General features: G+C 68.4%; 56 protein-coding genes (1 of these 56 cut by a window edge). 33 read left to right on the forward strand and 23 right to left on the reverse strand.

Features of this window, described 5'->3' with window-relative positions; translation table 11 throughout:
• The first annotated feature begins 31 nt into the window (after positions 1–31).
• Entirely contained in the window at positions 32–430 is a 399-nt protein-coding gene (locus tag NDI86_RS08165; RefSeq protein WP_310899921.1) for a DUF5518 domain-containing protein, read from the forward strand.
• 158 nt (positions 431–588) lie between these two features.
• Here the strand turns inward: NDI86_RS08165 and NDI86_RS08170 are convergent, their stop codons facing one another.
• The gene (locus NDI86_RS08170; protein WP_310899922.1) at positions 589–1,113 is read right to left on the reverse strand and encodes a hypothetical protein; all 525 of its coding nucleotides are present in this window, start codon (positions 1,111–1,113) and stop codon (positions 589–591) included.
• Positions 1,114–1,497: 384 nt separating this feature from the next.
• Here NDI86_RS08170 and NDI86_RS08175 point away from each other — a divergent pair, with 384 nt between their 5' ends.
• Positions 1,498–2,421 (forward strand): hypothetical protein, encoded by a 924-nt coding sequence (locus NDI86_RS08175; RefSeq protein ID WP_310899923.1) that lies wholly within the window; start codon positions 1,498–1,500, stop codon positions 2,419–2,421.
• Here NDI86_RS08175 and NDI86_RS08180 read toward each other — a convergent pair.
• Positions 2,418–3,338: a M48 family metallopeptidase gene (locus NDI86_RS08180; RefSeq protein ID WP_310899924.1), complete on the reverse strand. Its 921-nt coding sequence runs from the start codon at positions 3,336–3,338 to the stop codon at positions 2,418–2,420. The two genes, NDI86_RS08175 and NDI86_RS08180, sit on opposite strands and share 4 nt — an antisense overlap.
• A 105-nt stretch (positions 3,339–3,443) precedes the next feature.
• Complete coding sequence (locus NDI86_RS08185) at positions 3,444–3,779, reverse strand: DUF7344 domain-containing protein (RefSeq protein WP_310899925.1); 336 nt, start codon at positions 3,777–3,779, stop codon at positions 3,444–3,446.
• A 355-nt stretch (positions 3,780–4,134) separates the two neighbouring features.
• On the opposite strand from NDI86_RS08185, the gene NDI86_RS08190 reads away from it, so the two are divergent.
• The gene (locus NDI86_RS08190) at positions 4,135–4,815 is read left to right on the forward strand and encodes a helix-turn-helix domain-containing protein (RefSeq protein WP_310899926.1); all 681 of its coding nucleotides are present in this window, start codon (positions 4,135–4,137) and stop codon (positions 4,813–4,815) included.
• 66 nt (positions 4,816–4,881) lie between these two features.
• Here the strand turns inward: NDI86_RS08190 and NDI86_RS08195 are convergent, their stop codons facing one another.
• The 4 genes from NDI86_RS08195 to NDI86_RS08210 all read right to left on the reverse strand — a co-directional run bounded on the left by NDI86_RS08195 (position 4,882) and on the right by NDI86_RS08210 (position 9,272).
• Positions 4,882–5,574 (reverse strand): helix-turn-helix domain-containing protein, encoded by a 693-nt coding sequence (locus tag NDI86_RS08195; protein ID WP_310899927.1) that lies wholly within the window; start codon positions 5,572–5,574, stop codon positions 4,882–4,884.
• Between the two features lie 222 nt (positions 5,575–5,796).
• Positions 5,797–6,471 carry a helix-turn-helix domain-containing protein gene (locus tag NDI86_RS08200; protein WP_310899928.1) on the reverse strand — a complete coding sequence of 225 codons (675 nt, stop codon included), beginning with the start codon at positions 6,469–6,471 and terminating at the stop codon, positions 5,797–5,799.
• 425 nt (positions 6,472–6,896) lie between these two features.
• On the reverse strand, positions 6,897–8,630 hold the full coding sequence (locus NDI86_RS08205; RefSeq protein WP_310899929.1) for an excinuclease ABC subunit C: 1,734 nt from the start codon (positions 8,628–8,630) through the stop codon (positions 6,897–6,899).
• A 33-nt stretch (positions 8,631–8,663) separates the two neighbouring features.
• The gene (locus tag NDI86_RS08210) at positions 8,664–9,272 is read right to left on the reverse strand and encodes a hypothetical protein (protein ID WP_310899930.1); all 609 of its coding nucleotides are present in this window, start codon (positions 9,270–9,272) and stop codon (positions 8,664–8,666) included.
• Positions 9,273–9,351: 79 nt separating this feature from the next.
• On the opposite strand from NDI86_RS08210, the gene NDI86_RS08215 reads away from it, so the two are divergent.
• From NDI86_RS08215 to ligA, 4 genes are all read left to right on the forward strand, one after another.
• Positions 9,352–9,831 carry a hypothetical protein gene (locus NDI86_RS08215; RefSeq protein ID WP_310899931.1) on the forward strand — a complete coding sequence of 160 codons (480 nt, stop codon included), beginning with the start codon at positions 9,352–9,354 and terminating at the stop codon, positions 9,829–9,831.
• An 85-nt stretch (positions 9,832–9,916) separates the two neighbouring features.
• Entirely contained in the window at positions 9,917–11,026 is a 1,110-nt protein-coding gene (locus NDI86_RS08220; RefSeq protein WP_310899932.1) for a pyridoxal-phosphate-dependent aminotransferase family protein, read from the forward strand.
• 197 nt (positions 11,027–11,223) lie between these two features.
• The gene (locus NDI86_RS08225; protein ID WP_310899933.1) at positions 11,224–11,535 is read left to right on the forward strand and encodes a HalOD1 output domain-containing protein; all 312 of its coding nucleotides are present in this window, start codon (positions 11,224–11,226) and stop codon (positions 11,533–11,535) included.
• Between the two features lie 67 nt (positions 11,536–11,602).
• On the forward strand, positions 11,603–13,747 hold the full coding sequence (ligA, locus tag NDI86_RS08230) for an NAD-dependent DNA ligase LigA (RefSeq protein ID WP_310899934.1): 2,145 nt from the start codon (positions 11,603–11,605) through the stop codon (positions 13,745–13,747).
• Positions 13,748–14,106: 359 nt separating this feature from the next.
• On the opposite strand, the gene NDI86_RS08235 is transcribed toward ligA, so the two are convergent.
• The 3 genes from NDI86_RS08235 to NDI86_RS08245 form a co-directional block, all read right to left on the reverse strand.
• Positions 14,107–15,168, reverse strand: a complete 1,062-nt coding sequence (locus NDI86_RS08235; RefSeq protein ID WP_310899935.1) for an ABC transporter permease subunit — start codon at positions 15,166–15,168, stop codon at positions 14,107–14,109.
• Positions 15,165–16,082, reverse strand: coding sequence for an ABC transporter ATP-binding protein (locus tag NDI86_RS08240; protein ID WP_310899936.1), 918 nt, complete (start codon positions 16,080–16,082; stop codon positions 15,165–15,167). The genes NDI86_RS08235 and NDI86_RS08240 overlap by 4 nt, the downstream gene beginning before the upstream one ends.
• Positions 16,083–16,160: 78 nt before the next feature.
• Positions 16,161–16,436: a DUF7967 family protein gene (locus NDI86_RS08245; protein WP_310899937.1), complete on the reverse strand. Its 276-nt coding sequence runs from the start codon at positions 16,434–16,436 to the stop codon at positions 16,161–16,163.
• 125 nt (positions 16,437–16,561) lie between these two features.
• Here NDI86_RS08245 and NDI86_RS08250 point away from each other — a divergent pair, with 125 nt between their 5' ends.
• Genes NDI86_RS08250 through NDI86_RS08260 form a run of 3 tightly spaced genes read left to right on the forward strand, consistent with a single transcriptional unit; the run spans position 16,562 to position 19,385 of the window.
• Positions 16,562–17,848 carry an O-acetylhomoserine aminocarboxypropyltransferase/cysteine synthase family protein gene (locus tag NDI86_RS08250; RefSeq protein ID WP_310899938.1) on the forward strand — a complete coding sequence of 429 codons (1,287 nt, stop codon included), beginning with the start codon at positions 16,562–16,564 and terminating at the stop codon, positions 17,846–17,848.
• Positions 17,849–19,045, forward strand: a complete 1,197-nt coding sequence (gene metX, locus NDI86_RS08255; RefSeq protein ID WP_310899939.1) for a homoserine O-acetyltransferase MetX — start codon at positions 17,849–17,851, stop codon at positions 19,043–19,045.
• A gap of 34 nt (positions 19,046–19,079) precedes the next feature.
• On the forward strand, positions 19,080–19,385 hold the full coding sequence (locus NDI86_RS08260; RefSeq protein ID WP_310899940.1) for a DUF7130 family rubredoxin-like protein: 306 nt from the start codon (positions 19,080–19,082) through the stop codon (positions 19,383–19,385).
• 92 nt (positions 19,386–19,477) lie between these two features.
• Here the strand turns inward: NDI86_RS08260 and NDI86_RS08265 are convergent, their stop codons facing one another.
• Positions 19,478–19,933, reverse strand: a complete 456-nt coding sequence (locus NDI86_RS08265; protein WP_310899941.1) for a hypothetical protein — start codon at positions 19,931–19,933, stop codon at positions 19,478–19,480.
• 87 nt (positions 19,934–20,020) lie between these two features.
• On the opposite strand from NDI86_RS08265, the gene NDI86_RS08270 reads away from it, so the two are divergent.
• A complete protein-coding gene (locus tag NDI86_RS08270; protein ID WP_310899942.1) occupies positions 20,021–20,908 on the forward strand; it encodes a ketopantoate reductase family protein in 888 nt (295 codons plus the stop codon).
• 9 nt (positions 20,909–20,917) lie between these two features.
• Here the strand turns inward: NDI86_RS08270 and NDI86_RS08275 are convergent, their stop codons facing one another.
• Positions 20,918–21,790 (reverse strand): beta-keto acid cleavage family enzyme, encoded by an 873-nt coding sequence (locus tag NDI86_RS08275; RefSeq protein WP_310899943.1) that lies wholly within the window; start codon positions 21,788–21,790, stop codon positions 20,918–20,920.
• Between the two features lie 126 nt (positions 21,791–21,916).
• On the opposite strand from NDI86_RS08275, the gene NDI86_RS08280 reads away from it, so the two are divergent.
• Positions 21,917–22,141, forward strand: a complete 225-nt coding sequence (locus tag NDI86_RS08280) for a hypothetical protein (RefSeq protein ID WP_310899944.1) — start codon at positions 21,917–21,919, stop codon at positions 22,139–22,141.
• Positions 22,131–23,255 (forward strand): GNAT family N-acetyltransferase, encoded by a 1,125-nt coding sequence (locus NDI86_RS08285; RefSeq protein ID WP_310899945.1) that lies wholly within the window; start codon positions 22,131–22,133, stop codon positions 23,253–23,255. The genes NDI86_RS08280 and NDI86_RS08285 overlap by 11 nt, the downstream gene beginning before the upstream one ends.
• A gap of 432 nt (positions 23,256–23,687) precedes the next feature.
• Here NDI86_RS08285 and NDI86_RS08290 read toward each other — a convergent pair whose 3' ends face one another.
• From NDI86_RS08290 to NDI86_RS08300, 3 genes are all read right to left on the reverse strand, one after another.
• The gene (locus NDI86_RS08290; RefSeq protein ID WP_310899946.1) at positions 23,688–24,713 is read right to left on the reverse strand and encodes a lysylphosphatidylglycerol synthase transmembrane domain-containing protein; all 1,026 of its coding nucleotides are present in this window, start codon (positions 24,711–24,713) and stop codon (positions 23,688–23,690) included.
• A gap of 1 nt (position 24,714) precedes the next feature.
• Positions 24,715–26,217, reverse strand: coding sequence for a sulfatase (locus NDI86_RS08295; RefSeq protein ID WP_310899947.1), 1,503 nt, complete (start codon positions 26,215–26,217; stop codon positions 24,715–24,717).
• Between the two features lie 111 nt (positions 26,218–26,328).
• Positions 26,329–26,706, reverse strand: a complete 378-nt coding sequence (locus NDI86_RS08300) for a NifU family protein (protein ID WP_310899948.1) — start codon at positions 26,704–26,706, stop codon at positions 26,329–26,331.
• A 170-nt stretch (positions 26,707–26,876) separates the two neighbouring features.
• Here NDI86_RS08300 and NDI86_RS08305 point away from each other — a divergent pair, with 170 nt between their 5' ends.
• The 5 genes from NDI86_RS08305 to ribB all read left to right on the forward strand — a co-directional run bounded on the left by NDI86_RS08305 (position 26,877) and on the right by ribB (position 30,167).
• Entirely contained in the window at positions 26,877–27,050 is a 174-nt protein-coding gene (locus NDI86_RS08305) for a hypothetical protein (protein ID WP_310899949.1), read from the forward strand.
• A 74-nt stretch (positions 27,051–27,124) separates the two neighbouring features.
• Positions 27,125–27,706, forward strand: a complete 582-nt coding sequence (locus NDI86_RS08310; protein ID WP_310899950.1) for a peroxidase-related enzyme — start codon at positions 27,125–27,127, stop codon at positions 27,704–27,706.
• 48 nt (positions 27,707–27,754) lie between these two features.
• Complete coding sequence (gene twy1 / locus NDI86_RS08315; RefSeq protein WP_310899951.1) at positions 27,755–28,735, forward strand: 4-demethylwyosine synthase TYW1; 981 nt, start codon at positions 27,755–27,757, stop codon at positions 28,733–28,735.
• Between the two features lie 75 nt (positions 28,736–28,810).
• On the forward strand, positions 28,811–29,509 hold the full coding sequence (locus NDI86_RS08320) for a DUF120 domain-containing protein (RefSeq protein ID WP_310899952.1): 699 nt from the start codon (positions 28,811–28,813) through the stop codon (positions 29,507–29,509).
• Positions 29,496–30,167, forward strand: coding sequence for a 3,4-dihydroxy-2-butanone-4-phosphate synthase (gene ribB, locus NDI86_RS08325; protein WP_310899953.1), 672 nt, complete (start codon positions 29,496–29,498; stop codon positions 30,165–30,167). The genes NDI86_RS08320 and ribB overlap by 14 nt, the downstream gene beginning before the upstream one ends.
• Before the next feature lie 30 nt (positions 30,168–30,197).
• Here the strand turns inward: ribB and NDI86_RS08330 are convergent, their stop codons facing one another.
• Entirely contained in the window at positions 30,198–31,223 is a 1,026-nt protein-coding gene (locus NDI86_RS08330; RefSeq protein WP_310899954.1) for a hypothetical protein, read from the reverse strand.
• 198 nt (positions 31,224–31,421) lie between these two features.
• Here NDI86_RS08330 and NDI86_RS08335 point away from each other — a divergent pair, with 198 nt between their 5' ends.
• The 4 genes from NDI86_RS08335 (at position 31,422) to NDI86_RS08350 (ending at position 36,916) form a co-directional block, all read left to right on the forward strand.
• The gene (locus NDI86_RS08335; RefSeq protein WP_310899955.1) at positions 31,422–32,471 is read left to right on the forward strand and encodes a hypothetical protein; all 1,050 of its coding nucleotides are present in this window, start codon (positions 31,422–31,424) and stop codon (positions 32,469–32,471) included.
• A gap of 180 nt (positions 32,472–32,651) precedes the next feature.
• Positions 32,652–34,007 carry a DUF7282 domain-containing protein gene (locus NDI86_RS08340; RefSeq protein WP_310899956.1) on the forward strand — a complete coding sequence of 452 codons (1,356 nt, stop codon included), beginning with the start codon at positions 32,652–32,654 and terminating at the stop codon, positions 34,005–34,007.
• A 252-nt stretch (positions 34,008–34,259) separates the two neighbouring features.
• Positions 34,260–35,840, forward strand: a complete 1,581-nt coding sequence (locus tag NDI86_RS08345; protein ID WP_310899957.1) for a hypothetical protein — start codon at positions 34,260–34,262, stop codon at positions 35,838–35,840.
• A gap of 143 nt (positions 35,841–35,983) precedes the next feature.
• Entirely contained in the window at positions 35,984–36,916 is a 933-nt protein-coding gene (locus tag NDI86_RS08350) for a branched-chain amino acid transaminase (protein ID WP_310899958.1), read from the forward strand.
• On the opposite strand, the gene NDI86_RS08355 is transcribed toward NDI86_RS08350, so the two are convergent.
• The gene (locus NDI86_RS08355; RefSeq protein WP_310899959.1) at positions 36,913–37,569 is read right to left on the reverse strand and encodes a DUF502 domain-containing protein; all 657 of its coding nucleotides are present in this window, start codon (positions 37,567–37,569) and stop codon (positions 36,913–36,915) included. The two genes, NDI86_RS08350 and NDI86_RS08355, sit on opposite strands and share 4 nt — an antisense overlap.
• 40 nt (positions 37,570–37,609) lie before the next feature.
• A complete protein-coding gene (locus tag NDI86_RS08360; RefSeq protein ID WP_310899960.1) occupies positions 37,610–38,446 on the reverse strand; it encodes a proline dehydrogenase family protein in 837 nt (278 codons plus the stop codon).
• 99 nt (positions 38,447–38,545) lie between these two features.
• Here NDI86_RS08360 and NDI86_RS08365 point away from each other — a divergent pair, with 99 nt between their 5' ends.
• The 4 genes from NDI86_RS08365 to NDI86_RS08380 all read left to right on the forward strand — a co-directional run bounded on the left by NDI86_RS08365 (position 38,546) and on the right by NDI86_RS08380 (position 41,854).
• Entirely contained in the window at positions 38,546–39,091 is a 546-nt protein-coding gene (locus tag NDI86_RS08365) for a CDP-2,3-bis-(O-geranylgeranyl)-sn-glycerol synthase (protein ID WP_310899961.1), read from the forward strand.
• Between the two features lie 71 nt (positions 39,092–39,162).
• Positions 39,163–40,308, forward strand: a complete 1,146-nt coding sequence (gene hemC, locus NDI86_RS08370) for a hydroxymethylbilane synthase (RefSeq protein ID WP_310899962.1) — start codon at positions 39,163–39,165, stop codon at positions 40,306–40,308.
• Positions 40,305–41,102, forward strand: coding sequence for a uroporphyrinogen-III C-methyltransferase (gene cobA, locus NDI86_RS08375; RefSeq protein WP_310899963.1), 798 nt, complete (start codon positions 40,305–40,307; stop codon positions 41,100–41,102). Before hemC ends, cobA begins: the two co-directional genes overlap by 4 nt.
• Complete coding sequence (locus tag NDI86_RS08380; protein WP_310899964.1) at positions 41,102–41,854, forward strand: uroporphyrinogen-III synthase; 753 nt, start codon at positions 41,102–41,104, stop codon at positions 41,852–41,854. Before cobA ends, NDI86_RS08380 begins: the two co-directional genes overlap by 1 nt.
• 22 nt (positions 41,855–41,876) lie before the next feature.
• Here the strand turns inward: NDI86_RS08380 and NDI86_RS08385 are convergent, their stop codons facing one another.
• A complete protein-coding gene (locus NDI86_RS08385) occupies positions 41,877–42,599 on the reverse strand; it encodes a PspA/IM30 family protein (protein WP_310899965.1) in 723 nt (240 codons plus the stop codon).
• Positions 42,600–42,945: 346 nt separating this feature from the next.
• Between NDI86_RS08385 and NDI86_RS08390 the strand changes: the two genes are divergently transcribed.
• The 4 genes from NDI86_RS08390 to NDI86_RS08405 all read left to right on the forward strand — a co-directional run bounded on the left by NDI86_RS08390 (position 42,946) and on the right by NDI86_RS08405 (position 45,731).
• Positions 42,946–43,476, forward strand: coding sequence for a hypothetical protein (locus NDI86_RS08390; protein WP_310899966.1), 531 nt, complete (start codon positions 42,946–42,948; stop codon positions 43,474–43,476).
• 143 nt (positions 43,477–43,619) lie between these two features.
• On the forward strand, positions 43,620–45,074 hold the full coding sequence (locus NDI86_RS08395; RefSeq protein ID WP_310899967.1) for a RecJ family nuclease: 1,455 nt from the start codon (positions 43,620–43,622) through the stop codon (positions 45,072–45,074).
• 45 nt (positions 45,075–45,119) lie between these two features.
• Positions 45,120–45,356, forward strand: coding sequence for a hypothetical protein (locus tag NDI86_RS08400; protein ID WP_310899968.1), 237 nt, complete (start codon positions 45,120–45,122; stop codon positions 45,354–45,356).
• A gap of 54 nt (positions 45,357–45,410) precedes the next feature.
• Positions 45,411–45,731 carry a DUF5783 family protein gene (locus tag NDI86_RS08405; protein ID WP_310899969.1) on the forward strand — a complete coding sequence of 107 codons (321 nt, stop codon included), beginning with the start codon at positions 45,411–45,413 and terminating at the stop codon, positions 45,729–45,731.
• A gap of 18 nt (positions 45,732–45,749) precedes the next feature.
• Here the strand turns inward: NDI86_RS08405 and NDI86_RS08410 are convergent, their stop codons facing one another.
• Positions 45,750–46,793: a DUF4350 domain-containing protein gene (locus NDI86_RS08410; protein WP_310899970.1), complete on the reverse strand. Its 1,044-nt coding sequence runs from the start codon at positions 46,791–46,793 to the stop codon at positions 45,750–45,752.
• Complete coding sequence (locus tag NDI86_RS08415) at positions 46,786–47,718, reverse strand: S49 family peptidase (RefSeq protein WP_310899971.1); 933 nt, start codon at positions 47,716–47,718, stop codon at positions 46,786–46,788. Before NDI86_RS08415 ends, NDI86_RS08410 begins: the two co-directional genes overlap by 8 nt.
• A 139-nt stretch (positions 47,719–47,857) precedes the next feature.
• Between NDI86_RS08415 and NDI86_RS08420 the strand changes: the two genes are divergently transcribed.
• A complete protein-coding gene (locus NDI86_RS08420) occupies positions 47,858–49,888 on the forward strand; it encodes a heme-binding protein (protein ID WP_310899972.1) in 2,031 nt (676 codons plus the stop codon).
• Between the two features lie 65 nt (positions 49,889–49,953).
• A complete protein-coding gene (locus NDI86_RS08425; protein ID WP_310899973.1) occupies positions 49,954–51,699 on the forward strand; it encodes a sensor histidine kinase in 1,746 nt (581 codons plus the stop codon).
• Between the two features lie 8 nt (positions 51,700–51,707).
• On the opposite strand, the gene NDI86_RS08430 is transcribed toward NDI86_RS08425, so the two are convergent.
• Complete coding sequence (locus NDI86_RS08430) at positions 51,708–52,478, reverse strand: class I SAM-dependent methyltransferase (protein ID WP_310899974.1); 771 nt, start codon at positions 52,476–52,478, stop codon at positions 51,708–51,710.
• A 55-nt stretch (positions 52,479–52,533) separates the two neighbouring features.
• Entirely contained in the window at positions 52,534–52,962 is a 429-nt protein-coding gene (gene sufU / locus NDI86_RS08435) for a Fe-S cluster assembly sulfur transfer protein SufU (RefSeq protein WP_310899975.1), read from the reverse strand.
• 367 nt (positions 52,963–53,329) lie between these two features.
• Here sufU and NDI86_RS08440 point away from each other — a divergent pair, with 367 nt between their 5' ends.
• A protein-coding gene (locus NDI86_RS08440) for a G8 domain-containing protein (protein ID WP_310899976.1) crosses the window boundary here: on the forward strand, positions 53,330–54,979 show its 5' portion. The gene runs 1,131 nt beyond the window's last position; 1,650 of the gene's 2,781 nt are visible here — the first part of the coding sequence; its start codon is at positions 53,330–53,332; the stop codon falls past the right edge of the window.

Genomic DNA, 54,979 nt, shown 5'->3' on the forward strand with positions numbered 1-54,979 from the left:
ATCTCCGTCTGTAACGTAGGATTATGCGATTATGAACATCAACTGGCGTGCAGTACTGACCGGATTCGTCGTCGCTATCGCTCTCGGAGCCTTTATCGCGTGGGCCGGCCCGCTCACGGAGACCTCCGTCTACCTCCTCGCTATGCCCGGCCTCGTCGGTGGCTTCGTCGCCGGCTACATGGTCTCGGGTGCGGGCAGCGGGGCCGTCCACGGCGCGCTGGCCACCATCGTCGGTGCGCTCGTCCTGCTGGCCATCCTCACCGTCGCCGCCGCCCTCTTCGTCGGCCTCGTCCCGGCCGTCGCGGGCGCGTCGGTCGCCGTGCTCGCCCTGTTCGTGCAGGCCATCCCCGGCGGTGTCGCCGGCGCCGTCGGCGGCTGGATGAAGGGCCGCCGGACCCGCGAACCCGTCACCGAACCGACCCCCCGATAACCCGCGAAGTGCGAGCAGCGTCGCTCGACACTGTCGTGTGAATCCGCGACTTTTCGACTGTTCTCGATACCACCGCTTCGACCCGTGAGCGGACGGTGACTCTCCCGGCCCCGAAGCGGGACCGCTGCGGAAAAAAATCGACCGCCAGGTCGGCGGTGTTACTGCTGGGCGACCGGCGTCTGCTGGCCGAACTGCTGGACCCGGCCGATGGCCTGCTCGATAGTCGAGAGGGTCTGCTGGGCCTGCGAGAGCGCCTCCTGGACCTCCGGCTCGCCCGCGTGTTGCTGAAGCTCCTGTACGCCCTGCTGGATGGTCTGTTGGACCGCCTGTCCGATGGGGTCGGCGAACGGCGAGTCCCGTAGCAGGAGGTTCTTCTCGAGGTGTGCGACCTCCGCGAGGTCGTCGGCGCGTGCGGCGATGCGCGGGCGGCCCCGTTCCGTCGCCCGGCTCTTGACCCACTCGCTCAGGGTCTCGAGGTGGTCGAGGTCGTTCACGGCCTGCTGGACCTCCTGGGAGACCGACTGCCGGTACCCCTGGGTGGCCATCTGTACGCCGGGTCGCTGCTGGGCCTGCTGGCCTTGCTGTGTCTGGGCCTGATACGCCGGTGTGGGCTGCTGTGTCTGATACGACTGGCCCTGCTGTACCTGCCCGGTCTGTGGCTGCTGGGTGTATTGCTGTGACATTGTTGCTGGGTTCCGCCGGGCGCCGCTGCCCGGTCGACGGAACAGTTCAGCCGAGGTCGCGCCCTCGTGTTGTTATTCAGTTCTTGCCTCGGCGCCCGCGTCGCCCGTCGAACGTACGCCCGGGCTGTCGTCGAAATCGCAGCTGTTACCGGGCGGAAACCCCGTGCAGTCTGTCGGTATCGTGCCGTTGTCGACCGGGTAACGGCCGATAGCCCGCACGGTGACGACGCGAGAGCGGGGCACACACGATAGCGTGACCCCGAACCGACGGCTTATTCCCCTCTCTCGGGGCTTATTGCCTTCGAGTGAACTGACACTCGACGTCGGCCTCGCCGGGTTCCGGCCTCGGCAACCATTTGGGGCCGACGGCCGAACGGCGGGCATATGGATTCAGTCCCGGGCCACTGCACGGTCGAGACGGTGCTTCCCCCGGCGGTCGCCGAGTACTTCGCCCCCGAGCGCGAGACGCTCGAGGCCTACCTGGAACTGGTGCCGGCGTCGGTCGACCCGACGGCCGGCGACCCCAGCCTCGGGCCGGTCCACGCGCTGCCCTGGCTGTACGTCGCAGACATGACTGGCTGGCGCGGACTCACACTGGCGCGACTGCTGGCGGCCGAGCGCGACTGTCCCTGTTACCGGCTGTCGCCGCTGGCGCGGGACAGCGTCGACACGCTCTGGACTGTCCTCGACCGGTGCAGCGACGGGCCGGCCGTCCTCCATATGGAACTGCGCGGCGACACCGGCCCGGTGCCGGGGACCCTTCGGGAAGCGCTGTGGCGCGGCGGCGACCGGGCGAGCGGGAGCGACGACGCCGTCTCCGGTGACCCGACCAACCTCCACGTCGTCTTCACCGACACGCGGCCGTCGAACCGGCTCACCTCGCCGCTGCCGGACGCCACTGCGCCGGTCAGCGGGGCGGCGCTCTCCTATGCCCCGCGGGAGAGCATGACCCCCGAACACCCCCACGGCACGACGACGCTCGCGGCCCCGCCCGCCCTCTCGGAGCGGACCGACCGGCTCGACGAACTGCTCTCGGCCGCGCTCGACGGCGTCGGGACAGACAGCGAGCGCGCGACGTTCGTCGACAGCGCGGTGGAGGCGCTGGTCATCACCCACTCGACCATCGGCAAACAGGACCTCCTGTTCGACGTCTCGCCGCGAATCGCGCTGAAACACGGCCACCGCATCGAGCGCCTCGGCGTCGACGGCGCGCTGTCGGCGCTCCGGGACGACCTCCTCGCGCAGGTCCCCCAGAGCCCGACCACCGGGGAGTTACGCCGGACGCTGGCCGCGCTGCTCGACGGCTAACCTCGCTGGCTCGCCCGCCGTTGCAGTCGCTCGACCCGGGCGTCCATCGGCGGGTGCGTCGACAGCAGCCGCGACAGCGGGTTCTCCTCCGTGCCGTGGACGTACAGCGGCGTCAGCGGTCCCAGGTCCGGCGTCGAGGCGCGCTCTATCTTCCGCAGGGCCCGGGCGAGCGCCAGCGGCTTGCCCGTCACCGCCGCGGCCCGGTCGTCGGCCGCCCACTCCCGCCGCCGGGAGTACGAGAGGACGAGTAGCGTCACGGCAAAGCCCGTCAGGGCGACGGCGCCCAGCGCCCCCCGGTGAGTCCGGCCGAGCCACGACCGCGACCACGACTCGGGCTTGCCACGGAGCAGGGCGAGCGCCCGCGCGATACCCCCGGTGAGCACGACGACCGGGAACAGCGCGACGGCGACGAGGCCGACGAGGCTCTGGGTGAGGCTGTACCCCAGCGTCTGGACCAGCGCGTCCCGGCGCTCGAAGTGCGCGAGTTCGTGGGCCAGCAGCGTCTCCATCTCGTCTGCCGACAGCAGGGCAAAGAGGCGTCGGTCGACGACGATGGCCCCGTTGGGCCCGCCGACGGCGAAGGCGTTTGGCACCGGTAGTCTGGCGACCAGCAGCGACGGCTCGCCGGCCCGCATCCGCTCGGTCAGCCGGTCGTACCGTCGGTATAGCTCCGGGGCCCGCGAGCGGGGCAACGCGACCGCGTCCACCGACCGCCGCAACCGCGTCGTCCCGGTCCAGTAGCTGAGGACGCCAAAGACCAGCGCCGTCCCGAGGACGGTGGCGACGACGACCGCCGTCGGCGGCCGCTGGGCCCACACCACCCGGAGGAGTCGATAGCCAACGACGCCGGCGAGGAGGTAGGTGACCAGCGTCCCCAGCCCCACCACCCCCAGCACGAGCCGTCGGCCGACGTTCATGGGTGCCGGTAGTGGCGGCAGGGCGAAAATCCCACGGGTCGGCGGGCAGTTCGTTGGCACGCAACCTCGTCGTGCCCGTTCGACCACACGGACTCCCGCGACGGGCTACGCGGCCTCCTGTTTGATTATCTCGTCGGTCTCTCGCCTGACTCGGTCGAGCCACTTGCCCCTCCGTGTCAGTGTCACATACGCGTCCTCAGTGTCGAACTCGGCCATGTTCGTGGCCTTCAACTTCGGGATATCGACGTGGTAGAGCTGCAACCGCACGCGCCGCTCTGTCTCCGAGACACCGACCACGTGCTCGGAGAGATGCGACGCAAGCTCCGATATCGGCGCCGAACCGCCGTTCGAGCCCAGAAATTCGAGTGCTGCGCGGCGACGCCGCTCGGACAGCAATGTGTAGACCTCGTCGACTTCGGGTTTGGGATTGGAGTCCTCCATCGCCTGGAACTACAAGTAGTGCGACAGTATTGTTATACGATTAGCTGTGATGTCGATGGGGTTGAAGCGATTCCCCCACCCGGGACTCTCTCGCCGTGGTAACCACCAACACTAAGTTTCTAACTAAGCTAGCATACCGAAAGCGTGGTATCGCTCAGTGTTCGACCTCAATCGTGACGGGGTCGCTTGATTCGGGGTGGCCCGACGTTCACATCATGCCCGTCCGCTTCGCGTGCCCGGTGCGCGGGACACCCCAAGAACCGACCTCGTTTAATCCGGAGCCAACTCCCATGTGCCCTCTCTACGTTCCGGGACCACACAGCGGCCGTCGCACAACTGCGGGCGGACACCACCAATGAGCGTCTTCACCATCATCGCAATCCCGGCCGACGCGTTTCTGCTAGAGGCGGCACTCAGCGAGAATCCCGACCTCAACGTGCGTCTCGAACGGGCTGTCCCCACGAAATCGTCGTTCGTCCCGTACTTCTGGGTAGCGGACCACAGTATCGAGGCCATCGAAGCCGCGCTTCGCGCCGACGCGGACATCGACTCGTTCGAAATCGTCGATTCGGTCGCGGGGGAGAACCTCGTTCGGGCCTCGTGGGCCTCCGGAGTGGACGGCTTTCTCGACGCGCTCACGGATGCCGACGGAACGATTCTGGAGGGGACCGCCGAAGCCGGTAGCTGGCGCTTCTCGCTTCGGTTCCCCGGTCACGACGACCTCTCGACGTTCTATCGCGGCTGTGTCGACCACGGTATCTCGGTCGACGTCGAGACCGTCCACAATCCCGGTGTCCCGGAGATGCTGGGGCTGGACTTCGACGTCACGGAGCCACAGCGAGACGCGCTCGTGACGGCGCTGGACGAGGGATACTACGACGTGCCGCGGGGTATCAACCTCACCGAACTGGCCGACAGGCTCGGGCTTTCGGACACCGCCGTCTCACAGCGGCTCCGTCGGGGGTCCGCCGCGCTCCTCCGGAACACGCTCGTCGAGGGTGGGGCCGACGCCGAGTCGGACGACGACGGTGAGTGACGGACGGTGGGCGCCCCTATCGTCGGTCTGCCGACGACGGGCGACCGTCGACTGCCGAGGCGGCCGTCAGGTGCCCCGCTCGGAGTCGTCCGTCGGGGGGTCGTCGGCGACTGTGCCGTCTGGCTCCTCCGACGCCAGCGTCGCCCGCAGGTAGTTCGCCGTCGCCCGCCGAAGCGCCTCGGAGACGGCCTGTTCCGAACGGTCCAGTTGCTGGGCCAGCCCGGCGAGCGTGGTCCGTCTCGGGACCTCGAAGTAGCCGGCCGCGAACGCCGCTTCGAGCGCCTTCCGCTGGACGGCCGAGAGCGCGTCGCCGTGCTCCGCGAACCGCGCGCCGCTGACCGCTCTGAGTTCGAGCCCGAGCCCGCGCTGCTCACTCGCCGCGTAGAAGTCGCTGAAGGCCGATTCGTCGGGGAACCGAAGCGTGGTCCGCCACTTGCCTCCCGTGAATTTGGCATCGGAGAGGACTCCGTCGGTCTCGTCGAGCAGGTCCAGGAACGGTGCCTCGAGCGCCGTCCAGCGGACGCGAACGAGCGCCCGGTCGTCGTACTCGTCGAGCGTCGCGACCGACTCGACGGCCGCATCGCCCCGGAGGTCGTCGAGGACCCGCGCGTAGTCCTCGCCGACCACCCAGAGATAGTGGGTGCTGCTCTCCGAAGGGACGACCCGCTCGAACTCGAGTTCGGCGTCCGTGCCGACACTGACCCGGTCGCCCGGCGGTATCGCAGTCACGGGAAGGACCACGTCGGCGAAAAGGCTCATGAGAAATATCAATACCCTTGCGGGCCCGCTTTGGCCGTCTCGCACTGCCGGAGACGAATTCTAACTGGCCGGGCACGTCCGCCTGTCAACCCCACCGAAAGTCTCGGCTCACCGGACATTGGGTGTTGCAGTGATATAGAGGTCTATTATATATAAACTCACTCCCCAGAACGGCCGGTGCTGCCGACCGTCGGTCCACACGGCTCGGGACTGCCGGTCGATTCACTCCCGGTCGGCCGTCTCGTCTGCCGACGGTTGCCGGTCGAGCGTCCCGCTCAGGAGGCTGGCCATCCCGCGCCGGAGCCGCTGTGAGACGGCCGTATCGGAGATACCCAGCTCCTCGGCCAGTTCGGTGAGGTTGATACCCCGCGGTACGTCGAAGTACCCCCGTTCGAGCGCCGTGAGCAGGGTCTCCCGCTGTGCGTCGCTGATATTGTATTCCAGACCGCCGTCGGACTGCTGGGGGTAGTTCACCCCTTCGAGGTCCGGCCTGAGGCCCGCGTCGACACAGGTCTGGTAGAACGCCGAGACGGCCGTCCGTTCGGGGAAGCGCATCCGGAAGAGCCAGTCGTCGCCGCGTCCCCTGGCCTCGAGCAGCGCGGCGCCGGTGCCGCGGACCAGTTCCAGGAACCCGTTCACGCCGTCCGACCACGTGACCCGGAACAGCGCCTCGGACGCCGTCTCCTCGACGCGAGCCACGTCGTCGACCATCTCGGACCCGGCGAGCGCCGCCTCGACGGCGTCGGCGTGGGCGCTGTCGACCCAGAAGTACGGCACCATCGCGTCGCCGGTCGGTACCATCGATTCGAGACGGACCGCCGGTCCATCGCCGACTTCGAGTATCTCGCCGAGGACGAACTGGTCAGCTGGGAGGGAGAATTGGACGACGACGCTCATTTCCTGCGCCGAATCGATAGTTCACTCTCGAGCCGTAGATACACACGTAATCTCCAAGGGCCAGCCATTGAGGGGTATTACATCAGGTACCTACTAATAGGTACAACAGTGATGTCGATGGTAGTTATACACCCAGCGGGGTGTCTCGTCCTCGCTCGTGCGCGACGAGCGGATTGCAGGAGCGCTGTCCTGCGATTACCGCCGACCGGTCGGCCGGGACCGCTCCCGGTCTGACGGGGTTCTCAGACCGTAGTCGCCGCCCCTGAGGATAGCGGCCAGCCCGATTTCGGGATTTTGTATCGCTGCATACGATTTATGGCGCCGGAGTAGGGGGTCGACTCGTGGCCGCCGGCGCGCCCGGCTATCGGTCGGTTTCCACACCAGCGACGCCGCTCGCGTGTTCGGCGTGGGACCGGTCGTGTCGCTCAGAGCCGCGTCTGAATCGTCTCCGCGGTGGCCGCGCCGACGCCGTCGACCTCGGTGAGTTCCTCGCTGGTCGCCGCCCGGATGCGCTCGACGCTGCCAAACCGGCGCAGGAGCGACTTTCGTGTCGCCGGGCCGATACCGGGCAGGTCGTCAAGCGGCGTCGACACCTCGTCACGCAGCGTCTGGTGGTACTGGACCGCGAAGCGGTGGGCCTCGTCGCGCACGCGCTGGAGGAGATGCAGATGCGGCGCGTCGTCGGGCCAGTCGTGGACGCCGTCCGGCGTTATCACCAGTTCCTCGTCCTTCGCGAGCGCGATGACGGGCACGTCCCATCCGGTCTCGGCCAGGGCGTCGCGGGCGGCCCCGAGTTGCCCCTCGCCGCCGTCGATGAGCAACAGGTCGGGGTCGGGTCGGTCGTCCCGGCCCGCCATCGCGCGCTCGGCCCGCCAGCGGACCAGTTCGCGCATGTTGGCGTAGTCGTCGTTTCGCTCGGTGAGCTTCTTGCGCCGGTAGCCGCTCGTGTCCGGGTCGCCGTCGACGGCGAGGACGTTCGAGCCGACGGCGCTTCGCCCCTGGGCGTGGCTCACGTCGACCCCCTCGATGCGTTCCGGTCGAGCGATACCCAGCGCGTCGGCCAGCGCGCCGACGCCGTCGTCGCGCCCGCCGCGTTGCTGGGCGTTCTTCAGGGCCAACTCGACCAGCGTCGCCTCCCGGCCGGCGCCGGGGACCCGCAACTCGACGCCCTCGCCGTCGAGCCACCGCTCTATCTCGGCGTCGGCGGGGTCCTCGGCACAGAGAATCCGGCTGGGAAGCTCTCGCTCGGCGTAGTACTGGGGGATAAAGGCCCGGTAGACGCCCGCCGGTCCCTCGCCGTCGGGTGCGTCGAGCGTGTAGCGGTCCCGTTCGACGAGTTTGCCGCCCTCGGCGTGGAGGCGGGCGACGACCGCGCGGTCGCCCTCGACGACGGCCCCCAGCACGTCGGTCGTGGCCCCACTGGCGGCGTCGCTGACGGCGGTGTCCGACTCGCCGTGGAGCGCCTCGACGGCGCCGAGTTTGTCCCGCAGGTTCGCTGCCCGCTCGAACTCCCTGTCCCCCGCCGCCTGCTCCATCGCCCGCCGGAGCGGGTCCGCGAGCACGCCCACTTCGCCCTCGAAGAACCGCTTCACGCGCTCGGCGTCTTCGGCGTAGTCGGCCTCGCTAATCTCGCCGGTACAGGGCGCCGTACAGATGCCCATCTCGTAGTCGAGACAGGGCCGGTCCCGATTGGCGTACTTGTGGTCCGAACAGCCCCGCAGCCCGTAGGTCTCCCGCAGGGCCTTCACGACCGTCTCGACCCGGCCCTTGTCGGTGAAGGGGCCGTACACCGTCGCGCCCTCGTCGGGGTCGCGGGTCACCTCGATGCGCGGGACGGCGTGGTCGGTCAACTGGACCAGCGGGTAGGACTTGTCGTCTTTCAGCCGGACGTTGTACGGCGGGCGGTGGCGCTTGATGAGGTTGGCTTCCAGCAACAGCGCCTGGGTCTCCGTGTCGGTGACCGCGAAGTCCAGCACCGCGGCCCGCTGGACCATCTTCGCGATGCGGCGGCTCCTGGGGTCGGCGTAGGAGCGCACCCGCTCGCGCAGCGAGACGGCCTTGCCGACGTAGAGGACCCGGCCGTCGCCGTCCTCGAACTGGTAGATGCCCGGCTCGTCGGGCAACTCGCCCGCTCGCCGGCGCACGCCGTCTGGCTCCATCGGCGGGTAATAGGCGCCGGGCGGTGTTGAACGTCACGCCAGCGGGTCGTCGGTCGGCGGCGGCGCCGTCGCGTCACCGGGGACGACTGCGGCCTCCAACTGGTCGACGACGCTCTCGTCCTCGGGTGCGGTCAGTTCGATGTCGTCGCCGCCGGCGACGCTGACGACGAGCAGTCGCTCGCGGCTCCAGACGTACACCGCCAGCACCACCACGCCGAGCGCGAGCGCGAGGCCGCCGAAGATGCGCAGCAGGTCGTCCAGTTGCGCCATGAGCGAGAGCATCGACTGGAGCAGGCCCATCATCCCGCCGATGCCGACGGCGCTGGCCGCCCCGCCGCTGTCCAGCGAGATGCCCGACACCATCCCGTCGAGGCTGACGGTCATCCCGGCGGCGAGCAGCACCGCGCCGACGACGAGCGCCTTCACCGCCTGCTGGAGAAAGCCGAAGTCGCCGCTGGTCCGGCACGTCGCCCCCTCGACGTTGGGCCGGTCGACCTGGTGGTAGTTCGGCCCCTCGCGGTCCGGGGTAAAGGCCAGCAGGCGGTGGCTCGTCACGACGACGCCGCCCGAACCGACGGGGACCGTCTCCCGTATCGACTCGCCGTCGTAGAGGAGCCCTCGCGCCTGTGTGACCCAGTCCATAGCGTACCTTGTCCGGTCTTCGGGTATGAATCTAGCCCCGACCCCAACGGCTAACATATCGCCATGCCGAACGTATCGTATGGTCTCTGACCCCCGCTGTCCGGAGTGTAACGGGAAGGTCAGCTCGACGGCGACGTGGTGTATGCACTGCGGCGTGGACTTCGAGCGTCCCATCGACGCCGACAGCGGGCAGGCCGTCCGGGACCGCCACGACGGACGTGGAGGGTACGCGGCATCGGCCGACGACGGGGAGAGCAACGCCACGGCCGTCGGCCTGGTCGTCGCCGTCGTCGGGCTGGTGACGCTCCCCTTCGTCACCCCGCCCGGTATGACGCTGTTCTACGTCACCGCCGCCGTCGTCGCGGGGGTGGTCGCCGGCTCCCAGTCCTCACTCGCCGCGGCGGCCTCGAAGGGCGGCCTCGCACTCGCCGTGGCCCCGCTGGTCCTCTGGGCGCTCTCGCTCGTGGTGCCCGGCACCGGCGGGTTCTCGGTCGGTAGCCTGGTGCCGGCGCTGGCCTACGCCATCGTGGTCTCGTCTCTCGCTCGCAGTATCGGATGAGACTCGTTCGCATGGCCGCCGGTCAGCGTCGTATCAAAACTACCATGCCACCGCACGCGAAAGAGCCGCTACCAAGGTGGCTCCCGTGACCAAGAAACAGGAATACACAGGCGACTACCCCGAGAAGACGCTGTATCTCCCCGGCCCGACCGAAGTCCGCGACGACGTCATCCAGGAGATGGCCCAGCCGATGTTCGGCCACCGGATGGACCGGATGACCGACCTCTACACGACCATCGTCGAGGACACCAAGGAGTTCCTGGACACGGACCAGGAGGTCATCATCCTCACCGCCTCCGGGACCGAGTTCTGGGAGGCGACGACGCTGAACCTCGTCGAGGAGAACATGCTCTGTGCGACCTCCGGGAGCTTCAGCGAGCGCCAGGCCAACGTGGCCGAGCGGCTGGGCAAGACCGTCGACCGCATCGAGTACGACTGGGGCGAGGCGGTCAAGCCCGCGGACATCCGTGACGCGCTCGAAAGCGGCGACCGCGACTACGACGCCGTCGGCGTCGTGATGAACGAGACCTCCACGGGCGTGCGCAACCCCGTCGAGGAGATCGGCGACCTCATGGGCGACTACCCGGACACGTACTTCGTCGTCGACGCCATCTCCTGTCTGGGCGGGGACTACATCGACATCGAGGGCCACAACATCGACGCCATCTTCACCTCGACCCAGAAGGCCTTCGCGATGCCGCCGGGCCTTGCGGTCTGTACGGTCAGCGACGACGCCTACGAGCGCGAACTGGACAAGGAGTCGGCCTCCTGGTACGGCGGCTTCCAGCGCTGTCTGGACTACTACGACCGGAAGGGCCAGACCCACTCCACGCCCGCGATTCCCATCATGCTGGCCTACCGCAAGCAGATGAAACACATGCTCGAAGAGGGCCACGAGGCCCGCGACCGGCGCCACCGGGAGATGCAAGCGTACACCCACGAGTGGGCCAACGAGCACTTCGGCCTGTTCGCCGAGGCGGGCTACGAGTCCCAGACCGTGACCTGCGTCGAGAACACGCGCGACATCGACGTGGCCGCGACCGTCGAGGCCGTCTCCGAAGAGTACGACATGGCCTTCTCCAGTGGCTACGGCGACCTCAGCGAGGACTCCTTCCGCATCGGTCACATGGGCGAACACACCGTCGAGAGCATCCGCGAACTCACCGACGCCATCGAGGACGTCGCGGACCTGTAACCGCCTGCGGCGCTATCTCTCGGTCGTGCCGGGGTCGGCCGACCGCTCGCCGGACAGTTCGACGGCGACCTCCGGGCGACTCCGGCACGGCGAGCGCGCCGTCGCCACGGCGTGACTGTGAGGCTATTTCACGAACTGATAATTCCGGGATGGATATATATGTGGTAAGGCACAACTGGTAAGCAGGTGACAGATAGATGAGTAAAACGAGTGTCAACAGTGATAGCGATGTGCCGCCCGAATCGGGTCGGACCGTCCGCAGAACCTTCGACTGGTCGGCGGTCTCCCCGAGCGCCGCCGTGGCGGAGGTCATCGCCGAGACCGGTGACGTCGAGCCGTCCGAGGTGGGTCCGCTGTACGACGTCATCGACTCCGACGCGCTCGACTCGCTGGTGCGACACCGCGACGAGTCGGCCGACTGCGTCGTGACGTTCCCGTACGCCGGCATGGAAGTCAGCGTCGCGGGCGAGGGCGAGGTGCTCGTCACCGTCCCCGAAAGCCGGTCCTGAGGCGGTTCTCCCGCCCGCCGAGCCGCGTGACGTAGCCGTTAATAGGCGGCGACACCAGCCAACGGCAATGGCAGCCGTCTCCGACTCCGACCTGGCGGACAACCCCTACGTCGAGGACCCACCGACGTCGTTCGAGGACGTCGAGACGATAGAGGCGGACGCGGCCCGCGAACAGGCCGGAAAGCTCCGCGCGGCCATCCGCTATCACGACTACCGCTACTACGTCGAGGCCGACCCGGTCGTCGGCGACCGGACCTACGACGCCCTGTTCTCCCGGTTGCAGGACCTGGAGGAGGCGTTCGACCTCGCGACCGACGGCAGCCCGACTCAGCGCGTCGGCGGCGAACCGCTCGAGGAACTCGGCGAGGTCGACCACGTCGCGCCGATGCGCTCTATCGACCAGGGCGGCGAGGTGGCGGACGTCCGCGAGTTCGACGAGCGGGTGCGGCGAGGACTCACGGAGTACGACGGCCCTATCCAGTATTTCTGCGAGCCGAAGTTCGACGGCCTCTCCGTCGAGGTGGTCTACGAGGACGGCGAGTTCGTCCGGGCGGCGACGCGGGGCGACGGCGAGGTCGGCGAGGACGTGACCGAGAACGTCCGGACCATCCGGAGCGTCCCCCAGCGCCTGCGCGGGGACTACCCCGACTACCTCGCGGTCCGGGGCGAGGTGTACATGCCCCGCGAGGCCTTCACCGCGTACAACCGCGAGCGCGTCGAGAACGGGGACGACCCCTTCGCGAACCCCCGCAACGCCGCCGCCGGCACGCTCCGACAGCTCGACCCGGCGATTACGGCCCAGCGCCCCCTCGCCGTCTTCTTCTTCGGTGTGCTCGACGCCAGCGTCGACTTCGAGAGTCACGCGGGCATCCACGAACGCCTCCCGGAGTGGGGCCTGCGGGTCTGTGACCGCGCCCGCGTCGTCGACGAAATCGAGGCGGCCATCGACTACCGGGACGCACAACTCGACGCCCGCGACGAACTGGACTACGAGATAGACGGCGTCGTCCTGAAGGTCAACGACGGCGACGCCTGCGACCGCCTGGGGTCGACCAGCCGCGCCCCGCGGTGGGCCTTCGCCTACAAGTTCCCCGCCCGGAAGGAGGAGACCACCGTCCGCGACATCGTCGTCCAGGTGGGCCGGACCGGTCGGCTCACCCCCGTCGCGCTGATGGACCCCGTCGAAGTCGGCGGCGTCACCGTGACGCGGGCGTCGCTGCACAACCCCTCGCTCATCGAGGACCTGGGCGTCGGCATCGGCGACCGGGTGCGGATAAAACGGGCCGGCGACGTGATTCCCGACGTGGTCGAGGTGGTCGAGGGGAACGGGGACGGCCACTTCGCCTTTCCCGACGCCTGTCCGGCCTGTGGCAGCCAGGTCGAACGCGACGGGCCGATGGCGTTCTGTACCGGCGGGCTGACCTGTCCCGCCCAGCGCGAACGCTCCGTCGAACACTACGCCAGCCGCGACGGGCTGGACATCGAGGGGCTGGGCGAGAAGGCCGTCGAGCAACTGCTCGAGGCCGGCCTCGTCGAGAACGCCGCGGACCTCTACGAGCTGTCGGTCGAGGACCTGGCCGACCTGGAGGGGTGGGGCGAGACGAGCGCACGGAACCTCGTCGACGAACTCGACGCGGCCCGCGAGCCCGAACTCGACGAGTTCCTCACGGCGCTCGGTATCCCGCAGGTCGGCGGCGTCACCGCGCGCAACCTCGCACAGGCGTTCGGCAGCTTCGAGGCCATCCGCGAGGCGGCCGAGGGCGGCGACGAGCCCGCGGAGGGGCAGGTGACGCTGGGCGAGGCCGTCGGCGAGGACACCCGCGCCGACACCTTCGAGGCCGTCCCCGACGTCGGTCCCGTCGTCGCCCGCAGCATCGTCGACTTCTTCGAGGGGGAGGGCAACCGCGCGGTGCTCTCCCGCCTGCTCGACCACGTCGACCCGCAGGACGCCGACCACTCACAGGGCGAGGCCCTCGACGGACTGACCTTCGTCTTTACCGGCTCGCTTTCGGACTACACCCGCGGCGAGGCCCAGGACCTCGTCGAGCGGGCCGGCGGCTCGGCCACCTCCAGCGTCTCGGGCAACACGGACTACCTCGTCGTCGGCGAGAACGCGGGCCAGCGCAAGCGCGACGACGCCGAGGACAACGACGTGGCGATGCTGTCGGAAGACGAATTCGTGGACCTGCTCGACTCGAAGGGCGTGCTGTAAGGAACGACGAGCCTACCGGGGTTCCACTGCATCCGCGACTGTCCCCAAGAGTCAGAAAGCCCCGGTTGGTTCCGGTCGGGGGCTCGCTGCGCTCCAGTGGGTGCTTGCGTCGCCCGCCTTCCCGGGGCCGTACTCTGGACAAACCCTGACGAAGCAACACTAGACTGGGCGAAGTCGTTCGAAAGGCGCGACGCACCGACGAGAGGGCGTAGCTCTCTCGAACCACGACGGGAGCGCACAGCGAGTCGTGGGAGTTCAGAGCGCGGGGGCCTTCTGGCTGTTGGCGATGCGGTCACGATACTCTGTGGATGACGTTTCCCGGTCAGTTGCACCCGATCTCCGGAAAACCGACGTAACCGCTACAGGTCCACGGTGTTGAACGTGTAGTAGCTGAGAGCGGCCGCGATGGCGAACCACGAAATCATCGCCACGAAGACGACGGGGTCGGAGAAGTAGAACGGGACGCTGCCGGACCCGGCCTGGCAGGTGACCTGCTCGCCGAAGATGGTCTGGACGGTCTCGACGTTGCCGTTGAGCACGTCGGTACAGACGGTCCTTGTGTCGGCGCCGGGGCCGAACATCCCGAGGCGGGCCGACAGCTGTGGCGCGTCACCGGTGTTCAGCATCGAGTTGACGAGCGTCTTGTAGGCCTGGTTGGGGTTCGCTATCTTCAGGAACAGGACGATGTGCCAGCGGATGGCGCCGCCGATGAGCGGGCCGGTGTCGACGCTGCCGATGGAGATGCCGTTCGTGAGGACATCGGCGAAGCTGTTGACCGAGAGGTTCCACGCGAACGTGGTGTACATGTAGACGACGAAGTTGGCGATACCGGAGTAGCTGCTCTTGGAGAACGCCCCGGAGATGGAGACGGTGATGGCGACGAAGACGAGCGCGTACAGCACCGAGAACAGCCCGAACAGCCCGAACAGTTCGGGCTTGAACGTGATGTTCGAGAGGACGAGGAAGACGGCGGTAAAGGCCAGCGAGGCAACGAGTGGCACGCCGAGGACGGCACACCGGCCGATGACCTTCCCGACGATGACGTCGCGGCGGCTGTTGGGCAGCGACAGCAACAGCTTCAGCGACCCGCTCGTGCGCTCCTTCGAGATGGCGGCGTAGCCGACGAAGATGGCGATGATGGGGAGCAGTATCGTCACCCGGTTCAGGTAGACCTGTGACAGCAGCGCCTGCATCCCCTGCTGCTGGACCAACTGGGCGAGTCGACCCGACCCCTCGGCGGCGTTGACCCACCAGACGCGCGCGACGGGGAGGACGAACACCAGCGTGAAGAACGCGCCCAGTATCCACAGCCCCTTCGAGCGGATGGCGTCCTTGAACTCCTTTTTCGAGACGGTGTACCAGCCGAAGGTGTGCCGGAGCGTGCGGTCCAGTCCCTCGATGCCCCCTTCCTGCGTGCTCATGCCCGCACCTCCTGTTCGGTGTAGCTGCTGAAGAGGTCCTCCAGGGAGGCCTCCTGGGTCTCGAAGTCCTCTACGGGGACGCCGTTGTCCTCGAAGGCGTTGAGGACGGCCATCTTCGCGTCGCGCTCGCAACTGACCGTCACCCGGTCGGTGTCCAGTTGCGCGCCCGAGACCGACCGGAGGCTACGGATCTCGTCGAGGGCGCTGTCGACGCCGGCGGTGTCGCCGACGGTGACGACCATCGTCATGTCGCCCTGCGCGGCGCGCAGTCCCTCGACGGTGTCTTTCGCGATGAGCTGGCCGTCCTGGAGGATGCCGACGGTGTCACAGACGGCCTCGACCTGGCTGAGGATGTGCGAGGAGAAGAAGACGGTGGCGCCCCGCTCGCTCTCCTCGCGGATGAGTTCGCGCATCTCGCGGGCGCCGTTGGGGTCGAGCCCGGTGGTCGGCTCGTCGAGGACGAGCAGGTCGGGCTGGCCGACCAGCGCCATCGCCAGGACGAGGCGCTGTTTCATCCCCTTGGAGTAGCCGCCGGCCCGGCGGTCGATAGCGTCGGCGACGCCCACCCGCTCTAAAAGCTCCTCGGGGTCGTCGTCGGCGTCTTTCGACTCGATGACGAACTCCATGTGTTCCCGACCCGTCAGGCGCTCGTACACCTCGTATCCCTCCGGGAGCACGCCGATGCGCTCGCGGATGGCCTCGGACTCCTCTTGGGCGTCGTGACCCAGGACCGTCGCCGACCCGGCCGTCGGGCGGACGAAGTCCAGCAGGATGTTGATGGTCGTCGACTTCCCGGCCCCGTTGGGGCCCAGAAAGCCGAAGACCTCCCCCTCGTCGACGGTGAGGTCGACCCCGTCCAGGGCGACGACGTCGGCGTACTCCTTGCGGAGGCCGTCCAGTTCGATAGCGGTCATACGCGACGGTTGGACCACCCTCGGGTATAGTCTTTCATATTGTCCAGCCGGTTCACACTTCCGCAACGATTAGCAGGGTTACACTTCCTCGTCGGGGTCGTGTGTCTCGGCCATCCGCGTCGCCTCCGTCGCGTACCGCTCGCGGGTCGCCCCGTCCTCGACGGGCGCCAGACGGTCGGGCTCTACCTCCCTGGCGGCGGTCACGGCCGTCCGCATCAGGAGGTTCGTCGAGAGCTGCTTGGTGAGCTGTCGGTCGCCCTCGGGCGGCGCGTAGACGAGCGTCACCATCCGCTCGTCGCCGTAACTCGACCGCTCGACCAGCCAGCACCGTACCGTCTCCTCGGAGTCGGTCATTGGCGCGTCGTTGTCGGGCCGTCGGCTTGTATCCACCGAGGCGTGTCGCGTGCCACCGACCGACACCGGGAGAGTTTTGCCGTAACTCTTGGTTATAGATGTGTAGAGATATATGCACAGCACACATGACCGACCAGTACGGATTCGGGACGCGCTGCGTCCACGCCGGCCAGGAGGCGCCGGACCCGGCCACAGGGGCCCGAGCACCCCCCATCTACCAGACGTCCTCCTACGTCTTCGACGACGCGGAGACCGCCGCCGAGCGGTACGCGCTGGAGGACGACGGCAACGTCTACTCCCGCTTCGACAACCCGACGGTGCGGATGCTCGAAAAGCGCCTGGCCTCGCTCGAGGGCGCCGTCGACGCCGTCGCCACGGGGTCGGGGATGGCCGCGTTCGACGCCGCGACCACCGTCCTCGCGAGTGCTGGTGACAACGTCGTCTCGGCCGCCTCTATCTACGGCGGGACCCACTCCTATCTCGCGAACACCGCCGGCCAGCGAGGCATCGAGGCGCGCTTCGTCGACACGCTCGACCCCGCGGCCTACGCCGAGGCCATCGACGACGACACCGCCTACGTCCACTGCGAGACCATCGGCAACCCCTCGCTCGTCGTCCCGCCCCTTGAGGAGATAGCCGACGTGGCCCACGACCACGGCGTCCCCTTCTTCGTCGACAACACCTTCGGGACGCCGGCGCTCTGTAACCCCATCGAGCACGGTGCCGACCTCGTCTGGGAGTCGACGACGAAGTGGATTCACGGCTCCGGCACGACGGTCGGCGGCGTGCTCGCCGACGGCGGTTCGTTCCCCTGGGGCGACCACCCCGAGAAGTACCCCGAAATCGGCGGGGAGAACCCCGCCTTCGGATTCTCCTTTGCCGACCGCTTTGGCGACCGGGCGTTCACCACCGCGGTCCGCCACCGGGGACTGCGCGCGCTCGGTGACGGCCAGAAACCGTTCGACGCCTGGGCCACGCTGCAGGGCACCGAGACCCTCTCCCTGCGGATGGACCGGCACTGCTCGAACGCGCTGACCGTCGCCGAACATCTGGCGGGCCACCCCGAGGTGGCGTGGGTGACCTACCCCGGCCTCGAATCCCATGAAACGCACGACCTGGCGACGGAGTACCTCACAGGTGGCTTCGGCGGCGTCGTCACCTTCGGCCTGTCGGGCGGCTACGAGGCCAGCAAGGCCTTCTGCGAGGCGACCGACCTCGCGCAGTTCCTCGCCAACATCGGTGACGCGAAGACGCTGGTCATCCACCCCGCGAGCACCACCCACGCACAGCTCTCGGCAGACGAACAGCGCGAGAGCGGCGTCAGCCCCGACCTCGTGCGGATGAGCGTCGGCATCGAGGAGCCCGAAGACGTCGTCGCCGACGTCGACGACGCAATCGAGGCGGTGAGCTAGATGGACTCCAGTACCGTCTCCGTCGGCGAGTTCGAGTTCCAGTGTGGCGAGACCATCGCGGACCTGGAACTGGCCTACGAGACCTACGGCGACTTCACCGGCGACAACGCCGTGCTGGTCTGTCACGCTCTCACGGGGAGCGCCCACGTCGCCTCGCGCGGACGCTTCGAGGAGGGCGACCAGGCCTACGCCTGGTGGGACGACATCGTCGGGCCGGGGAAGGCCATCGACACCACGGAGTACTTCGTGGTCTGTGTCAACGTCCCCGGTTCCTGTTATGGCTCCAGTGGCCCGTCCAGCGAGAACCCCGAGACCGGCGAGCCCTACGGGCCGGAGTTCCCGCCGGTCACCGTCGCCGACTGGACCGAGGCTCAGCGCCGCGTGCTGGACGAACTGGGCGTCCCGGCGCTGTACGCCGTCGTCGGCGGCAGCGTCGGCGGCATGAACGTCCTGGAGTGGGCGAAACGCCACCCCGACCACGTCGAGAAGATAGTGCCTATCGCCGCCGCCGGGCGACTGGACCCCCAGTGTCTCGCGCTCGACGGTATCGCCCGCCGGGCCATCACCACCGACCCGGACTGGAACGGCGGCCACTACTACGACGAGGAGCACCCCGACCACGGGCTGGCGCTGGCCCGCGAAATCGGGCACGTGATGTACTTCTCGAAGTCGAGCATGGAACGGCGCTTCGGCCGCCGGGCGGCGACGCGAGAGGCCGAACGGGCCTTCCCGACGGACCCCGCCGGGCGCTTCTTCCCGTATCGCGACGTGGAGTCGTACCTCGACTACAACGCCTCGAAGTTCGTCGAGCGCTTCGACGCCAACAGCTACCTCTACCTGACGCGGGCGATGGACAACTACGACCTCGCCAGCGGGTTCGAGGGCGACGCCGACGCGCTGGCGGCCTTCGACGGCGACGCTCTCGTGATGTCTTTCACCGGCGACTGGCACTTCACGAGCGAGCAGAGCGAGGCGCTGGCCGACGCCTTGCGGGCCAGCGACACCCCCGTCGCCCACCACGTCGTCGACTCCGACTACGGCCACGACGCCTTCCTCGTCGAACCCGACAACGTCGGCCCGCCCCTGTCTGACTTCCTCGAGGTCGGCCTCTCGGGCAGCGCCATCTCGGACACCGAGGAGCGCGAGGACGACTCCTCGGACTTCGCCCCGGTCCACACCAGCCTCTTCTCGCGGTAGGTTTTATCACCCCTTGAATCGTCTATAACTCTGCATGAGTGATATGTTCGCCAGTGCCGACGAGGAGGACCTCGCGTTCGGCCAGACCGTCTACGACGAGGCGGGGAACGAACTCGGCCGCATCCGCGGCTTCGACCAGCACGGCTTCTACGTCACCGTCGAGGACGGCATCAAGGCGCTCACGAACGACCACCGGACGACCGGCACCGCCGGCGAAGCCGAACTGATGTGGCGCTGCTGGGAGTGTGGCGCGATGGGCGACATCGAGGACGACATCCCCGAGCAGTGTCCCGACTGCGGCGCGCCGAAAGAGGAGATATACTACTGGACCGAGGACTAATCGAACCGGCGAGCGGGCCAGGCCGCGAGCAGCGAATTATTCCGACCGAGGACTGACGCGTTCGTCTCCGTCCGGTCCCGTCTCCGCCCGACCTAGTCCACCCGCTCGATGCGGTCGGCGGCGGGCGCGTCGAGTTGCGCCCTGACTCCCTCGGCAGCGTCGGCCGGCAGCGCGAAGCGCAACGCGCCGTCCCGGAGGTCGGCGACGGCGACGCCCTCGGAATCCCAGACGATAGCGCGGTCGAGGTCGGTGAACAGTTCGGCGAGGTCGGCGAACGTCTCGTCGGTGAGCGGGACCGTGCCGATGGTGTGGTCGTCGGCGACGGTCACCGCATTGTGGCCCGACAGCGCCTCCAAGGCCTCGCGTCGCGGGCCGACCAGGTCCATCCGGCGGCCGATAGCAAGCCGGACGGACACCCGCTCAGCCTGTCGCGGCGTCGCGTCGAGGACGGCCGCGAAGGCGTCGAGCGCCGCGGCCTCGTCGGTCGCCGGCGGACGCAGGCGATAGCTGGGCTCAGTCGACGGCCACGCCACCGATTCGGGGTCCATGGGCGCTCGTTGGCACCGCCCGATGTTGTCGGTTCTGGTCTCCACGGCACTCGAACGCTTTTGTACGGCCGTCGCCACACCCCGCGTATGCACATCGCCGTCGTCGGCGCGGGTAGTCTGGGCAGCCTGCTCGGCGGCCTCCTCGCTCGCGAACACGACGTGACGCTGGTCGGTCGGGACCCCCACGTGGACCGGGTCGACGCCGACGGCCTCCGTGTCACGGGCGTCGAGTCGTTCCGCGTCTCGCCGGCGGCCCGAACCGACATCCCCGACAGCGCTGACCTCGCCCTCGTCGCGGTCAAGAGCTACGACACCGGGAGCGTCGCCGCGCAACTGGCCGACTGCGACCTCGACGCCTGCCTGTCGGTACAGAACGGGATGGGCAACGAGGAACGGCTGGCCGACGCGCTCGCGTGTCCGGTGCTGGCGGGCACCTGCACCTACGGCGCACGCCTCGAAGCGCCCGGAACGGTCGCGTTCACCGGCCGCGGCGAGGTGGTGCTGGGACCGCGCGAGGGCGGCCGCTCGGCGGTGGCCGACCGCGTGGGCGAGGCCGTCGCCACCGCCGGGGTCGAGACGACCGTCGCGACGGACATGCCGACGCGTCTCTGGGAGAAACTGGCCGTCAACGCCGCCGTCAACGCGACGACGGCGCTGGCCCGCGTCGAGAACGGCGCGCTCGCCGCGGGGGCCGGCGGGTCTCTCGCTGCCGACGCCGCCCGCGAGACGGCCCGCGTGGCCCGCGAGCGCGGTGTCGACCTCGCCGACGAGCGGGCCGTTTCACTGACCCGGGAGGTGGTTCGTGACACCGCCGCGAACCGCTCCTCGATGCTGCAGGACGTCGCGGCCGGGCGGCGGACGGAAATCGACGCCATCAACGGCTACGTGGTCCGGGCGGCCGCACAGGCGGTACCGGTCAACGAGACGCTGACGCGGCTGGTGCGGACCTGGGCCGCCGGCACGGACGCGGCGTGAGTCGCCCGGTCAGTCCTGCCCGCCGTCGGCGGCTGTCTCGACCGGCTGCTTGGCCATGCCGAGCATCTCGCGGGCCTCGTCGGGCGTCGCGATGTCGCGGTCCAGATGCTCGATGATGTTGGCCGTGCGTTCGACCAGTTGCTGGTTGCTCTGGGCCTTCTCGCCGCGCCGGTAGTAGAGGTTGTCCTCCATCCCGACCCGGACGTGGCCCCCGAGCAGGACGGCCATCGTGGTCAGGGGCAGCTGGTGGGGCCCGACCGCGAGCACGTTGAACTCGGAACCGTCGGGGATGTTGTCCACCATCGTGAGCAGGTTCCGGGGGGTCGCCGGGGTGAACGACCCGCCGAAGATGAGGTTGATGTAGGGCGGCTCCTCGATGAGCCCCTCGTCGATGAGCCGTCGGACCTCCGCCAGCTGGCCGGAGTTGAACACCTCCATCTCGGGTTTGATGTCCTTGGCCTGCATCTCGACGGCCAGGCGCTCGATGTTGTTGCGGGTGTGGTTGGTGATGATGTGTTTGTCCCGCTTGAACGGCCCCATGTCCAGCGACGCCATCTCCGGCGGCGGGTCCGTCCGGATGCCCGCCACACGGCTGTCGTACTGGGCCTGTCCGCCGGTGGTGTTCTGGATGATGATGTCGTCACACTCCTCGCGGATCGCGTCGTTCACCGCCTGGAGCCGGCTGGCGTCGTTCTCGCCGTGCTCGTTCCGACCGTGGACGTGCGCGATTGACGCACCGACCGCCTCGCAGGCGGCCACCTGCTGAGCGATCTCCTCTGGTTGTTCCGGGAGGTTGGAATTCACGTCTTTGCCGTGGATCGCGCCGGTGGTGGCCACCGTGATGATGACCTTCTTTTGCCGGTGGTAGTCGTCGTATGGCACTACTGCGACTCACGCGTGTCGCTACTTGGGTATGATACAGCTATCGGCTCGCCGGCAGGGGTACGCAGGACGTATCACCGGAAACGTCTCAATAACCAAGCCCGCAGGCGATTTCCGTTCACGACGATGACCTGTCCGTATCTGGACTACCGCGACACCGACGGCGAGCAGGAGTTCGACCACGAACGCCCGTACTGTCAGATTCAGGAGGCGTTCGTCTCGCCGATGGAGGCCGACCTCTGTAACGACCGCCACGGCTTCGACCACGAACAGGACTGTGCCGTGTTCCAGCGCCACCACCTAGACGCCGACCAGCTCGTCCCCGGCCTGGAGCTGCAGGATGCGGACTGAGACGCGGACCGAGACGGAGACGACCGACCGGGAGCGCGGCGACGACTACGACATCCGCTGGTTCCGCGAGGGGGACAAGGCCGGGTTCATGGACCTCCACCGCGAGACGTTCCCGGACGGTACGGACGCGTGGTTCGACTGGAAGTTCCTCGACAACCCCTATCTCCCCGAGACGCCCATCGTCGTCACCGAACACGACGGCGACATCGTCGGCGCGCGGCCCAACCTCGCCTTCCAGATGCGCGCCGGCGACACCTACCACACGGCCCTCCAGTCCTGTGACACCATGGTCCACGAGGACCACCGTCGGCAGGGCCTGTTCAGCCGGATGAGCGAACGGCTCTTCGCCGACTACGCCGACGGTCAGCCCGAGTTCACGTTCAACAACCCCAACCCGCTGACCACGGCCGGACTGGCGAAACTCGGCTGTGAAATCGCCGGCGAACACACCACGTACTACCGCGTCCAGAACCCGGCGGTGTACGCCGGTATCGACAACTCGCTGGCCGAGGCCACGGGCGAGCGCGCTGCCCGCGCCTACCTCGGCGTCCGCGAGCGGCGCTTCGACCCGCCCGACGAGGTGAGTGTCACCAGCCACACCGACATCCCGGCCGGCACGCTCGCCACCCTCTACCGGCGTCGACCCCCGTCGGAAATCCACGCTTACCGCGACGAACAGTTCTTCGACTACCGCTTTGGGAACCCCAACTGGGAGTACACCTCCTACACCGCGACGCTCGGTGACCGCCCCGTCGCCGGCGTCGTCGCGGGCACCGGCGAGAAGGAGGGCCACACCGTCACCAACGTCGTCGACGTGCTCCCCCTCGTCGGCGACGACGAGCGCGACCGTGCGCTGCCCGCCATCTTCGACCGCCTCGTGACCGACTACGCCGACTCCGACGTGGTCGCGGTCCGCGGGGAGTCGGTGCCACACGAACTCCTTACCGGCCTCGGCTTCCACAGCGACCAGGACCTCCCCCTCGCCCCGGTGGCGACGCCAACGCGGCTGATTGTCTCGCCGATTCCGCCCGACGGAACCTGGCGTGTCGCCGGCCGGGACATCCGCGAGATGGACAACTGGCGGCCGACCTTCGTCGAACACAACACCGCCTAGGAACTGCCGATACTGGGTTTGATGGAAGGGTGACCGTTTGCTCTCCTGCAATCGTCTCTCAGCAGAGCCAGAAAGCCCCCGAGCGCTCGACGGCTGCGACTCGCTGCGCTCCTCACTGCGTTGCGGTGCTTACTTCGTCTCGCTCGTCGATCGCTCGGCCCCTTTCAGTCCCATCCGTGCGGTTGCCCAACCGGCTACGGGCGGACTGAAAGGGGCGGCCGGCTACACGAACCCCGGCGATGTAAGCACTGGACTGAGCGAACGGAGTGAGCGAAGGAAGCGCGCAACGAGCCGCGGGAGTGTAGCCGGCCGGGGCTTTCTGGCTGTTCGCGGTGCCGGTAGCGAACACGGCGAGCGGGGCTTTCTGGCTGTCGAGCATCACGGCTGACACGCTGCTTCTCGCACTCGCACCAGTGACGATGCCCGCGTTTGCTAGCTCCGTTTCAGGACGTAGAGCGCGGCGCCACCGCCTAACAAGAGCGCGAACAGGTAACTCGCCACGCGATAGAGGATGGCGATGACGGCGGCGTCCGTCTGTCCGATGGCGGTCAGGGCGACGACCAGCACGACCAGTGCGGTTTCGACGGCGCCCGAGCCGCCGGGGGAGGGGACCAGTCCCGCGAGCGTCGACGCGGGGACGATGAACAAGACCAGCAGGAGCGGGAGGTCGGCGCCGATGGCCTGGGCCGAGCAGTACAGCGGCAGGGCGAAGAAGACCCAGCCGACGTAGGAGACGCTCAGCGCCTTCGCGAGGGCGCGTCGGTCCCGCGCGATGCGCTCGAACGCGGCCTCGGTCTCGTGGATGCGGTCGCGGAGTCCGCCGAGGCTGACCATCGGGACGCGGTCGACGACGGGTGCAGCCAGTCCGAGCAATGCGTCGCGCAACCGGTCGCGAAAGCGCCAGCCGACGGCCGTGATGAGCGGCACGCCGACCGAGAGGACGACCAGCCCGCCCGCCAGCGGCTCGATTGCCTCCGGGAGTTCGCTGCCGTACAGTAGCGCCGCGAAGCCGACGCCGGAGAACGTGACGAACGGAAAGAGGTTGAGGAGGTCGGCGGTGACGACGCTGGCGAGGCTGTCCTGGTAGCTGGCCTCCGTGTCCCGCGAGAGGACGTAGGCGATGAACGGTTCGCCGCCGGCCTGGCCAAGCGGCGTGACGTAGTTGGCGAAGGTGGCGGCGTAGTAGGTGACGACCAGTCTCGAAAAGGACTCCTCGATGCCCGCGACGCCCAGGACTATCTGCCAGGCCTTCCCCCACGCGGTGAGACACAGCGCCGTCGAGAGACAGGCAAGCGCCAGCCAGCCCGTATCGGCCTGCCGGAGCCCCTCGATGACGCCCTCGGTGCCGACGAAATCGACCAGCAGGGCCAGCACCGCGCCGGCGACCAGGAAGCCAAGCAGTATCTGCCCGACGGTCCGGCGGTCGACGAAGTCGAGGGCGGCGCTGTCCGAGGACACGTCAGTCGATGTACCCCAGGTCCTGCAGTCGGTCCTTCGTCTCGTCGTCCATCCCGGCGAGGACGTCGCCGTCGGCGCCGTCGGCCTCGTCGGGCCAGGTGGCGTCGACGCTGTCGATAAAGTCGAACAGGGCCGCCCGCAGCGCCTCGGGTTCGTCGTCGGTGCCGACGAGGTTCTCCGTCTCGCCGGGGTCACGCCCGACGTGGTAGGCCTCGTCGGGGATGCGCGTGCAGTGGACGTACTTCTCGTCGATGGAGCGGGCCGCGCCCATCCGGGAGTAGAAGCGGGACTGCTCGTCGAGTTCGATACCGGCGCTGCTGGCTTTCCCCTCCAGTTGGCGCAACTCGACGACGGGCTGGTGGTACTCGACGAAGCCGACCTCGCCCCGGGGGACCTCGCCCATCTCCGCGGCGAACTCGCGGTAGTCAGCCGACAGGAGCGAGCGCGCCGACTGCAGGGGCTCACCGCGGCCCTCGGCGCCGGCGGCGTCCAGCACGGTGTGATAGAGGTCGACGAGTTCGACGACCGTCTCGTCGTCCCGCGTCGGCTCGATGTCGGGGTGTTTGACCATGAGCGGGACGTTCACGAGCGGGTCGTAGATGCCGAACTCGTGACCGTACAGGTCGTGTTCGCCGAACAGTTCGCCGTGGTCTGCCACTACGACGACAGTGGTGTCCTCCCACTGGCCGGTCTCTTTCAGGTGCGAGAACAGGCGGTGGAGTTGGTCGTCGATGTGGGCGAGTTCGGCGTCGTACAGCCCCTTGATGTCGGCCCACTCGTCGTCGTCGATGCCGCGGGCGCCGCAGTTGAACTCCTTGGAGTTCTGGCATACCTCGGTCGAGTCGACACCGGGGGCGAACCGCTCGGCGTACTCCTCGGGCGGGTGGTAGGGCAGGTGGGCGTCCATCAGGTTGATGAAGGCGAAGAAGTCCTCGCTCTCGTCGATGAAGTCGATGGTCTTGTCGATGACCTGTGGCGTCTTCGTGTCGCCGCCGCCGCCCTCGGCGAGGTGTTCGTGTATCGTGTTGCCCAGTTGGACCATCCGGTCGGCGACGCCGCGCAGCGTGTCGTTGTCGTTCATGGTCTTCCAGAGGCTCGCGAGCGGCCCCGAGAGTAGCTCGCTGGGCATTATCTGGAAGAAGTTGTCGTGGTCGTCGAAGCCGGCCGTCAGGTTGGTGTAGCTCGTTATCCAGGCGTTCGAGGAGTAACAGGCGGTGTCGTACCCCGCCGCCGACAGCGATTCGGCCAGCGTGGTCGCCCCCTCCAGATAGGGGTCCTCCTGGGTGGCCCCGTGTTCGCTCGGATAGTGGCCCGTGAACATCGAGGCGTGGACCGGCAGCGTCCACGGGGCCGGCGCGACGGCGCCGTCGAAGACGGCGGCCTCGTCGGCGAACTCGGCGAGGTGCGGGGTCGTCTCGCGCTCCTCGTCGTAGACGGTCAAGCGGTCCTTACGGACCGTATCGAGGACGACGAAGAGGACGTTTTCACCGTCCGTAGCAGTCATATGCAGTCAAAAACTCCCTATCGGGTTAATACGGTGTGATTTCGGTTCGCGGACTGTGCGAGGACGCCCTGGGAACCGGCCACGCGGGGCCGCGTCGGCGGTACGCTGCTTCTAGAACGGGGCTTCCGGGCCCTCGTCGTCGCCGCCGATGTCGCCGCCGCGGGAGTCGCCGCCGGGGAAGGAGGGGTTCATGCCGCCGTCGGCGCCGCCGGCCATCCCCTCGCCGCCCTCCATCCCGGTGCGGGCGACGACCTCGTTTATCTCGGGAATCTCCTTGGTCATGCGGGTCTTGATGGCCTGGATGGTCATCGGGGAGATGCCACACCCCGAGCAGGCACCGCCCAGGCGGATTGTGACGCTGCCGTCCTCGCGGTCGATGTTCTCGATGGCCGCGCTACCGCCGTGCATCTGAATCTGCGGGAAGTTCCGCCGCAGGAAGTTCGTGATTCGCTCGCGCAGGTCGTCCCCGTCCTCGGTCTCCGTGCTCATAGTGCCTGAAGGTCGGGGCCGGGGAGGCTTAGACCTTTGGACTTCTGCCATCTTTCGGCCCACTGGACGGGCACGCCGAGCCCCGAGCCGACCGCCAGACGGCGTCTGACGGCCGCCCGCGCCCCCGTCCAGTCCGACTGTTTCACTTCCGGTCCGGTTGGCTGGCGTATATGCCCCGTCCCGCCCTCCGCAGGGACATGTTCGAGGCGCTGAAACGGGTCGTTCGGCGGCGGGCGCGGGGCGACTCGTTCCGGGAGTGTCGCCGCTGTGGCACGACGGTCGAGCGCGCCGCCGGAGGGTGTCCGGCGTGCGAGTCGACCGATATCGCGAACTACGACCTCTGAACGGCCCCATCGCGGCCCGAAACACCGGCGGCGTCGGCCGAAGCTTCAAGCCCTGTGGCGCCCCCACTGTGCCCATGAGTGACATGGACGAGGCGATGCGGCGCTTTGCGGTGCCCGACCGCGAGGACCTGCCCGAGGACGTCCGCGAGCGCATCGACGCGGAGACCGACCGCGCGGGCTTTACCCCGAACGTCTTCCGGGCGATGGCCTTTCGTCCCGAACACTTTCGCGCCTTCTTCGCCTATCACGACGCCCTGGTCGAGGCGACCGAACTGGAACGCGAGGAGATAGAACTCGTCGTCGTCGCCGTCAGCGGGGCCAACGACTGTCTGTACTGCGTGGTCGCCCACGGCGCCCTGCTCCGCATCTACGCCGAGGACCCCCACCTGGCCGAGCACGTCGCGACGAACCACCGGACGGCCGATATCGACGAGGCCCACCGCGCGATGTGTGACTTCGCCGTGAAACTGACCGAGGACCCCGCACGCGTCGACGACGACGATTTCGACCGGCTGGAAGCCCACGGCTTCAGCCGCCGCGCCATCTGGGACATCGGCAGCGTGGCGGCCTTCTTCAACCTCTCGAACCGGCTGGCGCAACTGGCGGATATGCGCCCGAATCCGGAGTTCTACGACCTGGGCCGGGACGGCGAGTAGTCGGCCGGACCAAAGGCTGTTTTAGCTCCGGTGTCCACGTACTCCCCAATGAGCGACAGCGAGTCCGGCCCCAAACAGGTCTCGGACCCCGACTACCACAGCCGGAACCACACGGCGGCCCAGACCTGCGGGTGGACGGCCAACGCCCTGCGCGGGGAGGGGAAGTGTTACAAGTACGCCTTCTACGGGATAGAGTCTCACAGATGCATCCAGATGACGCCAGTCGTGAAGTGTAACGAACGCTGTGTCTTCTGCTGGCGGGACCACGCGGGCCACGCCTACGAACTGGGCGACGTGGAGTGGGACGACCCCGCGGCCGTCGCGGACGCTTCGGTCGAACTCCAGCGCAGACTCCTCTCGGGCTTTGGCGGCAACGACGAGGTCCCACGCGAGGTGTTCGAACAGGCGATGGAACCGCGCCACGTCGCCATCTCGCTGGACGGCGAGCCGACCCTCTATCCCTATCTGCCGGAACTCATCGAGGAGTTCCACGCCCGGGACATCACGACGTTCCTCGTCTCGAACGGCACCCACCCGGAGATGCTCGACCGCTGTGACCCCACGCAACTCTACGTCTCCGTCGACGCCCCCGACCGAAAGACGTTCGACGAGACGGTCAAGGCCGTCGAGGACGACGCCTGGGACCGACTCGTCGACACGCTGGACGTCCTCGCCGGGAAGGCCGACACCCGCACCGTCATCCGCACCACGCTCGTACGCGACCACAACATGCACCACCCCGAGTGGTACGCGGCGATGTGTGACCGGGCCGACGCCGACTTCGTGGAGCTGAAAGCGTACATGCACGTGGGCCACTCGCGGGGCCGCCTCGACAGGGACTCCATGCCGAGCCACGAGGAGATTCTGGAGTTCACCGAGGCGATGGGCGAGTGCCTCCCCGACCACGACACCATCAAGGAGGTCGAACCGTCCCGCGTGGCGATGCTGGCCCGCGATAGCGACACGTGGGTGCCGAAGCTCAACAAGGACAGCGAGTTCTGGGCCGACGACCCGCTGGCGGAGTACTAGCGCCGCCCGCGTTCCATATCTGGAATCTATCTCACCTTCGATATGCTTATCCGAGTAACATCCGTAGTGGCGACCATGGCAGAATCATCGGGACAGGCCGTCGGGCGCGACGAGCTGGCGACGCTGAAACTGCTCGCGCTCGACGGCGCGATGGACGAGCCGACGAAGGTCTCCTGTGCTGACCTCGCCGGGCGGCTCGACGCTTCGAACCAGACGGCCTCCCGGCGGCTCCAGCGCCTGGAGGACGCCGACCTGCTGGACCGCGACATGCTCGGCGACGGCCAGGAAGTCCACATCACGAGCGCGGGCGAGCGCCGCCTGCAGTCCGAATACGCCGACTACCGACGCATCTTCGAGTCGGACGCCAGCGTCCACCTCCAGGGACTGGTCACCTCCGGGATGGGCGAGGGGCGCCACTACATCACGCTGCCGGGCTACATGGAGCAGTTCATCGAACGGCTCGACTACGAGCCGTTCGCGGGGACGCTCAACCTCGAACTGACCGACGACAGCGTCCGCAAGCGCGCTCGCCTGGGCGCGCTCGAACCCGTCACTATCGAGGGCTGGGAGGACGAGGAGCGCACCTACGGCCCGGCGTACTGCTACCCCGCCTCCGTCGAGAGCGGCGACGGCGAGTACGAACCGGCCCACGTCATCGCGCCCGAACGCACCCACCACGGCGAGGAGAAACTGGAGCTTATCGCGCCGGAGAAGCTCCGCGACGTCCTCGAACTCGAAGACGGCGACGAGGTGACCGTCCATGTCTCGGAGTGAACCCGTGGACACCGCCGAGGCCGCACAGGCGGCTGTCGCCGCCTTCGCCCGCGGGGAGCCGGTCCTGATTCACGACGCCGCCGACCGCGAGGGCGAGACCGACATCGTCTATCCGGCGGGCTCGGTCACGCCCGAGGCCGTCGCCAGAATGCGAAACGACGCCGGCGGGCTGGTCTGTGTCGCGCTCTCGGACGCCGTCGCCGAGGCGCTTGCCCTCCCCTTCATGCAGACGGTGCTCGACCATCCGACCAGCGCCGACCACGACCTCGCCTACGACGAGCGCTCCTCGTTCTCGCTTACGGTCAATCACCGGGACACGTTCACCGGCATCACCGACGCGGACCGCTCGCTGACTATCACGGAACTGGCCCGCCTCGCGGCCGACCCCGACCCAGACACCTTCGCCGACGCTTTCCGCTCGCCGGGCCACGTCCACCTGCTGCGGGCCGCGCCGGACCTGCTCGCCGACCGCGAGGGCCACACCGAGTTGGGTATCGCGCTGGCGGCCGCCGCCGACCAGCCGCCGGCGGTCGTCGTCTGCGAGATGCTCGACGACGGGACGGGCGGCGCGCTCTCGCCCGCCGAGGCACAGGCGTACGCGGCAGAGGAGGACCTCGTCTACGTCGAGGGGCGGGCCATCGTCGCCGCGCTGGCGTGAGCGTCTCGCGTATCGGGAGTCGACCGCCGGTCAGTAGCTCGCCCGGCCGCCGTCGACCAGCGACTGCAGTTCGCCGACGGTCCGCTCGACGGACGTACTGACGGTCGCCCCGTCGCGTTCGACCGCGACGCCGCCGACGAGGTCGGCGACCGCGTCGTCCCGCAGTTCGGCTTCAGCGCGCTCGCGCAGCTTCCGGACCACGCGTGCCACGTCCCTCGCGGCGGCGGCGTCGGCCGCGGACAGCGTCGCCGACAGCCCCCGAACGTCGCCGTCGCGGTAGACGGCGCCGGCGAGCGTCGTGACGCTCCCCAGCGGGGAGAGGTCGATGGACTGCCCGGCGTCGCCGACGCTCCGGGGGACCGCGCCGTCGTCGCTCGGGTCGGGCAGTCGACCGGCGAACCGGAGCCGGCCGTCGCGGGTGTCGGCGTACGCGTCCCCGACCGGTCCGCCGACGGCCGCCGTCTCCCCGTTCGTGACGTCGACTACATCGTAGACGGCCGCTTCGGTCCCGACGACGACCCGGTTCGACCCGAGCGCGCCGACCCACGGACCGTCCGCCGTGTCCGGTTCGTACACGACCGTCCCGGACTCGTGCAGTTCGTCGAACGCGACGTCGTCGATGTTCTCGATGCCGGACTTGACGGCCTCGGCGCTCAACTCCGCCCCGAGGACGACGCCGGCGTAGCCGTCGAACAGTTCGTCGCCCGCGCTGCCGACGTCGCCGAACGCGACGGCGCGGTGGACCTTCGCGGGGTCGGCGTCGAACTCTGTCTCGACGTCGGCGAGCAGGGCGTCGGCGGTTCTGGGACCGTCGGCGGCCTCGCCCGACTGGTACTGCGCGCGCTGCTGGAGGGCGGCGGTGGTCAGCGTTCGCATCCCGTCGTCGCGGCGGAGGGCGTCGACGTTCGCGTCCACGACCGCGTCCGCAGTCGCGGGGACGGCGTCGAGAGCGGCCGGCGGGGCCGAGGTGCGTCGGCCCGCCACCGTCCCGACTACCGCCGCCGACAGGAGTCCGGCGACGGCCTGGAGGGTCTCTCGTCTCGCTATCTCTTTCACGACGGCAACTACTCGCGGCTAGACTTCAATGTATTGGACTGTACGGCGTGACGAACTGACCACTGGGGCCATCTCTGCGTCCCGAGTCGCGAGGTCTGCCTGACGAGCACCCATCACTGACCTGTTAGATGAATACTTATTTGCCGTTCGTCCGCAATTGTGGGTTCCATGTGTGCTCGCCCCTCCCGTCGACAGGTCTTGGGAACACTCGGTCTCGCCGCCGTCGGCGGGCTGGCCGGCTGTTCCAGCGACGGCGGGGAGCGGACTGCGACGACGACGGCCACGGCTACCGGAACGCCCGTCGAGCCCCAGCAGACGGAGACCGGAGACCTTCCGCCGTACGCGAACTTCGTCCCGGACACCGCCGACCTGGTGTTGCTGACGACGTTCGACCTCCAGGTCGAGTCGGGCCACCGGGTCGGCAGCCCGCCCGAGACGGTGCGTGACCCGCTCCGGTACAGTTCCATGACGGCCGCGTACGTCGGGTCGCTGCTCGAACTGAGCGTGGTGGCAGGCGAGTCGGGGCTACTGGCAGGGTCCGAGCTGCCGATCGCCGACTTCGGCTTCGAATCACAGCGGCTCGACACGTCCGGAGTGCGGCGGGCACTGACCGTCGGTACGGTGGGCGTGCTGGAGCTCCCGGTCGACCTGGAGAGCGCGATAGCGGACGCCGAGGACGGGGCCGGCCGCGTCGAGTTCGAGGCCGAGGACCGGGCCGTCATCGCCAACCCCGACGGCACGCGCGCCGGGCTCACGACCGACGCGGTCGTGTTCACGCCGCCGACCGTCGACGCCGAGTCGCCCGAGCGTCTCCGCGATATCGTCGACACGCGGGCCGGCGCCCGACCGCCGAAACACGAGGCCGACGACGGGTTCGCCTCGCTGCTCGCGAACGCGGACGCCACCGGGAGCCTCGCCTGCGGGTACGCGCCCGACGGCACCGTGGAGACGCTGACCGGCGAGCGGGCGTCGTCCAGTCCGGTCTCCCTTCCGACGGAGGGTTTCGGCGCGGCGACCGGTGCCGTGTTCCGAATCGACCTCGACAACGGCGACGAACCCCAGCCCGCGAGCGGCGTCATGCGGTTCCCCGAGGCCGCTAGTCTCGACTTGGAGGCGGCGACGGAGTCGGTAGGTTCGGCGGCGGCGGACCGCTCGGTCACCACCGACGGCGGGACCGTCCGGGTCACGGGAGCGTACAGCTGGGACGCGCTCAGCGAGTTCGAGGGGAGTCTCATCGACGCGCTATAACTCGCCCGTACCGACGCACGCGCCTGTTCGACGGCGTTTTCCGGCGATTCCACGCCACCGTGACTACACGCGCTCGGACCGATAAGCCCAGTTTGTCGCCGACGGCGGTCTGACTGGACTGAGCTTACTGGTCACTACGGCGACAATAACAAACCGTATTTGCGACAGGGTGTCGTCCGTATGGAACCGGATTCCAACAACTATCGAGCATCGTATCGCCGACTCGCCACACTGGCGGTCGTTCTGAGTCTCGCTCTGGTGCCGTTGAGCGGGCTCGGCGCCGCACAGCAGGCAGGGACGGCGGGCAACGCAACGACGACGGGGAACCAGTCCTACGTCGCCATCCAGGGCGACGAGTGCACCCCGATCACGTCGTTCTCGGACAACGAGTCCGCGATCGAGTACTACGACTACCGCCTCCCGGCGGAGTACGCTGACAACCCCTACGCCAACGCGACGGGGAGCGCCTTCGGTTCCGAGGGGACCCTAGACCTCCAGGAGCCAAACGGCAGCATCGTCTTCCTGTACACCGACACCACGGACAACAGCACGTATCTCGTCTTCATCCACGGGCAGGAGGCCAACGACAGCTCCACGGGCGGCGCGGCCACGTTCAACATCACCGGCCTGCCGGCGGACGGTGACTGGACGGTCCGCGACGACGACTACAACGACACCTCCAGCGCCGACAACTGGACCGTCACCGACACCACGTCGAACGTCGACTGGATCTGGTCGGAGGCGGCCACCGACGGCGGTGTCTACTCCGATATCGACAACGACACCAACGTCACTGTCGACCCGGCGTTCAACGAGGACGCCGCGCTGTTCGGTCAGAACGGCAACGGCACCGTCGAGACGTGGCAGGTCCTCTCGAACGACAGCGACAACGTCACCCGGACCGACCTGGACCTCAACGAGAGCCTCCAGATCGCGGCTGGCACCTGTGGTGACACCGCTGACGGCGCCACCACTGACAACGCGACGAACGCCACGGACGGGAACGCGACGGTCTCCTTCGACGACCAGGAGAGCAACGGCACGTCCGTCACGGTCCAGAACGTGACCGTGCCCCGCGACGGCTACGTCGCCATCCACAACGACAGCCTGCTCGACGGTGACGCCGTCGGCAGCGTCGTCGGCGTCTCCGACTACCTCGAAGCCGGCAGCTACGAGAACGTCACCGTGAACCTCTACGACGTTCCGGGCGCCAGCTTCAACGAGTCGGAGCTAACCGAGAACCAGACGCTCATCGCGATGCCCCACGAGGAGACGACCGGTGACCAGAGCTACGCCTTCGTCAGCAGCAACGGCACCGACGACGGCCCCTACACGGTCAACGGGACGCCGGTGACCGACGACGCGGCTATCACCGTCGTCAACGAAACGGGCGGTAACGCGACGAACGGCAACGCGACGGCCACGCCGGACAACACGACGACCACGACGGGCAACGCGACGGCTACGCCGGACAACACGACGGACGGCAACGAGACCGACGACGGGTCGGAGGTACTCGTCCCCGGACTCGGCTAACGGCCGACCGTTTTCGGTTTCTTTTTTCTGCGACGGTCGAGCGGCCGGCAAACTGTGACCGACAACCGGTAGCTGCACCGCTGTGCGACACCAGTTACTCGCCCGTAAGTCGGCCCTGTGACTCGTTGCCACACGACGGCCCGTTTCTCGGCCGGGTCGAGGGCCCGAACCCAGTGGTGTAAGTCCGACTTGCGCCCCGGAGAGGTTCGCTACCGCGGAAATAACAATCACACGCTGTTCGGGAGTACCGGTATGGCGACAGCTCCCACCCGGCGGTCGGTTCGACCGGCCCTGACACTGGTCGTGGTCCTCACCGTGGCCCTGGTCCCGCTGACCGGTATCGTCACGGCACAGCAGGCAGACGCGCCGTCGTACGTCGCCGTACAGGACGGCGAGTGTGTCCCGCTGACCTCGTTCACCGGCGACCAATCGGCGCGCGCGTTCTACGACTACCGCCTCCCGGCCCAGTTCGCGAACAACCCCTCCGCCAACGCGACGGGCGACGCGTTCGGCTCCGAGGGGACGAGAGACCTCCAGCGGGCGAACACGAGCGTCGTCTTCCTCTACACCGACACCGGCGGGACGAGCGCGGCGGGCGACGACACGGTGAGTCTCGTCTTCGTCCACGGCGCGGAGGGCAACCGGAACTCGACCGGCGGCGCGGCCACGTTCGACATCACCGGGCTCCCCGCCGACGGGAACTGGACGGTCCGTGACGACGACTACGACGACACCTCCAGCGCCGACAACTGGAACGTCACCGACAGCCGGTCCGTCGTCGACTGGGTCTGGTCGGGCGCGGCCACCGACGGCGGCGTCTACTCCGGGCTGAACGCGGACTCGACCGTGGTCGTGCGACCGGCGTTCAACGACGCCGCGGCGCTGTCCAACGCCACGAACGGCACCGTCGAACGATGGGAGGCCCTCTCGAACGGCACCACCGTCACGCGGACCGGGCTCGACCTCACCGAACCGCTGCTCATTACCGCCGGGACCTGCGCTGACGGTGGGGACGGCGGTGGCGGCGGCGGCGGTGCTGGTGGCGGTGCAGACGGCGCCGACGGCGACGACGTCGACTGCCCGCCGGGTACGGTCCCCCGAACGGTCACCATCCCAATCGTCGAGTCGACGGACGGCACGGGAACCGATACTCGGACCGGCACTTCCGGACAGAACGGGACGACGCCGGAACAGTCGACGGTGACGACGACAATCTGTGTGGCGGAACCGACGCCGACACCGACGCCAAACAACACGACGCCGACACCGACGCCAAACAACACGACGCCGACGACGCCGACGACGCCGATAACTCCCAACAACACGACGCCGACCGAGACGCCGACGCCGACGGCGACCGAGACGCCGACGGCGACCGACACGCCCGCACCGGGTTCGCCCGACGGTGATACGGACACGCCCGCCGACGACGGGACGGCGGAACCGGCCGGCGGTGACGACACGCCCGGCGACGGGACGACGGCAGCGGACGGCGGCGGTGATACCCCGGTAGACGGGGCGAACGGCGACGCGGGTGGCGACAGCGGCAACGGCGACGGCACGGACGGTGGCGATGGCGCTGCGGGCGACGGTGCAGACGGTGGTGACGGAGCGAACGGTGACGGGGGCGACGGTGCAAACGGAGACGAGGGTGGTAACGGGGAGGAAGCGGACGGCGCGAACGGCGGCGACGGGAATGGCGGCAACGGCGACGAGGGCGACGGCGCGAACGGGAACGGCGGCGACGGGAATGGCGGCAACGGCGACGAGGGCGACGGCGCGAACGGGAACGGCGGAAACGGTGACGGCGGCGACGGCGACGGCAGCAACTGAATCGCCCGTGACGGCGCCATTGTGAACGGGCGACACGGACCGTCAACACTCTTAACCGAGGAATTCAATGGGGTAGGTATGACACGCGACGAGCCGTTCGCCGGTACCGAGGGCAGTCATCGAGAGACGCCGGGGGCGACAGCATGAGCGGTCGCCCGGAGATGTTCGAGGGCGTCGACGAGATATGGCTCGACGGGGAGTTCGTCGACTTCGAGGACGCACAGATTCACGTCCTCACCCACGCGCTCCACTACGGCACCGGCGTCTTCGAGGGGGTCCGCTGCTACGAGACCGAGGAGGGGCCGGCCATCTTCCGCTGGGAGGAACACCTCGACCGCTTTTTCGACTCCGGCGCGGTGTACGACATCGACATCCCGTTCTCGAAGGCCGAACTCACCGAGGCGACGGAGGAACTCATCCGCCGGGAGGGCCTCCAGTCCTGTTACATCCGCCCCATCGCCTTCTATGGCTACGGGCCCCTGGGGCTGAACCCCGGCAAGTCGCCGGTGCAGGTCGCGCTGGCGGTGTGGCCCTGGGGCGCGTATCTGGGCGACGAGGCCTTAGAGGAGGGCGTCGACGTGGCCGTCTCCTCCTGGCGCAAGTACGCCTCCAGCCAGATTCCGACCAACGCCAAGACGACGGGCACCTACGTCAACAGCGTACTCGCCTCCCAGGAGGCCAAGGCCAACGGCTACGAGGAGGCCATCGTCCTCAACAAGGAGGGCAACGTCGCGGAGGGTCCCGGCGAGAACATCTTCCTCGTGCGCGACGGCGAGATTTACACCACCGGGCTGGCCGAGTCCATCCTCGACGGCATCACCCGCCAGACGGCCATCGAACTGGCCGAGGACATGGGCTACGTGGTCCACGACGACGCGACCATCTCGCGGGGTGAGCTCTACACCGCCGACGAACTGTTTTTCACCGGTACCGCCGCGGAGGTCACGCCCATCCGCAGCGTCGACGACAACGAAATCGGCGCGGGGACGAAGGGGCCGGTCACCGACGATATCCAGACGGCCTTCTTCGAGATGTTGGCGTCGGGCGACCGCGAGGAGTGGTTCCGCTACGTCTAGTCGTCCTCGCTCGGTATCGGAATCGTCTGCTGTCCCTTGTCCGTATCGCCAAAGCCCGCCGAGAGGATACGCGTCAGCGCGTCCTCGACGCGCTCGTCGGTCTCCTCGTACTCGTGGGGTTCGACCTCGATGACGAACCCCGTGGTGATGTTCGGTGCAGTCGGGAGAAAGAGCACGTCACGGCCGTCGTCGGTCGTCTGCCCGGTCTTGAACGCCGTCATCCGCAGCCCGTCCCACACTTCGAGTTTCACCGGCGTCTGGAGTTCGTCCGTCCCCGAGACGGCGGTTTCGACCGCCATCTTCGAGGCGTTGTACACCACGCGCAACCCGGGGACCTGATTCATCGCGTCGTCGAGGCTCTGTTCCACGAAGTCGCCAAAGGCCGTCCGCATCAGATAGCCCACGGAGAAGACGATGAGGATGAACAGGACCATCGCGACGAAGACGCGGGCGAACTCGACGGTGCGCATAGTGACGGCGTCCTCGGGGACGCCAAGCGCCAGGAGCAACTCGGGCCTGATGGCGGGGACGATACCCGAGGCCGAGGCGAGGATGCTGTAGAGGTAGACGATGACGTACGTCGTGACGAGTATCGGCAACAGGATGATGAGACCGCTTGCGAAGTCCCGCTTCCACGACGAACCCGAGGCCATATCCCCACCTGACAGTGACAGATTATGAGCCCTTCCCTTTCTACCCGCCCGCGATGGCCCGCAGCGCGAAGAGCGCGTTCCCTTTGCGTTCTCGTACCCGCCGCCAGAAGTAGGCGGGCCACGAGGTGCCGTAGGGGGCGTACTGCCAGACGTCACAGGCCCCGGCGAGGTCGTACTGGGCCCGCTCCCGGACGCCCATCAGCATCTGGACCTCGTAGGGGGTCCCGTGTTTCGCGTGGAGGTCCGCCGCGAGCGTCAGCATCTCGGGGTCGTGACTGCCGACGGCGACGCCGTCGTCGAACTCGCGGAACATGAACGCCAGGTCCTCGCGGTACGCGTCGTCGACCTGTGACTGCTCCCCGTAGGCGACCGACTCGGGCGGGTCGTACGCGCCCTTGACGAGCCTTACTTTCCCTGGACAGTCGGCCAACCGTTCGAGGTCTCCCGCCGTCCGCCGGAGGTTCGACTGGAGACACAGGCCCATCCCGCCGTCGTTGTCGCGGACGTACTCCTCGAACGTGTCGAGCGTCGCGTCGACGGTAGTGTGGTCCTCCATGTCGACCCAGACGAACACGCCGTGGTCGGCCCCAGCGGCGACGACCCGGGCGAGGTTTGCCCGGAAGACGTCCTCGTCGACGGAGAGCCCGAGCTGCGAGGGCTTGACGGAGATACACGCCCGGAGGTCGCTCGCGCCGATGTCCGCGACGAGCCGTTCGTACGCCACCGTGTCGGCGTCGGCGGACGCTCGCTCGCGGTGGTGTTCGCCAAGCAGGTTGCAGATGACCCCGACCCCGCGGTCGTTCTCCCGTCTGGCGTGGTCCAGCACCGAGGCGGCCGACTCCCCGGCCACGAACCGGCGGGCGACTGGCGGCAACATAGGTAATATTTGCCGTTCACTACTGAAGAGTGTTGCCGTGGCCCCGTGTTTCGGACCGAAGTCACATGGATTAAGACAGCGCCACGTGACGCCGCGGGTATGGAGCTAGTCGGCGTCGTCCTCACGGCGCTCTGGGCGATGTTGCCCGCGTACGTGCCCAACAACGTCGCCGTGCTGGCGGGCGGCGGCAAACCGATAGACGGCGGTCGGAACCTGGGCGAACGCCGCGTCCTCGGCGACGGGAAGACGTGGCGAGGCACCGCCGTCGGAACGGCGGCCGGCACCGCCGTAGCCGTGGGCCTGACTGCCGTCGCGCCGACGATGAGCGATATCCTCGGTACCCCGCTGCCCGAGTTCCCCCTCGTCGCCGGGTTCGCTCTGGCCTTCGGCGCGATGCTGGGCGACATCGCAGCCTCGTTCCTCAAGCGCCGGACCGGCCGACAACGAGGGGCGGCCTTCCCCGGGCTGGACCAGCTAGACTTCGTCGTCGGCGCGCTGGCCTGCGTCTGGGTACTCGCGCCCGCCTGGACCGAAGTGACGTTCACGGCGCCGATGCTGGTGGTCGTGCTCGTCCTCACGCCGCTGTTGCACATCGTGACGAACGTCGGTGCCTACTGGGTCGGGCTGAAAGACGAACCGTGGTAATCACCCGTACGTAGCGACGCTAATCCGTCTGAAGTGATGTGCTTTTCACAGCGGCCACTCGAAGGTGGGGTATGGACACATCCGGGGACACGCTGCGACTCGCGACACGCGGCTCCGACCTCGCCCTTCGCCAGGCCGCCACGGTTCGCGATTCGCTCGCGAGCCGACGACTCACGGTCGAACTCGCCGAAGTAGAGACGACGGGGGACCAGCTCACCGACGAACTCATCCACCGACTGGGCAAGACCGGCGCGTTCGTCCACAGCCTAGACGAGAAGGTACTCGCCGGCGAACTCGACGCCGCCGTCCACTCGATGAAGGACATGCCGACCGAGCGGCCCGACGAACTGGTCGTCGCCGGGGTCCCCGAGCGCGGGGCAGCCGAGGACGTGCTGGTCACGCCCGACGGCGTCGGGCTCGAGGACCTGCCCGAGGGGAGCGTCGTCGGCACGTCGAGCCTGCGCCGGAAGGCCCAGTTGCTCGCCGAGCGGCCCGACCTCGTCGTCGAGCCGCTCCGGGGCAACGTCGACACCCGTCTCGAGAAGCTACTCGCGCCGTCGCTCCAGGCCGAACATCAGGAGCGCCACGAGGCCGAACAGGAGCGGAAGGGCCAGGCGGGGGACGACGACAGCGACTACGAGTTCCCCTACGAGCAAGACGTCGAGGCGTGGTTCAACGGCCTCGCCGAACTGGAACGGCGCGCGCTCGAACGCGAGCCCGACACGGAGTACGATGCCATCGTGCTGGCGAAAGCCGGACTCGACCGTACCGGCCTGACCTATCACGTCGGCACCGCCACGCTCGACCCGGAGCGGTTCGTCCCGGCGCCGGGTCAGGGCGCCCTGGCGGTGACGGCCGTCGACGGCGCCCTCGCCGAGGACATCCACGAGCGCCTCGACGACGACCGGACCCGCGTCGAGACGACCGTCGAACGCACGATTCTGGCGGAACTGGGTGGCGGCTGTGTCGCACCCATCGGCATCCACGGCCGACTCGCCGGCGGCGTCGTCCGAACCGTCGTTCGGGTGCTCTCCCAGGACGGCACGGAGACCATCCAGGTCTCCCGTGACCTCCCCGTCGAACGGCACATCTCCGCCGCCCAGGAGCTCGCCGCCGAACTCGCCGACCGGGGCGCGGACGACCTCATCCAGGCCGCGCGCCGGGACACCGGGGACGCCGACGACGACGCCGCGACGGCCCGGGAGGAAGACGAATGAGCGACGACACGGAAGACGATGCACACGAAGGAAATGACGGCTCGACAGTCGGCAAGGTGTATCTCGTGGGCTCCGGACCCGGCGACCCGGAACTGCTGACGGTGAAGGCAAAGCGCCTGCTGGCGGAGGCCGACGTGGTGCTGCACGACAAGCTCCCGGGCCCGGAGATCCTGGGGATGATTCCCGAGGCGAAACGCGAGGACGTGGGCAAGCGGGCCGGCGGCGAGTGGACGCCCCAGGAGTACACCAACAGGCGACTGGTCGAAACTGCCCAGGAGGGAAAGACTGTCGTCCGGCTCAAGGGCGGCGACCCGACCGTCTTCGGCCGCGGCGGCGAGGAGATGGTCCACCTGGCGGACAACGGCATCCCGTTCGAAGTCGTCCCCGGCATCACGAGCGCCATCGCCGGGCCGGAGGCGGCGGGCATCCCCGTCACTCACCGCGACTACGTCTCCTCGGTCTCTTTCGTCACGGGCCACGAGGACCCGACGAAAGACGAGTCGGCCGTCGACTGGGAGGCCCTCGCCGACACCGGCGGGACCATCGTCGTCCTGATGGGCGTCGGCAAGTTGCCCGGCTACACCGGCGAACTGCTCAAATACGGCATGGACCCCGAGACGCCCGTGGCGCTCGTCGAGCGGGCGACCTGGCCCGACCAGCGCGTCGCGACGGGCACCCTCGACACCATCGTCGACGTGCGCGACAGCGAGGGCATCGAACCGCCCGCCATCACCGTCATCGGCGAGGTCGCCGGCGAGCGCGAGCGGGTCGTCGAGTTCCTGGAGGGGGCCTGATGCGCGAGGCGCCGCGGCTGCGGGTCGCGGTGTTCCGACCCGACGACGAGCGACTGGCCGACGCGGTCGAACTGCTGGAGTCGCTGGGGGCGGACCCGGTCCCCGACCCGATGCTCGCCGTCGAACCCGCCGACGCGGCGCCCCGGGAGGACTGTGACTTCGTCGTCCTGACCAGCAAGACCGGCGTCGAACTGGCGGCCGAGGCCGGGTGGGACCCCGGCGAGGCGACGGTCTGTGCCATCGGTGAGTCGACCGCCGCGGCGCTGCGCGAGGCGGGCTACGCCGTCGACGTCGTCCCCGAGGAGTTCTCTTCTGCGGGACTGGTCGAGGCGCTCGCCGACGACGTGGTCGGCGCCCGCGTCGAGGTCGCCCGTTCGGACCACGGGTCGGCCGTGCTGACCGACGGACTCGAAGCCGCCGGCGCCTACGTCCACGAGACCGTCCTCTACCGACTCGTCCGGCCGCCGGAATCCGGCGAGTCGGCCGAAATAGCCGCCGACGGCGACCTCGACGCCGCGCTCTTCACCTCCTCGCTCACCGTCGAACACTTCCTCGATGCGGCCGAGGAGCGAGGTGTGCGAACCGAGACGCTCGAAGGAATGCACGACGTGACCGTCGGCACTATCGGAGAACCCACGAAGGAAACGGCCGAGGCGGCCGGCATTCCAGTCGATATCGTCCCCGAGCGGGCCGACTTCGAGCGGCTGGCCTGCGAGGTCGTCGAGGCGGCCGCGCCGACCCACCACGAGTAGCGACCGGCGGGAGCCGACAGCGTCAGTCGGCCGTCTCGGTCGCGCGCTGGCCCTCAACTTCCGCCCGCAGCGTGTCGAGTTCGTTCTCCACGGAGCGCTCGGTCGAGAGCCGGTTCAGCTCCCGGTCGATGTCGTCGCCCTCTTCGAGGACGTTCTCCAGCTGGCCGGTCTCCTCCAGTTCCTCCAGGGCCGCGGCGCGGGCCTCCATCCGTTCGGTGCGCTCGGTGGCCCGCTCCATCGCCCGGCCCACGTCGTCCATCGTCTCGCCGACGCCGGTGAACGCCTCCGAGACGCGGGCCGACGCTTCGGCGGCCTCGTACCGGGCCTTGACCGTCTCCTTGCGCGTGCGGAACTGCTCTATCTGGCTCGATAGCTCGGCGCGCTTGCCGACCAGTCCGTCCTGGGTCGTCTGGAGGTTCGCTATCTGCTCGCTGAGTTCGGTAATCTGGGAGACGTGGGCCTGTTTCTTCTCCAGGGCGCGCCGAGCGAGGTCCTCGCGGTCCTGACGCATGGCCTCTCTGGCTTGCCCGTCGTACTTCTCGACGTTCTCGCGGAGCCGTCGACGGTGAATCTCCAGTCGCTTCTTCTGGGTCGTCACGTCGGCGATACCACGCGTGACGTTCTGGAGTTCGTCGCGTAACTGCTCGTAGGAGTAGTCGAGTTCGGCCCCGGGGTCCGACGCCCGGTTCAACAGCGCCGACAGCTTCGAGCGGATAGTGAATGAGAGCCGACCGAGTAGACTCATCGGCACACCTCGACGGCCCCGGCGCCACTGCGGCTGTGGTGATTCATACACCGGTGTAGGATTGACGACAAGATAATGCCATCGGGCACAGCACGAGTGACCGGCGCTGTCACGGAACCACCGTCGTGGTCCGTCTGTGCGACTTCCGCCACGATTACTACCAGACCGGAGGTAAGATACGTACCAGCTTATTTCCAATCTCCGTTTATTGATATGACGGCCAGTTGTACTGTCTCTCATCGATGGAGGGACAACGCGTCGCTGTCGACGTCGTATCGTTCGGGCGCCCGCTCGCAGGCGACGGGACGCCGGGGTCAGCAACGACCGGTGACGAGGGGCGGCGCTGATGGCCGACGACTGGCCGGTCGTCGCGCTCCTCGCTGCGGTCGGTGTACTCTTGCTCGTGACCGCCGGCGTGGCGCTGACCGGCCTGTTCGGACTGTTCACGGTCGACGAGGCTGGTGTCGCGACCGAATCCGCCGCGGTGCCCACGCCCAGCGCGACGGCAGCCCCCACGACGGTGACAAACGAGAGTCGGCTGTTCACCCTCGAGACCCGCGAGGTCGAGAACTGCGGGATGCTGTGTCGCAACGTGACCTCGACGGTGACGAACGAGCAGTCCACGGCCGCGAGCGACGTCACCATCACCACGAGACTCTACGCCGGCAACGATACCGGCGGCGAGGTCCGCTGGCAGGGTATCGAGCGAGTGGAGCGCATCGGGGCCGGCGAGACCTACGAGACGACACACCGGGTGGAACTGCCCCTCGAAGACGCCCTCGCGATACGGGACCGCGGCGGCTGGGTGACGATACGCACGACGGTCGAGACCGCCGACCGCTCGGTCACGGTTACTGACCGCCGCGAAGTGGCTTGACGCGTCGGCTTCGACCGCCGCGAAGTGGCGTGACGCGTCGGCCTCGACCGCCGCGAAGTTCCCTGACGCGGCGGCTTCGACCGCCACGCCGTCACCTGCCACTCCTGAAAGTTTTTATCCGGGGGCGCACCTACCTCGCCACGATGACCGACCCCGTCCCCGCGCTGGCCGACCGCGCGACCGCCGCCGCCGACCGCCTCCGCGCGGCCGACCGCGTGTTGCTGGCCGCTCACATCGACGCCGACGGCCTGACCAGCGCCGCCGTCGCCGCGTCGGCGCTTGCGCGGGCGGGGATTCCGGTCGAGACGGTGTTCAAGAAGCAACTCGATGCAGACGAGATAGCGAGTCTCGCCGCGCGACCGGAGGAGACGGTCCTCTTTACCGACTTTGGCTCCGGCCAGCTAGACGTCATCTCCGAGCACGTCGCCGCGGGCGACTTCGAGGCCGTCGTCGCCGACCACCACCAGCCCGCAGCCCCCGCGGACTGTCATCCCGACGCCGTCTACGACACCGACGGCTACGCCGACTTCGAGTACCACTGCAACCCGCTGCTGGTCGGTATCAACGGGGCCTCGGAGCTGTCTGGCGCCGGGGCGGCCTACGTCCTCGCCCGGGCGCTGGAGTCCGACGGCGGTGACAACCGCGACCTCGCGGCCCTGGCTGTGGTCGGCGCGGTCGGCGACATGCAGGCCGTCGGCGGCGAACTCGTCGGCGCCAACAGCGGTATCGTCGAGGACGGTATCGCGGCCGACGTGCTCCGGGAAGGGACCGACCTCACGCTGTACGGCAAGCAGACCCGACCGCTCCCGAAACTGCTGGAGTACGCGACGGAGGTGCCGATTCCGGGCATCTCGAACGACCAGTCCGGGGCGACCCGCTTCCTCGAAGACCTCGGCCTGGACCTCAAACGACAGGGGGAGTGGCGGACCTGGGCGGATCTGGCCGACGACGAGCGCCAGACCGTCGCCAGCGCGCTCGTCCAGCGGGCCGTCAAACGCGGCGTCCCGGCCGGGAAGATAGAGTCGCTGGTCGGCACGACCTACACGCTGACCGCGGAGCCAAGCGGCACCGAACTCCGGGACGCGAGCGAGTTCTCGACGCTGCTGAACGCCACCGCCCGCTACGAGCGGGCCGACGTGGGACTGGCCGTCTGTCTCGGCGACCGCGCGGCGCCGCTGGAACAGGCCCGCAAACTGCTGGCGAACCACCGCCGGAACCTCTCACAGGGGCTGGACCTGGTGAAAGACCGGGGTGTCACGCAGGCCGACCACGTCCAGTACTTCGACGCCGGCGGCGCCATCCGCGAGACCATCGTCGGTATCGTCGCCGGGATGGCGCTGGGCACCGCCGGCGTCGACGCCGACAAGCCCATCATCGCCTTCGCCGACGCCGACGGCGAGACGAAGGTCTCGGCGCGGGCGACCGGGCCGCTCGTGGGCCGCGGGGTCGACCTCTCTGTCGTGATGGGCGAGGCCGCCCGCTCGGTCGGGGGCGACGGCGGCGGCCACGATATCGCCGCCGGTGCGACCGTCCCGGCGGGCGAGGAAGCGGCGTTCATCGAGGCCGCCGACGACATCGTCGCCGACCAACTGGGCTAGGGGCGGCAACAAGAGCTATACGTTCTCACATACGATAATCAGCCGATGGACCGTCGCGTGTTGTTCGACGCCGTGCTCGTCGTCGTCGGCGGGCTGGTGGCCTACACGGAGACGTTCGGCTTCGCGGACCCGCGGGCGACCATCCGTGAGATACTGGCGATTCTCGTGACCCTGGACGTCCGCGTCTACCTCGTTCTCAGCGGCCTCTTTGGCATCGCCTTCGTCGGCTACCTCGTCGTCTATCTACCACAGAAGGACGCCCGGACCATTCGTCCGCGGTAATCGGTGCCGCCGACTCCGTACCACCTTTATCCCCGGCTTGCCTTCCTCCGCCCAATGACCGACTTCGACCCCGAGCAGTTCGAGGACAAGTACGCCAACTACTTCCCGCAGCTCCAGAAGGCCTACCAGCAGGCGTTCGAGGCGATGAACGACCGCTACGACTCGGAACTCGTCCACGCCATCGACCAGCAGGTGTTGAACGAGTCCGAGCCCTTCTACGACGAGGACCGCGGGTTCTACGTCGAACTCCCCGAGGACCCGGCCGACCGGCTCACGGCGGTCATCGTCGACGAGGAGAAGCTATCGGTCGTACTGGAGGAGTACGTCGACCGACTGGAAACCGAACTACACGATATCTTCGGCGTCGAACGCTAAAAAAAATCGCTTCGGTCGTTACGGTATCGTCGGTGTGGGACGGGGCTCTTCACCGCCGTCACTGCCACCGTACCCGCCGTCGTACCCACCGCCGTCATCGAAGCCGCCGCCGAAGGCACCGTCCTGTGGCGCGTCTTCGGGCGATTTCTCTCCGGAGACGAGGAAGTCGAGCAGGTTCCCGACCAGCACCTCGTTGTCGGCCTGGTAGACGTACTCCTGGTCGAGGATACTCGAATCGCCGACCGCGACGAGGTTCCCGGAGCGCGTGAGGACGGTGTAGGTGTCCGACCGGCGGGTCGTCGATTGGGTCGTCCCCTCCGTGGCCGAAAGCACCGACTGGCCGCCGTTGACGCCGACCGACTCGTGGAGGACGACCCGGTCGACGCCCTCGGTGAGCGTCGAGTCACCGTCCGGGGTCGCGTAGACGTTCCGGTAGTTGTTGGCGTTGTCCCCCATGTTGTAGAGGTAGCCGTTGTCGTAGGAGAACCCGTACTCGTTGGTCAGGGGCAAGAGCGGGTTCGGCGAGCCAAAGCCGGACGTGGAGCCGAGCAGGCCGCCGAGGGCCGCGGTTCCGCCCTGTGGTTCGTTCAGCAGGACGACGCGGCCGCCGGCGTCGGTAAAGGCCTGCAGCCCGTTGACGTCCGCGTCGGAGAGGGGTTGGCTGGCGCCGACGAGGACGTAGGCGTCGGCCTCGCTCAGCGTGCTGTTGAGGCCCGCGCCGTACCCCGAACCGCCGGAGCTGTACCGGACCGTGGCGCCGCTCTCGGTCAGCGCGTTCGCCATGGGCGTCACCGTCTCGGGCGTGACACCCGAACTGTAGGTGGTGTCGATGACGACGACCTGCCCCTCGGCGTCAGCCGACATCGAAATCTCACCGCTCTCCTCGGGGACTTCCGCGACCGCGTCGTCGGTGTTGAACGCGGACGCGTTGGCGTCGGTGACCGCCGGCGCTGACCCGCCGCCGCCCGCGCCCATCGCGACCGACCCGACGACTATCGCCAGGACGAGCACGCCGACGAAGACGCCGACGAAGACGCCGACGCGCTGGGCGAGGTCACTCATCGCGGACACCTCCCTGGTCGGTGGCGTTGTACCGGTGCGTCTCGTCTTCGATGGTGCCAAACAGCATGAGGAATCTGATACGGTCGACGCCGTCGTCTTTCAGCGGCGCCTGTTCGACGGCCACGGTGCTGTTCGCCGCGTCCGAGTCGGCCGAGGCCAGCAGACTCAGCGTCTGTGGTTCGGCGGGGTCGCGGTAGCTCACCTGGTAGTTCGAGACGCCGGCGGCTTCGGCGGCCGCCGCGATGGCGTCCTCGGTGGTCCCGAGTTCGTCCGCGTAGCCGGTGTTGACCGCGCGGCCGCCGACGAAGACGGTCGCCTCGGCGACGGTCTCACGGGGGACAGTGAGGTTCTCGCCGCGCTCTTCCATCACCGACCCGACGAACGAGCGCTGCATCGACTCGATGGCAGCGTAGTACTCGTCCTGTGTCATCAGCCCGGCCTTGTCCGGGCCGGTCGTCACGCCGCTTGGCAGGCCGCTCGGGGGTACCGTCGAGCGGACGCCGACGCTGCCGACGAGGCTGCCGGGAGTGACGAAGATGCGGTCGCTCGGGATGGCGGTGTAGTACGCACCGGAGGCGGCGGTCGACCCGACGCTCGTGTACACCGGCTTCTCGTTCGAGAGGCGTTTGACCGCCACGTACATCGATTCGCTGGCCGCGGCGCCGCCGCCGGGGCTGTTGACGCTGAGAACGACCGCTTTGACCGAGTCGTTCTGCCGGAGCTCACGGAGCTCCTGGACCGTCTCCTGGGCGGACGCGCCCGTTATCGGTTCGTCGATATTCACCACGACCACGTGGTTCTGGTTGCTTTCCGCGACAGCCACCGCGTACGGCGCCACGGCGGCGCCGAGAAGGAGGGCGACAATCGCGAGGACTGTGTACGACTGGAGTGCAGTCGCCACATACGTATCAATTGGGTTATTCATAGGGCCTACGTTTCACCGAAAACACGTATGCACAATAAAACCATCTGGATAGTTGTGGTATGTATGTGGCTATCACGGCAGCGGCTCGTCCCGGTGCCAATATGGCAAGTTTCCTTACGCCTGCCCCGTAACCGCCGATATGGACCAACGGACGCCGCCCCAGACCGAAGAGGGCTGGTACGTGCTCCACGACTGTCGCCGAATTGACTGGGACGCCTGGCGCGACGCGCCCCAGCGGACGCGCGACCGGGCACTCGCCGAGGGCATCGACTTCTTCGAGGGGTACGAATCGCTGGCCGACGTTGCCGAGCGAAGCTCGGCAGGCAGTCAGACGGAGTCTGACTACGCCGACGAGGGCCAGACGGCCGTCTACACCGTCATGGGTCACAAGGCCGACCTCATGATACTCCATCTGCGCCCGACGATGGCCGACTTGGACGCGGCCGAGCGCCACTTCGAGCAGACCGAGTTCGCCGCGTTCACCGAGCGAGCGTACTCGTACGTCTCGGTCACGGAGGCGTCGGGCTACACCGAGAAAGCCCGCGAGTACTTCGACGGCGAGGTCGACGACGACTCCGGGCTGGCCCAGTACATCCAGGCCCGGCTCCACCCCGACATCCCCGACGAGGAGTTCGTCTGTTTCTACCCGATGAGCAAGCGACGGGACCCTGAGCAGAACTGGTACGACACCTCCTTCGAGGAGCGGGCCGCCCACATCAAGCGCCACGGCGACATCGGCCGGGGCTACGGCGGCGACGTGAACCAGATGATATGTGGCTCCATCGGCTTCGACGACTGGGAGTGGGGCATCACGCTCTGGAGCGACGACATGACCCACGTCAAGGAACTGCTGACGGAGATGCGCTTCGACCCCTCGACGTCCCGCTTCGCGGAGTTCGGTCCCTTCTACGTCGGGCGCCGGTTCGCTCCCGCGGACCTGCCCGCCGTGCTGGCCGGCCAGCGGGTTCCGACGGACGAGGCGGACGCGCCGCCGGCCGTCGGCGAGGACGCCCCGACCCGCGCGACGGCGACGGACGCCCACGCCGCCGACTCGGGACATCCTGGCGACACCGACGGCCACGACAGCGCTCACCCCGGTAGCCCGGGCGAGGGCGACCACCCACACGGCGGGGAGCGCGCCGACGCCGACCATCCGGCGGGCAGTGAGGCTGACACGGCGGAATCCGCACACAGCGGCGGCCGCCCGGACGTCTCGGGCGACTTCGAGGAGGTCGACGACGCCGTCGGTCGCGTCGGCCGACTCGGCCTCCACGAGGGGGAGGCCTACGACGCCGGCGACTACGCGCTGGTCTTTCACTCCTCGGCCGACGCCGAGGACCTCGTCGAGGAGGTGAGCGACCTCGCCGAGAGCTTCGACCACTACGACCGCCACGTGACGACGACCGTGCGCGCCCAGAGCGGCCAGAGCTACGTCGTCTCCGTCTGGACCGCGAAGGAGGCCGCCGAGACCGCCGCCGGCTTCCTCGGCGACCTGCCCGGCATCGAGGAGCGCGTCGGCGGGCAACTGGGCGAGCCAGACGACGACGGCGGCGAGGCCGACAGCGGCGGGGAGACCGCCGCCTCCTCGCAGTCCATCCGCGAGGAACTGGACGCCGAAGGGGTCTACGCCGGCCAGCCACACGGCGAGGACGTCTACGCGCTGGTGGTCTACTCGGAGGCCGACCCCGAGACGCTGGCCGAGGAGGTCGCGGACCTCCGGAGCGCCTTCGACCGCTACGACACGCACGTCCGGACGACCATCTACCGGGACACTGACGCCGAGACCACCGCCGTCGCCTCCCTGTGGGACACCGAGGACGCCGCCGGCACGGCGAGTGACTACCTGACGGACCTGCCGGGCGTCGTCCGCCGCCAGGGCGCGGGTGAAGGCTTCGGGACGATGGGGATGTTCTACACGGTCAAGCCCGAGCACCGCGAGGAGTTCGTCGAGAAGTTCGACACCGTCGGCGGTCTGCTCGCGGAGATGGACGGCCACCGCGAGACGGCGCTGCTGGCCAACCGAGACGACGAGAACGACATGTTCATCGCCAGCCAGTGGGACAGCAGGGAGGACGCGATGGCGTTTTTCCGCTCAGAGGAGTTCTCGGATACCGTCTCCTGGGGACGTGACGTGCTGGCCGACCGCCCGCGCCACGTCTTCCTGGCCTGACAGCGTTCTCACGGCTGATACTGGGCCGACAACGGTTTTGACCGGGACTCCGACTAGCCTGTAGGATGGTTGGAGAGCCCGTGCTCAGCGTCGTCGTCGCCGCGTTCCTGCTGGTCGCGGCCCTCGCGAGCTACGGGTTCGCGTGGTACTCCTGGCGGCGGGCCGAGCACCCTATCTCCGACCGCTTCGCGCTGTTGATGACCGCCGACGGCTCATGGGCGCTGTTCTCCTTGCTCGGCCACGTCAGCCCGACCGACGAACTCGCGCTGCTCTTTCGGGTCCCGTTCACCGCGGGGGCGGCCGTGCTGGCCGTCGTCTTCTGGTTCCTGTTCGTCATCGAGTACACCACCGACAGCGACTGGATTCCGTCGGTTGTCGTCCGTGGGTTCGTCGTCCTCGCGGCTGGCTACATCACGCTGCTCGTGGTGGACCCGGTGGGCCCCGTCTACCGGTCGGTCGGCGTCGCCCGGTACGGACTCCTCCGGGTCCCCTACGGCGAGTTCGGGACGCTCGCGCTGGGCTATCTCGCAGTCACCTACGCCGTGTTGCTGTTCTCTTTCGCCCTGCTCGGCCGCTTTCTCCTGCAGACGCGCAACCTCTTCCGGAAGCAGGCCGCGGCCATCTTCACGGTCACCTTCGCGGTCATGGTGTCGACTGTCCTCTTCGTGGCCGAACTCTCACCGCATCCGCAACTCGATTTGACACCGGCACTGTTCGCCGTGCAGGCCGTCGGCGTCGGGGTCGCCCTCTATCGCTACGACTTCCTCGACGTCGAACCGATGGCGGCTCACACGCTGCTCGAAGAGATGGCCGACCCGGTGTTCGTCGTCGACTCGCGGGACCGCCTGGTCGACTGGAACGACGCGGCCGACGCCTACGTCGACGGCGGCGGCCGCGCCACGCTCGCCGACATCGCGATTCCGGACCTGACGCGGACGCTGACCTCGACTGACGGCGGTGCGGGAAGCAACACGGCGACCGTGACGGCGGCCCGGCCGGACGGGAACCGCGGCCCCGTCACGTACGACGTGCGGACGACGTCGATAGCCGACCGCTACGGTATCGTCCGTGGTCGCGCCGTCGTCCTGCGTGACGTCACCGAACAGGAGCAGCGCAAGCGCGCGCTGGAGACGCAGAACGAGCGCTTGGAGGAGTTCACCGGCGTCGTCAGCCACGACCTCCGCAACCCGCTGCAGGTCATCGATAACCGTCTCGAACTGGCCCGCCAGACGGGCGACCTCTCGCATCTCGACGACGCCAGCGAGGCGACCCGGCGCATGGAGGTCCTGCTCGACGACCTGCTGGAACTCGCCCGCGAGGGACGGGTGCTGGACCAGACCGAGGCGGTCGACCTGGCTGCCCGTGTGGCCGACGCGTGGGCGTCCCTCGACGCTCCCGAGGCCACGTTGTCCGTCGAGACGGACCGGACCGTCGTCGCCGACCCGTCCCGACTCCAGCAAGTGTTCGAGAACCTCTTTCGGAACGCTGTCGAACATGGTTCGACAGGCAATCGGACGCAGTCCGATGACGCCGTCGACCACGGCAGCCCCGGCGTGTCGATTACGGTCGGTGACACTGACGACGGGTTCTACGTCGCCGACGACGGGCCGGGCATCCCGCCCGAGGAGCGCGACAGCGTCTTCGAACTGGGTGTGACCAACGCTGACGACGGTACCGGCTTCGGGCTGGCCATCGTCAAGCGGGTTATCGACGCTCACGGGTGGGCGATAGCCGTGACGGAGAGCGAGCGCGGCGGCGCCCGCTTCGACGTGACGCTCTCGGAGCGGCCGCTGCCCGCCCTCGACGAGTGACGGCACGCCTACCGCGTCGGTTCGGCGACAAACCGGAGTCGTCGGTAGTCGACCGTCCACGTCGCCGTCTCGGGGTCGAACAGGTCCGGGCGCAGGCGCTGTTCGACGCCGTCGACGATGGCCTCGCGCTCGGCCTCGGAGACGGGCGCCAGCAACTCGTCGCCGAACATCCCGACCCACTCGCGCAGCCCCGCCTCGCCGCCCTCTAGCTCCGTGGGCCGGTCGAACAGCCGTATCTCCGTCGGCTCCAGCCCGTGGGCCTCCAGTCGGGGCGCGTACTCGCCGATGCTCGGGAAGTACCACGAGTGGTCGGTGCCGTACCCCCGCGCGTCGAGTTCCGCCCGGACGGCTCGCTCGACCCGCGAGACGTTGCCGCGGCCGCCGAACTCGGCGACGAAGCGGCCGTCGTCGCCCAGTGCCGACCCGACCATCGAGAGGACGGCGTCGTGGTCCGCGCCGGGAATCCAGTGCAAGGCGGCGTTCGAGAAGACGGCGTCGAAGGTCCCGTCGGGGTCGTACTCGCGGGCGTCGGCGACCGCGAACTCCAGGTCGGGATAGCGCTCGCGGGCCCGTGTGACCATCGACTCGGCGGCGTCGACGCCCACCACCTCGGCCCCGCTGTCGGCGATGACCGCCGAAAGCGTCCCCGTCCCACAGCCCACATCGAGGACGGACTCGCCGGGCCGGGGGGAGAGCAACCGCACGACGTCTTTGCCGTACTCCGCGACGAAGCCGTGGCCCTCGTCGTAGTCGTCGGGGTCCCACTCGTTGTCGGACATGGTAGCGGCGACGGCAGGTGGCGAATAAAAACTACCGGGGGCGTGTGACGGGTTCTCAGTCGTCGTCTTCGGTGGTCGTCCGGTCGAGCTCTTTCTCGCCGAAGTAGATGTCCGCCCCGTCCTGAGCGACCTTCTCGGCCAGCACGGCGCACTTGATTCGCATCGGCGAGATGTCGACGCCGAGCATGTCGACGATGTCGTCGCGGTCCATCTCCTCAAGCTCCGCGACGCTCATCCCGTGGAGCCGCTCGGAGAGCATCGACGCCGAGGCCTGGGAGATGGCACAGCCGTCTCCACGGAAGGCGACCCGCTCGATGGTCTCCTCCTCGTCGTCGAGCAGTACGTCCATCCGGATTTCGTCACCGCACATCGGGTTCTCGCCGACGTGGGTGAAGGTGGGATTCTCGAGCTCCCCGGTGTTGCGGGGGTTCTTGTAGTGGTCGAGAATCTGCTGCCGGTACATGTCGGAGCCTCCGATACCCATTGTTAGTCCGTGATAGGGGGCTCCCGCTGAAAAGACTTCCTCACCACCTTTTTGCCGGTCGGGTGTCCTCGGCCGATTTCGTCGGCCTGCGGGCACAGCGTGGCGGCGATGCCGCCACGTCATACGGTTGCGGGCCGATGGCCCGCAACCCACTCCCGGCAAAATGGTGGGCGAAGAAGCCGGAATCGCCACGAGCGGCGATTCCGGGGAACTGACGGCGACCCCATCGGACGCTCTCGTGACAGCCCGCCCGTCCCCGAGTCGCGACCCGGAGGTCGCTCCGGGCCACCGCTCGGACAGCAGCCGTCCAGACGGTGGCCCACCAGCCCACACACTTATCCTTCCGTCCAGCGAGTGCGTGAACAGAATGTCGGAGGATGGGTCATCCCGACGGACGTTCCTGCAGGGCGCGGCGGCCGGTGGTATCGGGGTCACGCTGGCCGGCGGCGCGTACACACAGCGCGAGTGGCTCCTGGGCGGGAGCGACGGCGCGAACTCGCTTTCCGGTCCCGACCACGTCACGCGGCTCGTCACCGACGACCAGGTCACCGACCGGGCGACCGGCGGAGCCTGGGCCGATAGCGGTAGCTGGGAGGGGGCCGTCCCCGGCGACGGCGCGCACGTTCTGATTCCGGAGGGGACGACGGTCACACTGGCGAGCGAACTCGACGCGGCCCACGGGACCGTTCGCGTCGACGGGCGGCTCCGGGTCGACCCGACGGCGGCCACCAGACTGCTGGTCGACACGATGGTCGTCGCGGGGACGGGAACGCTCGAACTCGGTACGCCCGCGAAGCCGGTCCAGCGGGGTGCCGGGGCCGTCGTCGAGTTCACGGACGGCGGCCCCATCGACGAGGCGTGGGACCCCGAACGGGTGAGTCGGGGACTGCTCGCGCTGCCGGGGTCGACGGTCCGTATCGCCGGCGTCGAGCGGACCTCGTGGGCCCGGACCGCGACAGCACCCGAAGCCGGCGACCGGTCGCTTACCCTCGCCGAAGCGCCGACCGACTGGGCCGAGGGCGACCGCCTCGTCGTCGCTGGCCTCGACCCCGACGAGAACCAGGACGAGTCCGTGGCCGTCGCCGGCGTCTCGGGCTCGACCGTCGACCTCGACGGGTCGCTGACCCACGACCACGTCCCGCCCCGCGAGGAGTTCGACGCCTACGTCGCCGCGATGGACCGCAGCGTCGCGCTCCGCTCGGCGTCCGCGGCGACGAAACGCCGCGGCCACGTGATGTTCATGACGACGGACGTCCGGGTCCAGCACGCCGCCTTCGAGAGCCTGGGGCGGACGGACAAGTCCCGGCCGGTCACCGACCCGGTCAACGGGACGCCGCCCGAGCCCGACACGCCGAACCCGAAGGCCCGCTACGCCTGTCACTTCCACCGTACGGGCATCGATTCCAGCGAGGACCCCCGCGTCGTCGAGGGCTGTGTCGTCGACACCAGTCCGGGCTGGGGGTACGTCAACCACCACAGCAACGTCGCGTTCCGGGACAACGTCGCCTACGACGTCTTCGGCGCGGGCTTCGTCGCCGAAATCGGCACCGAGATAGGCGCCTTCGAGGGGAACTTCGCGCTGCGCTCGACCGGCACCGGCGACATGCCCGACGGCCGGCAGTTCAAGGCGGGACGGGAGGGGGCCATCGACGACTTCGGCCACGGCGGCTACGGCTTCTGGCTCCAGAGCCCCGGCGTCGCCGTCGACGGCAACGTCGCCGCCGGCCACCGCCACCACGGCTTCGTCTGGTGGACCCGGCCCAAACCCGACCGGGAGATGGACCCCGACCGGTTCTCGGGCATCACCGTCGACTTCGCCGACTTCCCCGTCGAGAACGTCGTCGGGCAAGCCCGACTCCTGCAGTCCGACGACGTCACGGACGGGAAGGTCCCGTCGACGAAGGTTCGCTTTCGCTCGTTCTCCGGGAACACGGTGTTCGCGTCGGGCGGCGGCCTCGACATCTCCCGGCACCGCTTCGGTGACGCCCACGACGAGGTCGGCAGCTACAGCGTGGTC

Origin of the sequence: Haloarcula onubensis (genome assembly GCF_031624605.1) — an archaeon.
Taxonomy (GTDB): Archaea; Halobacteriota; Halobacteria; order Halobacteriales; family Haloarculaceae; genus Haloarcula; species Haloarcula onubensis.

Bases quoted from the DNA above. Each gene is read 5' to 3' on its own strand.
- metX (WP_310899939.1), top strand. From the start codon at position 17,849: ATGGACTCCAGTACCGTCTCCGTCGGCGAGTTCGAGTTCCAGTGTGGC.
- NDI86_RS08415 (WP_310899971.1), bottom strand. From the start codon at position 47,718: ATGAATAACCCAATTGATACGTATGTGGCGACTGCACTCCAGTCGTAC.
- NDI86_RS08300 (WP_310899948.1), bottom strand. From the start codon at position 26,706: ATGAGCACGGAGACCGAGGACGGGGACGACCTGCGCGAGCGAATCACG.
- NDI86_RS08380 (WP_310899964.1), top strand. From the start codon at position 41,102: ATGCGCGAGGCGCCGCGGCTGCGGGTCGCGGTGTTCCGACCCGACGAC.
- NDI86_RS08185 (WP_310899925.1), bottom strand. From the start codon at position 3,779: ATGGAGGACTCCAATCCCAAACCCGAAGTCGACGAGGTCTACACATTG.
- NDI86_RS08200 (WP_310899928.1), bottom strand. From the start codon at position 6,471: ATGAGCGTCGTCGTCCAATTCTCCCTCCCAGCTGACCAGTTCGTCCTC.
- ribB (WP_310899953.1), top strand. From the start codon at position 29,496: ATGTCTCGGAGTGAACCCGTGGACACCGCCGAGGCCGCACAGGCGGCT.
- NDI86_RS08215 (WP_310899931.1), top strand. From the start codon at position 9,352: ATGGTCTCTGACCCCCGCTGTCCGGAGTGTAACGGGAAGGTCAGCTCG.
- NDI86_RS08180 (WP_310899924.1), bottom strand. From the start codon at position 3,338: ATGAACGTCGGCCGACGGCTCGTGCTGGGGGTGGTGGGGCTGGGGACG.
- NDI86_RS08420 (WP_310899972.1), top strand. From the start codon at position 47,858: ATGGACCAACGGACGCCGCCCCAGACCGAAGAGGGCTGGTACGTGCTC.
- NDI86_RS08395 (WP_310899967.1), top strand. From the start codon at position 43,620: ATGACCGACCCCGTCCCCGCGCTGGCCGACCGCGCGACCGCCGCCGCC.
- NDI86_RS08400 (WP_310899968.1), top strand. From the start codon at position 45,120: ATGGACCGTCGCGTGTTGTTCGACGCCGTGCTCGTCGTCGTCGGCGGG.
- NDI86_RS08405 (WP_310899969.1), top strand. From the start codon at position 45,411: ATGACCGACTTCGACCCCGAGCAGTTCGAGGACAAGTACGCCAACTAC.
- hemC (WP_310899962.1), top strand. From the start codon at position 39,163: ATGGACACATCCGGGGACACGCTGCGACTCGCGACACGCGGCTCCGAC.
- NDI86_RS08265 (WP_310899941.1), bottom strand. From the start codon at position 19,933: ATGGACCCCGAATCGGTGGCGTGGCCGTCGACTGAGCCCAGCTATCGC.
- NDI86_RS08350 (WP_310899958.1), top strand. From the start codon at position 35,984: ATGAGCGGTCGCCCGGAGATGTTCGAGGGCGTCGACGAGATATGGCTC.
- NDI86_RS08210 (WP_310899930.1), bottom strand. From the start codon at position 9,272: ATGGACTGGGTCACACAGGCGCGAGGGCTCCTCTACGACGGCGAGTCG.
- NDI86_RS08240 (WP_310899936.1), bottom strand. From the start codon at position 16,082: ATGACCGCTATCGAACTGGACGGCCTCCGCAAGGAGTACGCCGACGTC.
- NDI86_RS08280 (WP_310899944.1), top strand. From the start codon at position 21,917: ATGACCTGTCCGTATCTGGACTACCGCGACACCGACGGCGAGCAGGAG.
- ligA (WP_310899934.1), top strand. From the start codon at position 11,603: ATGGCAGCCGTCTCCGACTCCGACCTGGCGGACAACCCCTACGTCGAG.
- NDI86_RS08170 (WP_310899922.1), bottom strand. From the start codon at position 1,113: ATGTCACAGCAATACACCCAGCAGCCACAGACCGGGCAGGTACAGCAG.
- NDI86_RS08175 (WP_310899923.1), top strand. From the start codon at position 1,498: ATGGATTCAGTCCCGGGCCACTGCACGGTCGAGACGGTGCTTCCCCCG.
- NDI86_RS08295 (WP_310899947.1), bottom strand. From the start codon at position 26,217: ATGACTGCTACGGACGGTGAAAACGTCCTCTTCGTCGTCCTCGATACG.
- NDI86_RS08285 (WP_310899945.1), top strand. From the start codon at position 22,131: ATGCGGACTGAGACGCGGACCGAGACGGAGACGACCGACCGGGAGCGC.
- NDI86_RS08260 (WP_310899940.1), top strand. From the start codon at position 19,080: ATGAGTGATATGTTCGCCAGTGCCGACGAGGAGGACCTCGCGTTCGGC.
- NDI86_RS08340 (WP_310899956.1), top strand. From the start codon at position 32,652: ATGGAACCGGATTCCAACAACTATCGAGCATCGTATCGCCGACTCGCC.
- NDI86_RS08270 (WP_310899942.1), top strand. From the start codon at position 20,021: ATGCACATCGCCGTCGTCGGCGCGGGTAGTCTGGGCAGCCTGCTCGGC.
- NDI86_RS08425 (WP_310899973.1), top strand. From the start codon at position 49,954: ATGGTTGGAGAGCCCGTGCTCAGCGTCGTCGTCGCCGCGTTCCTGCTG.
- NDI86_RS08365 (WP_310899961.1), top strand. From the start codon at position 38,546: ATGGAGCTAGTCGGCGTCGTCCTCACGGCGCTCTGGGCGATGTTGCCC.
- NDI86_RS08250 (WP_310899938.1), top strand. From the start codon at position 16,562: ATGACCGACCAGTACGGATTCGGGACGCGCTGCGTCCACGCCGGCCAG.
- NDI86_RS08305 (WP_310899949.1), top strand. From the start codon at position 26,877: ATGCCCCGTCCCGCCCTCCGCAGGGACATGTTCGAGGCGCTGAAACGG.
- NDI86_RS08390 (WP_310899966.1), top strand. From the start codon at position 42,946: ATGGCCGACGACTGGCCGGTCGTCGCGCTCCTCGCTGCGGTCGGTGTA.
- NDI86_RS08320 (WP_310899952.1), top strand. From the start codon at position 28,811: ATGGCAGAATCATCGGGACAGGCCGTCGGGCGCGACGAGCTGGCGACG.
- cobA (WP_310899963.1), top strand. From the start codon at position 40,305: ATGAGCGACGACACGGAAGACGATGCACACGAAGGAAATGACGGCTCG.
- NDI86_RS08245 (WP_310899937.1), bottom strand. From the start codon at position 16,436: ATGACCGACTCCGAGGAGACGGTACGGTGCTGGCTGGTCGAGCGGTCG.
- NDI86_RS08190 (WP_310899926.1), top strand. From the start codon at position 4,135: ATGAGCGTCTTCACCATCATCGCAATCCCGGCCGACGCGTTTCTGCTA.
- NDI86_RS08355 (WP_310899959.1), bottom strand. From the start codon at position 37,569: ATGGCCTCGGGTTCGTCGTGGAAGCGGGACTTCGCAAGCGGTCTCATC.
- NDI86_RS08410 (WP_310899970.1), bottom strand. From the start codon at position 46,793: ATGAGTGACCTCGCCCAGCGCGTCGGCGTCTTCGTCGGCGTCTTCGTC.
- sufU (WP_310899975.1), bottom strand. From the start codon at position 52,962: ATGGGTATCGGAGGCTCCGACATGTACCGGCAGCAGATTCTCGACCAC.
- twy1 (WP_310899951.1), top strand. From the start codon at position 27,755: ATGAGCGACAGCGAGTCCGGCCCCAAACAGGTCTCGGACCCCGACTAC.
- NDI86_RS08235 (WP_310899935.1), bottom strand. From the start codon at position 15,168: ATGAGCACGCAGGAAGGGGGCATCGAGGGACTGGACCGCACGCTCCGG.
- NDI86_RS08360 (WP_310899960.1), bottom strand. From the start codon at position 38,446: ATGTTGCCGCCAGTCGCCCGCCGGTTCGTGGCCGGGGAGTCGGCCGCC.
- NDI86_RS08345 (WP_310899957.1), top strand. From the start codon at position 34,260: ATGGCGACAGCTCCCACCCGGCGGTCGGTTCGACCGGCCCTGACACTG.
- NDI86_RS08310 (WP_310899950.1), top strand. From the start codon at position 27,125: ATGAGTGACATGGACGAGGCGATGCGGCGCTTTGCGGTGCCCGACCGC.
- NDI86_RS08195 (WP_310899927.1), bottom strand. From the start codon at position 5,574: ATGAGCCTTTTCGCCGACGTGGTCCTTCCCGTGACTGCGATACCGCCG.
- NDI86_RS08225 (WP_310899933.1), top strand. From the start codon at position 11,224: ATGAGTAAAACGAGTGTCAACAGTGATAGCGATGTGCCGCCCGAATCG.
- NDI86_RS08165 (WP_310899921.1), top strand. From the start codon at position 32: ATGAACATCAACTGGCGTGCAGTACTGACCGGATTCGTCGTCGCTATC.
- NDI86_RS08385 (WP_310899965.1), bottom strand. From the start codon at position 42,599: ATGAGTCTACTCGGTCGGCTCTCATTCACTATCCGCTCGAAGCTGTCG.
- NDI86_RS08205 (WP_310899929.1), bottom strand. From the start codon at position 8,630: ATGGAGCCAGACGGCGTGCGCCGGCGAGCGGGCGAGTTGCCCGACGAG.
- NDI86_RS08430 (WP_310899974.1), bottom strand. From the start codon at position 52,478: ATGTCCGACAACGAGTGGGACCCCGACGACTACGACGAGGGCCACGGC.